56 protein-coding genes (2 of these 56 running past the window's edge) are annotated in these 56632 nt (G+C 71.3%); 36 read left to right on the top strand and 20 right to left on the bottom strand.

Annotated elements, in window-relative coordinates; all coding sequences use genetic code 11:
• The 3 genes in view from BLA60_RS07610 to BLA60_RS07600 are tightly spaced (each overlapping or abutting the next) and all read left to right on the top strand, a layout consistent with a single transcriptional unit that may run on beyond the window.
• Nucleotides 1-70, top strand: partial view of an SAM-dependent methyltransferase gene (locus tag BLA60_RS07610; RefSeq protein ID WP_075131998.1) — the final stretch only. Its footprint begins 815 nt before the window's first position; 70 of the gene's 885 nt are visible here — the last part of the coding sequence; its start codon lies beyond the left edge, outside the window; it ends in the stop codon at nucleotides 68-70.
• Nucleotides 33-455 (top strand): YchJ family protein, encoded by a 423-nt coding sequence (locus BLA60_RS07605; RefSeq protein WP_075131997.1) that lies wholly within the window; start codon nucleotides 33-35, stop codon nucleotides 453-455. Before BLA60_RS07610 ends, BLA60_RS07605 begins: the two co-directional genes overlap by 38 nt.
• On the top strand, nucleotides 452-2089 hold the full coding sequence (locus BLA60_RS07600) for an ABC-F family ATP-binding cassette domain-containing protein (RefSeq protein ID WP_075131996.1): 1638 nt from the start codon (nucleotides 452-454) through the stop codon (nucleotides 2087-2089). Before BLA60_RS07605 ends, BLA60_RS07600 begins: the two co-directional genes overlap by 4 nt.
• Before the next feature lie 112 nt (nucleotides 2090-2201).
• Here the strand turns inward: BLA60_RS07600 and BLA60_RS07595 are convergent, their stop codons facing one another.
• Nucleotides 2202-2579, bottom strand: a complete 378-nt coding sequence (locus tag BLA60_RS07595; protein WP_075131995.1) for a histone-like nucleoid-structuring protein Lsr2 — start codon at nucleotides 2577-2579, stop codon at nucleotides 2202-2204.
• Between the two features lie 993 nt (nucleotides 2580-3572).
• Here BLA60_RS07595 and BLA60_RS07590 point away from each other — a divergent pair.
• Genes BLA60_RS07590 through BLA60_RS07580 form a run of 3 tightly spaced genes read left to right on the top strand, consistent with a single transcriptional unit; the run spans nucleotide 3573 to nucleotide 6561 of the window.
• Nucleotides 3573-4652, top strand: coding sequence for a DUF1214 domain-containing protein (locus BLA60_RS07590; protein WP_154814185.1), 1080 nt, complete (start codon nucleotides 3573-3575; stop codon nucleotides 4650-4652).
• Nucleotides 4649-5791 (top strand): sulfotransferase family protein, encoded by a 1143-nt coding sequence (locus BLA60_RS07585; protein WP_075131994.1) that lies wholly within the window; start codon nucleotides 4649-4651, stop codon nucleotides 5789-5791. Before BLA60_RS07590 ends, BLA60_RS07585 begins: the two co-directional genes overlap by 4 nt.
• Entirely contained in the window at nucleotides 5788-6561 is a 774-nt protein-coding gene (locus BLA60_RS07580; protein ID WP_075131993.1) for an SDR family oxidoreductase, read from the top strand. The genes BLA60_RS07585 and BLA60_RS07580 overlap by 4 nt, the downstream gene beginning before the upstream one ends.
• Here the strand turns inward: BLA60_RS07580 and cysN are convergent.
• From cysN to BLA60_RS07560, 4 genes are all read right to left on the bottom strand, one after another.
• Nucleotides 6558-8381, bottom strand: coding sequence for a sulfate adenylyltransferase subunit CysN (gene cysN, locus BLA60_RS07575; RefSeq protein WP_075131992.1), 1824 nt, complete (start codon nucleotides 8379-8381; stop codon nucleotides 6558-6560). The genes BLA60_RS07580 and cysN overlap by 4 nt on opposite strands.
• A gap of 76 nt (nucleotides 8382-8457) precedes the next feature.
• Nucleotides 8458-9354 (bottom strand): sulfate adenylyltransferase subunit CysD, encoded by an 897-nt coding sequence (gene cysD / locus BLA60_RS07570; RefSeq protein ID WP_245811866.1) that lies wholly within the window; start codon nucleotides 9352-9354, stop codon nucleotides 8458-8460.
• Nucleotides 9355-9378: 24 nt separating this feature from the next.
• A complete protein-coding gene (locus BLA60_RS07565; RefSeq protein ID WP_075131990.1) occupies nucleotides 9379-10956 on the bottom strand; it encodes a solute symporter family protein in 1578 nt (525 codons plus the stop codon).
• Nucleotides 10953-11294 carry a DUF485 domain-containing protein gene (locus BLA60_RS07560; RefSeq protein ID WP_245811865.1) on the bottom strand — a complete coding sequence of 114 codons (342 nt, stop codon included), beginning with the start codon at nucleotides 11292-11294 and terminating at the stop codon, nucleotides 10953-10955. Before BLA60_RS07560 ends, BLA60_RS07565 begins: the two co-directional genes overlap by 4 nt.
• A 277-nt stretch (nucleotides 11295-11571) precedes the next feature.
• Between BLA60_RS07560 and BLA60_RS07555 the strand changes: the two genes are divergently transcribed.
• The 11 genes from BLA60_RS07555 to BLA60_RS07505 all read left to right on the top strand — a co-directional run bounded on the left by BLA60_RS07555 (nucleotide 11572) and on the right by BLA60_RS07505 (nucleotide 22542).
• Nucleotides 11572-13857: a sensor histidine kinase gene (locus BLA60_RS07555; RefSeq protein ID WP_162292916.1), complete on the top strand. Its 2286-nt coding sequence runs from the start codon at nucleotides 11572-11574 to the stop codon at nucleotides 13855-13857.
• The gene (locus BLA60_RS07550) at nucleotides 13854-14276 is read left to right on the top strand and encodes a roadblock/LC7 domain-containing protein (RefSeq protein ID WP_075131988.1); all 423 of its coding nucleotides are present in this window, start codon (nucleotides 13854-13856) and stop codon (nucleotides 14274-14276) included. Before BLA60_RS07555 ends, BLA60_RS07550 begins: the two co-directional genes overlap by 4 nt.
• Before the next feature lie 3 nt (nucleotides 14277-14279).
• Nucleotides 14280-14768: a DUF742 domain-containing protein gene (locus BLA60_RS07545; RefSeq protein ID WP_245811864.1), complete on the top strand. Its 489-nt coding sequence runs from the start codon at nucleotides 14280-14282 to the stop codon at nucleotides 14766-14768.
• A gap of 192 nt (nucleotides 14769-14960) precedes the next feature.
• A complete protein-coding gene (locus BLA60_RS07540) occupies nucleotides 14961-15794 on the top strand; it encodes a patatin-like phospholipase family protein (RefSeq protein ID WP_075131987.1) in 834 nt (277 codons plus the stop codon).
• A gap of 186 nt (nucleotides 15795-15980) precedes the next feature.
• Nucleotides 15981-18215, top strand: a complete 2235-nt coding sequence (locus tag BLA60_RS07535) for a HAMP domain-containing sensor histidine kinase (protein WP_245811863.1) — start codon at nucleotides 15981-15983, stop codon at nucleotides 18213-18215.
• Nucleotides 18212-18628 carry a roadblock/LC7 domain-containing protein gene (locus tag BLA60_RS07530; RefSeq protein ID WP_075131986.1) on the top strand — a complete coding sequence of 139 codons (417 nt, stop codon included), beginning with the start codon at nucleotides 18212-18214 and terminating at the stop codon, nucleotides 18626-18628. Before BLA60_RS07535 ends, BLA60_RS07530 begins: the two co-directional genes overlap by 4 nt.
• Nucleotides 18625-18984 (top strand): DUF742 domain-containing protein, encoded by a 360-nt coding sequence (locus tag BLA60_RS07525; protein WP_075131985.1) that lies wholly within the window; start codon nucleotides 18625-18627, stop codon nucleotides 18982-18984. Before BLA60_RS07530 ends, BLA60_RS07525 begins: the two co-directional genes overlap by 4 nt.
• Complete coding sequence (locus tag BLA60_RS07520; protein ID WP_075131984.1) at nucleotides 18965-19570, top strand: GTP-binding protein; 606 nt, start codon at nucleotides 18965-18967, stop codon at nucleotides 19568-19570. Before BLA60_RS07525 ends, BLA60_RS07520 begins: the two co-directional genes overlap by 20 nt.
• Complete coding sequence (locus BLA60_RS07515; protein ID WP_075131983.1) at nucleotides 19567-20322, top strand: MHYT domain-containing protein; 756 nt, start codon at nucleotides 19567-19569, stop codon at nucleotides 20320-20322. Before BLA60_RS07520 ends, BLA60_RS07515 begins: the two co-directional genes overlap by 4 nt.
• A 66-nt stretch (nucleotides 20323-20388) precedes the next feature.
• Nucleotides 20389-21534 (top strand): NAD(P)/FAD-dependent oxidoreductase, encoded by a 1146-nt coding sequence (locus BLA60_RS07510; protein ID WP_075131982.1) that lies wholly within the window; start codon nucleotides 20389-20391, stop codon nucleotides 21532-21534.
• A 63-nt stretch (nucleotides 21535-21597) separates the two neighbouring features.
• The gene (locus BLA60_RS07505) at nucleotides 21598-22542 is read left to right on the top strand and encodes an alpha/beta hydrolase (RefSeq protein ID WP_075131981.1); all 945 of its coding nucleotides are present in this window, start codon (nucleotides 21598-21600) and stop codon (nucleotides 22540-22542) included.
• Here BLA60_RS07505 and BLA60_RS07500 read toward each other — a convergent pair.
• From BLA60_RS07500 to BLA60_RS07465, 8 genes are all read right to left on the bottom strand, one after another.
• A complete protein-coding gene (locus BLA60_RS07500) occupies nucleotides 22539-23183 on the bottom strand; it encodes a DsbA family oxidoreductase (protein ID WP_075131980.1) in 645 nt (214 codons plus the stop codon). The two genes, BLA60_RS07505 and BLA60_RS07500, sit on opposite strands and share 4 nt — an antisense overlap.
• The gene (locus BLA60_RS07495) at nucleotides 23180-24202 is read right to left on the bottom strand and encodes a LacI family DNA-binding transcriptional regulator (RefSeq protein WP_075132127.1); all 1023 of its coding nucleotides are present in this window, start codon (nucleotides 24200-24202) and stop codon (nucleotides 23180-23182) included. Before BLA60_RS07495 ends, BLA60_RS07500 begins: the two co-directional genes overlap by 4 nt.
• Nucleotides 24199-25128: an ABC transporter ATP-binding protein gene (locus tag BLA60_RS07490; protein WP_075131979.1), complete on the bottom strand. Its 930-nt coding sequence runs from the start codon at nucleotides 25126-25128 to the stop codon at nucleotides 24199-24201. The genes BLA60_RS07495 and BLA60_RS07490 overlap by 4 nt, the downstream gene beginning before the upstream one ends.
• Complete coding sequence (locus BLA60_RS07485; RefSeq protein ID WP_211288623.1) at nucleotides 25128-26075, bottom strand: ABC transporter ATP-binding protein; 948 nt, start codon at nucleotides 26073-26075, stop codon at nucleotides 25128-25130. The genes BLA60_RS07490 and BLA60_RS07485 overlap by 1 nt, the downstream gene beginning before the upstream one ends.
• The gene (locus BLA60_RS07480) at nucleotides 26075-26989 is read right to left on the bottom strand and encodes an ABC transporter permease (RefSeq protein WP_075131977.1); all 915 of its coding nucleotides are present in this window, start codon (nucleotides 26987-26989) and stop codon (nucleotides 26075-26077) included. The genes BLA60_RS07485 and BLA60_RS07480 overlap by 1 nt, the downstream gene beginning before the upstream one ends.
• Nucleotides 26986-27978 carry an ABC transporter permease gene (locus BLA60_RS07475; protein ID WP_075131976.1) on the bottom strand — a complete coding sequence of 331 codons (993 nt, stop codon included), beginning with the start codon at nucleotides 27976-27978 and terminating at the stop codon, nucleotides 26986-26988. The genes BLA60_RS07480 and BLA60_RS07475 overlap by 4 nt, the downstream gene beginning before the upstream one ends.
• A gap of 64 nt (nucleotides 27979-28042) precedes the next feature.
• Complete coding sequence (locus BLA60_RS07470) at nucleotides 28043-29770, bottom strand: ABC transporter substrate-binding protein (protein ID WP_075131975.1); 1728 nt, start codon at nucleotides 29768-29770, stop codon at nucleotides 28043-28045.
• Nucleotides 29771-29796: 26 nt separating this feature from the next.
• A complete protein-coding gene (locus BLA60_RS07465) occupies nucleotides 29797-31710 on the bottom strand; it encodes a glycoside hydrolase 5 family protein (RefSeq protein ID WP_075131974.1) in 1914 nt (637 codons plus the stop codon).
• 940 nt (nucleotides 31711-32650) lie between these two features.
• Between BLA60_RS07465 and BLA60_RS07460 the strand changes: the two genes are divergently transcribed.
• From BLA60_RS07460 to BLA60_RS07450, 3 genes are read left to right on the top strand one after another with little or no spacing between them, the layout of a single operon-like run.
• Nucleotides 32651-33544: a TIGR04222 domain-containing membrane protein gene (locus BLA60_RS07460; protein WP_075131973.1), complete on the top strand. Its 894-nt coding sequence runs from the start codon at nucleotides 32651-32653 to the stop codon at nucleotides 33542-33544.
• The gene (locus tag BLA60_RS07455; protein ID WP_075132126.1) at nucleotides 33541-34344 is read left to right on the top strand and encodes an MbnB/TglH/ChrH family RiPP precursor modification enzyme; all 804 of its coding nucleotides are present in this window, start codon (nucleotides 33541-33543) and stop codon (nucleotides 34342-34344) included. The genes BLA60_RS07460 and BLA60_RS07455 overlap by 4 nt, the downstream gene beginning before the upstream one ends.
• Complete coding sequence (locus BLA60_RS07450) at nucleotides 34337-34666, top strand: SCO6045 C-terminal-like domain-containing protein (RefSeq protein ID WP_075131972.1); 330 nt, start codon at nucleotides 34337-34339, stop codon at nucleotides 34664-34666. The genes BLA60_RS07455 and BLA60_RS07450 overlap by 8 nt, the downstream gene beginning before the upstream one ends.
• On the opposite strand, the gene BLA60_RS45350 is transcribed toward BLA60_RS07450, so the two are convergent.
• Nucleotides 34663-35070, bottom strand: coding sequence for a hypothetical protein (locus tag BLA60_RS45350; protein WP_075131971.1), 408 nt, complete (start codon nucleotides 35068-35070; stop codon nucleotides 34663-34665). The two genes, BLA60_RS07450 and BLA60_RS45350, sit on opposite strands and share 4 nt — an antisense overlap.
• Before the next feature lie 57 nt (nucleotides 35071-35127).
• Here BLA60_RS45350 and BLA60_RS07440 point away from each other — a divergent pair, with 57 nt between their 5' ends.
• Nucleotides 35128-36093, top strand: a complete 966-nt coding sequence (locus BLA60_RS07440) for an NAD-dependent epimerase/dehydratase family protein (protein WP_245811861.1) — start codon at nucleotides 35128-35130, stop codon at nucleotides 36091-36093.
• Nucleotides 36094-36100: 7 nt separating this feature from the next.
• On the opposite strand, the gene BLA60_RS07435 is transcribed toward BLA60_RS07440, so the two are convergent.
• Nucleotides 36101-37180 (bottom strand): winged helix DNA-binding domain-containing protein, encoded by a 1080-nt coding sequence (locus BLA60_RS07435; RefSeq protein ID WP_075131969.1) that lies wholly within the window; start codon nucleotides 37178-37180, stop codon nucleotides 36101-36103.
• Between the two features lie 38 nt (nucleotides 37181-37218).
• Nucleotides 37219-38661, bottom strand: coding sequence for an amidohydrolase family protein (locus BLA60_RS07430; protein WP_075131968.1), 1443 nt, complete (start codon nucleotides 38659-38661; stop codon nucleotides 37219-37221).
• 89 nt (nucleotides 38662-38750) lie between these two features.
• Between BLA60_RS07430 and BLA60_RS07425 the strand changes: the two genes are divergently transcribed.
• From BLA60_RS07425 to BLA60_RS07400, 6 genes are read left to right on the top strand one after another with little or no spacing between them, the layout of a single operon-like run.
• Complete coding sequence (locus BLA60_RS07425) at nucleotides 38751-39551, top strand: IclR family transcriptional regulator domain-containing protein (RefSeq protein WP_075131967.1); 801 nt, start codon at nucleotides 38751-38753, stop codon at nucleotides 39549-39551.
• Between the two features lie 15 nt (nucleotides 39552-39566).
• Entirely contained in the window at nucleotides 39567-40766 is a 1200-nt protein-coding gene (locus BLA60_RS07420; RefSeq protein WP_245811860.1) for a CaiB/BaiF CoA transferase family protein, read from the top strand.
• Nucleotides 40763-41566 carry a citryl-CoA lyase gene (locus BLA60_RS07415; protein ID WP_211288622.1) on the top strand — a complete coding sequence of 268 codons (804 nt, stop codon included), beginning with the start codon at nucleotides 40763-40765 and terminating at the stop codon, nucleotides 41564-41566. The genes BLA60_RS07420 and BLA60_RS07415 overlap by 4 nt, the downstream gene beginning before the upstream one ends.
• Nucleotides 41559-42419, top strand: a complete 861-nt coding sequence (locus BLA60_RS07410) for a DODA-type extradiol aromatic ring-opening family dioxygenase (protein ID WP_075131966.1) — start codon at nucleotides 41559-41561, stop codon at nucleotides 42417-42419. The genes BLA60_RS07415 and BLA60_RS07410 overlap by 8 nt, the downstream gene beginning before the upstream one ends.
• Entirely contained in the window at nucleotides 42416-42775 is a 360-nt protein-coding gene (locus BLA60_RS07405; RefSeq protein WP_075131965.1) for a hypothetical protein, read from the top strand. Before BLA60_RS07410 ends, BLA60_RS07405 begins: the two co-directional genes overlap by 4 nt.
• The gene (locus BLA60_RS07400) at nucleotides 42775-43728 is read left to right on the top strand and encodes a quinone oxidoreductase family protein (RefSeq protein WP_154814183.1); all 954 of its coding nucleotides are present in this window, start codon (nucleotides 42775-42777) and stop codon (nucleotides 43726-43728) included. The genes BLA60_RS07405 and BLA60_RS07400 overlap by 1 nt, the downstream gene beginning before the upstream one ends.
• Nucleotides 43729-43794: 66 nt before the next feature.
• Here BLA60_RS07400 and gndA read toward each other — a convergent pair whose 3' ends face one another.
• From gndA to BLA60_RS07385, 3 genes are all read right to left on the bottom strand, one after another.
• Entirely contained in the window at nucleotides 43795-45240 is a 1446-nt protein-coding gene (gene gndA / locus BLA60_RS07395) for an NADP-dependent phosphogluconate dehydrogenase (protein WP_075131964.1), read from the bottom strand.
• Between the two features lie 199 nt (nucleotides 45241-45439).
• Nucleotides 45440-46015: a DUF305 domain-containing protein gene (locus tag BLA60_RS07390; RefSeq protein ID WP_084734714.1), complete on the bottom strand. Its 576-nt coding sequence runs from the start codon at nucleotides 46013-46015 to the stop codon at nucleotides 45440-45442.
• A 71-nt stretch (nucleotides 46016-46086) separates the two neighbouring features.
• Nucleotides 46087-46800: a lytic polysaccharide monooxygenase gene (locus BLA60_RS07385; protein ID WP_075131963.1), complete on the bottom strand. Its 714-nt coding sequence runs from the start codon at nucleotides 46798-46800 to the stop codon at nucleotides 46087-46089.
• A gap of 169 nt (nucleotides 46801-46969) precedes the next feature.
• Between BLA60_RS07385 and BLA60_RS07380 the strand changes: the two genes are divergently transcribed.
• The 7 genes from BLA60_RS07380 to secD all read left to right on the top strand — a co-directional run bounded on the left by BLA60_RS07380 (nucleotide 46970) and on the right by secD (nucleotide 54827).
• A complete protein-coding gene (locus tag BLA60_RS07380) occupies nucleotides 46970-47236 on the top strand; it encodes a GlsB/YeaQ/YmgE family stress response membrane protein (RefSeq protein ID WP_075131962.1) in 267 nt (88 codons plus the stop codon).
• A 135-nt stretch (nucleotides 47237-47371) separates the two neighbouring features.
• Nucleotides 47372-48073, top strand: coding sequence for a carbon-nitrogen hydrolase family protein (locus BLA60_RS07375; RefSeq protein WP_075131961.1), 702 nt, complete (start codon nucleotides 47372-47374; stop codon nucleotides 48071-48073).
• Between the two features lie 46 nt (nucleotides 48074-48119).
• Nucleotides 48120-48698: a PadR family transcriptional regulator gene (locus tag BLA60_RS07370; RefSeq protein ID WP_075131960.1), complete on the top strand. Its 579-nt coding sequence runs from the start codon at nucleotides 48120-48122 to the stop codon at nucleotides 48696-48698.
• A complete protein-coding gene (locus BLA60_RS07365) occupies nucleotides 48695-49417 on the top strand; it encodes an ABC transporter ATP-binding protein (protein ID WP_075131959.1) in 723 nt (240 codons plus the stop codon). The genes BLA60_RS07370 and BLA60_RS07365 overlap by 4 nt, the downstream gene beginning before the upstream one ends.
• Nucleotides 49414-52071, top strand: a complete 2658-nt coding sequence (locus BLA60_RS07360) for an ABC transporter permease (protein WP_075131958.1) — start codon at nucleotides 49414-49416, stop codon at nucleotides 52069-52071. The genes BLA60_RS07365 and BLA60_RS07360 overlap by 4 nt, the downstream gene beginning before the upstream one ends.
• An 8-nt stretch (nucleotides 52072-52079) precedes the next feature.
• On the top strand, nucleotides 52080-52514 hold the full coding sequence (locus tag BLA60_RS07355) for a hypothetical protein (protein WP_075131957.1): 435 nt from the start codon (nucleotides 52080-52082) through the stop codon (nucleotides 52512-52514).
• 48 nt (nucleotides 52515-52562) lie between these two features.
• The gene (gene secD, locus BLA60_RS07350) at nucleotides 52563-54827 is read left to right on the top strand and encodes a protein translocase subunit SecD (protein WP_075131956.1); all 2265 of its coding nucleotides are present in this window, start codon (nucleotides 52563-52565) and stop codon (nucleotides 54825-54827) included.
• Between the two features lie 198 nt (nucleotides 54828-55025).
• Here the strand turns inward: secD and BLA60_RS07345 are convergent, their stop codons facing one another.
• Entirely contained in the window at nucleotides 55026-55649 is a 624-nt protein-coding gene (locus tag BLA60_RS07345; RefSeq protein ID WP_075131955.1) for a TNT domain-containing protein, read from the bottom strand.
• Between the two features lie 375 nt (nucleotides 55650-56024).
• Here BLA60_RS07345 and BLA60_RS07340 point away from each other — a divergent pair, with 375 nt between their 5' ends.
• Together BLA60_RS07340 and BLA60_RS07335 are read left to right on the top strand one after the other, a co-directional pair.
• Nucleotides 56025-56546, top strand: coding sequence for a hypothetical protein (locus BLA60_RS07340; protein ID WP_075131954.1), 522 nt, complete (start codon nucleotides 56025-56027; stop codon nucleotides 56544-56546).
• Nucleotides 56547-56622: 76 nt separating this feature from the next.
• Nucleotides 56623-56632: the beginning of a response regulator transcription factor gene (locus tag BLA60_RS07335; RefSeq protein WP_075132121.1), read on the top strand. The gene runs 647 nt beyond the window's last position; 10 of the gene's 657 nt are visible here — the first part of the coding sequence; the start codon lies at nucleotides 56623-56625; the stop codon falls past the right edge of the window.

Raw genomic sequence — 56632 nt, 5'->3', positions numbered from 1 at the left:
GGTCCGTACCATCACGTTCCCGTCACCCAGTCATGCCGGCCTCTGGGCGGGCGTCGGACGGAAACCGTGACAATGGGAGCGTGAACTGCCCCTGTGGAACGGTCCAGCCGTTCGAGGAATGCTGTGGCCGCCTGCATTCCGGCGCCATCACGGCACCGACGGCGGTGGCGTTGATGCGTTCGCGTTACAGCGCGTTCGCCGTCGGTGATGTCACGTACCTGTTGCTGACCTGGGACCCGAGCACCCGACCGGCGACCGTGACGCTCGACCCTGACCAGCGCTGGCAGCGGCTGGAGATCGTCGACACGGTCGGCGGGGGCCTGCTGCACGCCGAGGGGACGGTCGAGTTCCGCGCGCACTACCGTCAGGGCGGCCGCGCGGGTGTCCTGCACGAACGGTCCCGCTTCCGCCGTGACGACGGCCGCTGGGTCTATGTGGACGGAGTGCACTCGTGACCACGACGCTGGTGGCCAAGGGACTGGCGGCCGGGTTCGGTGACCGGGTGCTGTTCTCCGGACTGGACCTGGTGGTGGCGCCGGGCGACGTCGTCGGGCTGGTCGGCGCGAACGGCGCCGGGAAGTCGACGCTGCTGCGGGTGCTCGGCGGGGTCACCGCCCCGGAGGAGGGCGTGGTCTCGCTGAGCCCGCCGTCGGCGAACGTCGGCTACCTGCCCCAGGAGCCGGACCGCCGGCCCGGCGAGACGGTGCGCGCGTTCCTCGGCCGGCGCACCGGGGTCACCGCCGCGCAGGCCGCGCTGGACGAGACGACCGAGGCGCTGGCCGCCGGGCTCGACGGCGCCGACGAGACCTACGCGGCCGCCCTGGAGCGCTGGCTGGCGCTGGGTGGCGCCGACCTGGACGAGCGGATGGCCGGCGCGGCCGCCGAACTCGGCCTGACCGTCGACCTGGACGCGCCGATGACCTCGCTGTCCGGCGGGCAGGCCGCCCGCGCCGGGATGGCCTCGCTGCTGCTGTCGCGCTACGACGTGTTCCTGCTCGACGAGCCGACCAACGACCTCGACCTCGACGGCCTTGACCGGTTGGAGGCGTTCGTCACCGGGCTGCGGGCGGCGACCGTGCTGGTCAGTCACGACCGCGAGTTCCTGGCCCGCACGGTCACCTCGGTGGTGGAGCTGGACCTGGCGCAGCGGCAGGTGAACACCTACGGCGGCGGCTACGAGTCGTACCTGGCCGAGCGGGCGGTCGCCCGGCGGCACGCGCGTGAGCGCTACGAGGAGTTCGCCGACACCAAGGCGTCGCTGGAGCTGCGGGCGCGGACCCAGCGGGCGTGGATGGACAAGGGCGTGCGCAACGCCCGGCGCAAGGCGACCGACAACGACAAGATCGGCCGGAACAAGCGGGTCGAGTCGACCGAGAAGCAGGCGGCGAAGGCGCGCCAGACCGACCGGCTGATCGAGCGGCTGGAGGTCGTCGAGGAGCCGCGCAAGGAGTGGGAGCTGCGGATGGAGATCGCCGCCGCGCCGAGGGCGGGGGCGGTGGTGGCCGCGTTGCGTGGCGCGGTGGTCGAGCGCGGCGGGTTCACCCTCGGGCCGGTGGACCTGCAGATCGACTGGGCGGACAAGGTGGCGATCACCGGGGCGAACGGGGCGGGGAAGTCGACGCTGCTCGCGGCGCTGCTCGGCCGGGTCGAGCTGACGCGGGGACACGCCTCGCTCGGGCCGGGGGTGCGGGTCGGCGAGGTCGACCAGGCGCGGGGGCTGTTCACCGGCGACCGGACGCTGCTGGCCGGGTTCGAGGCGGAGCTGCCCGAGTGGGCGCCCAGCGAGATCCGCACGCTGCTGGCGAAGTTCGGGCTGACCGCCGCGCACGTGCTGCGCGCGGCCGGTGGCCTGTCTCCCGGGGAGCGGACCCGGGCGGCGCTGGCGCTGTTGCAGGCGCGGGGGGTGAACCTGCTGGTGCTCGACGAGCCGACGAACCATCTCGACCTGCCGGCGATCGAGCAGTTGGAGTCGGCGCTGGCGAACTATCCGGGGACGCTGCTGCTGGTGACCCACGACCGGCGCATGCTGGCGGCGGTGCACACGAACCGCCGGATCGAGGTGGCGGCGGGCGCGGTGACGCAGCGGTGACGCAGCGGTGACGCAGCGGTGAATCCCCCTCCCTGAGGGACGCGGCGGTGTTCCGTGTCCCTCAGGGAGGCGTCATTCTCCGGCCCGGCTCGTGCGCGGCGCTAATCTCGGGTCAGCTCTTCTTGCGGGTGCGTCGTTTGGGGGCCTTCTCGGCGCTCTGCGCCTCTTTGTAGGCCTCTAGGACGTGGCCGGGAATGCGGCCGCGGGCGGACAGCTCGAAGCCGTTCTCCTGGGCCCACTCGCGGACCTGGCCGGCTTCCCCATTGGCGGCGCTGCCGTTGGCCGGGCGGCTGCCACGCTTGATTCGCCCGCCGGTGCGCCGGGCGGCGCCGACATAGTCGGCGAGGGCGGTGCGGAGCTGCTCGGCGTTCTCCTCCGTGAGATCAATCTCATAGTTGGCACCGTCCAGTCCGAACAGGACGGTGGAGATGTCGTCGGAAGCCACACCGGTCAGATCGTCTACCAGTTGGACGAGAACTTTCTGCGCCATCGAGGGAGCCCTTCTGAGATGCTGTCGCGAATGCGACTATCAGTTGCGCAACATTAGCAAGCGCCCGGCAGTATTCCAAGCAGGGGGACGAAGATCAAGAGCCAGGATTTTATTTAGCCGTTCAACGATTTGACGTCACGGTGGCTACGGAGAGTGCAACAGTCCGAGATGGACCATCGCGGGGCAATACGATCGAGGAATCGAGCGGCTCCAGCGGGTCCGGCGGCGTTGTCGTCCGGTGACCGGACAGCACACCAGGGTTCGATGATGCCACTGGTTTTCTGCCTTGACCAGTCGTTCCTGCTCATCGGCCGATGCCGTTAGCCTGAATGGGCCCGCACGCGGGGTGGTTGGTTTCCCGATTCCCTCGTTCGGACCACGGGGGCCGCGCCCGGTTCGTCCGTGGTTTCCCGGACAGTCCCGGCGTCTGGGCGACTTGTTCCGTTTGCGCTCGGAGCGTGACGCGGAGGGCCCAAATCGAGGCTCCAGCGTGACACGGACGGTATCGCTCGTCACACCGAACCGGATTCTGGCGCCGTTTTCCCCGGGTTCGGTCCCGACCCGGCGAACCAATCCCCCGCGCGCGGCGGGTCGAGCGACGCAATGCCCGGGCTCGACCAGCCAATGACCACCGGCAACGACCGTGGCCGCCATACCAATCCGCGCCCGAATGCCGGCGCCGGCCACCCATTGACCCGGGCCCCTGGCGGGTATTCCGCGCCGGGGCCTCCCGCGCGCGGCGCGGGGTGGGAAAAGGGAAGCCCCCGGGGTGCTGCCAGGTCGGGGGTCCGCCAGCACCACGGGGGCAACAGGGACATCGCCGGGGAGCGCGGGGGTGTTACAGATCCTCTTTATGTTTCAGCGACGTGGACGGAGTGCCTGGTCAGACGGCTGCGGCCGAGGTCACGACGGTCGCCGGCGGAAACGCCGGGGCTGCTCCGGAACGCCCCAATCTGGTAGAACGTGTTCTAGATTGCGGCGCGAGGAGGTCCCGTGACCGACACCCCCGATGACGTGCTCGACGGACAGGTGTGGGCGGAGTTCTGCCGCGCCCTGGAACGCGCCGGGGAGGTCGTGCTGCGCGACACCGCGCCGGCCACCCCGCTCGACCGGGCCGAGGGTTACCGCTATCTGACCCGACTGCTCAGGGAAACCCTCTACGCGACGGTCGAGAACGCCGATCCCGACCGACCCCGGCTGCGGCAACCGGACCTGGCGAAGATCGGGGCCGATAATCCGGACAACGTCTACCTCTCGGCCACTATCCGTGGCGACCGGGCCTATCGGATCACCGGGCGCCGGGGTTCGATCGCCTACTTCAGCGTCGGTTCGAAGGCGAATCGTTATGCCAAGGACGGCACGATGGCCTCCACCGGTGAACTCTCCGACGCCGATCTCGCCGTCAATGACGACGGCACCGTCACGATCGTCGCGAGCGCCCAGCGGCGCCCCGGGAACTGGCTGCCGCTCGCGCCCGACTCGACCAACGTCGTCATCCGGCAGACCTTTCTCGACCGCACCCGCGAGGAACCGGGAAGCTGGCACATCGAGTGCCTCGACGACCCGCCGCCCGCGCCGCCGCTCGATCCGCGATTCCTGGCCACCGCGTTACGCCGCGCGGCCAGGGCCGTTCACGGAACGGCCGCCACCTTCGCCGGGTGGACCGAGTTGTTCATGTCCCGGCCCAACGAACTGCCCGACTTCGGCCAGGAGTTGTTCCAACGCGCCGGCGGCGATCCCCGAATCCACTACCTGCACGGCTACTGGCGCCTGGCGCCCGGCGAGGCCTGGGTCGTGGAGACCGAGGTCCCCGACTGCCCCTACTGGAACTTCCAGCTCGACAACTGGTGGATGGAATCCCTCGACCACGACCGCCGAATCACCGTCAACAAACACACCGCAACCCTCGACCCGAACGGACGACTCACGATCGTGGTAGCGGCGAACGACCCCGGCTGGGGAAACTGGATCGACACCTGCGGCCACACCAGCGGCACCGCCCTGCTGCGCTGGCTGGGCGCCACCGAACACCCGGTCCCCCGCTGCCGGATCGTCCGCCAGGAAACCCGGTGAACGCGCTCGCGGTCGACGGACTGCTGGCCGACGCGCGGGCCCGCACCGGCCTCGACGAGTTCGGCGACGACTGGTTCGTCGAACCGCTCTCGGTGCTGACCAACGCCCTGACCACCGAGGCCCGACTCTCCCCGCTGGGACTCGACCTGACCAGGCGGCGGCTGGTCGCGCTGCTCGCCGACCGGTTGCGCGCCGGACGAACCCGCCGCCGGCACCCGGAGATCGACGACGTCGAGGTCACCGTCGCGGCCGTGATCTGCGGACTGCCCAGGACCGGCTCCACCCTGCTGCACCGGCTGCTCGCCTCCTCCCCCCGGCTCACGGCCACCCTGTCCTGGGAGACCTCCTACCCGGTGCCCTTCCCCGGGGAGGGCAGCGACGCGGCCGAACGGAAACGGCGGGCGCGGGAACGCGCCGCCCTGTTCCTCCAGATGTCACCCGAGTTCGCCGACATTCACACGATCGAATGGAACGGTCCGGAGGAGGACGTCCTCCTTCTGGACCGCACCTTCACCTCGATGAGCTTCGACTCCTTCTACCACGTCCCCAGCTACGGCGACTGGCTGCGGCGCGCCGACCAGACCCCCGCCTACCGCGAACTGCGGGAGTGGCTGGCGCTGCTGCGGTGGCAGGACCCGGCCCGCGCCGGCCGCCGGTGGATCCTCAAGTCACCGCACCACCTGATGGCCACCGGCACCGTGCTGGACACCTTCGCCGGCAGCCGGATCGTCATGACCCACCGCTCCCCGGTGCGGGCCGTCCCCTCCTACGCCTCCATGGTCGTGTCGATGAGCGGCCAGTACAGCGACCACGTCGACCCGCACACCGTCGGGCCCTACTGGTCGGACCGGTTCGCCGCCACCCTGACCCGCTACGCGGCCACCCGCGACACCCGACCCGACCGCTACGTCGACCTGCGGTACCGGGACCTGGTCGCCGACCCCGCCGCCAGCGCCGCCGGCCTGCTCGACGACCTCGGCCTGCCGGCCGACGACGCCGACCGCGCCGCCTTCGCCGCCTACCTCGACCGCGACCGTGCCACCCGGCACGCCGCCCACACCTACACCGCCGAGGACTTCGGTCTCAGCGCCCACCAACTCGCCAGGGACTTCGCCGGCTACCGGGAGGGGACGTCGTGATTCTCGACGGGCAGGTCGTGATCATCTCCGGGGTCGGCGCCGGACTCGGCGCACGGCTGGCCACCCGCGCGGCCGCCGAAGGCGCGACGGTCGTGCTGGCCGCGCGCTCCACCGACGTGACCGGCGAGGTCGCCGGCCGGATCACCGCCGGGGGCGGCACCGCCATCGGCCTGCCCTGCGACGTGCGGCGGGCCCAGGACGTGGCGCGGGTCGTGGACACCTGCGTCGACCGGTTCGGCAAGGTCACCGGGCTGGTGAACTCTGCCTACTCCCACCCCGGCTTCCACGACCTGCTCGACACCCCCGACCGCCAGGTGCGGCGCTCGCTGGACATCGTGCTGCACGGCGCCCTCGGGATGACCCGCGCCGCCGTGCCGCACATGCCGGCCGGGTCGGCGATCGTCAACGTCGGCACCATGTCCACCCGCCGGCCGCTGCGCGGCGAGGCCGGCTACGCCGTGGCCAAGGCCGCCATGGCGTGCGCCAGCCAGTACCTCGCCCTGGAGCTCGGCGAACGCGGGATCCGGGTCAACCAGGCCGTTCTCGGCTGGCTCGACGGGCCGGGCGTGCGGTACTACGTCGAGCTGACCGCCGCCGAGCGGGGCGTGAGCGCCCAGCGGGTGCGCGACGAGATCGCCGCGCGCAACCCGCTGGGCCGCATCCCCACCGACGAGGCCTGCGCCGGTGCCATCCTGTTCCTGCTCTCCGACCTGGCCCGCGAGGTCACCGGCGCGGTGCTCGACGTCAACGGCGGCGAGTACCTGCCCTAGCAGACCCCCAGCTCGGCCAGCTTGGCCAGCACCGCGTCGGCGGCCTCCTCGGCGCTGCACGCACCGGTGTCCACGCGCACCTCCGGGTCCTGCGGCCGCTCGTAGGGCGAGTCGATGCCGGTGAAGTTCGGCAGCTCACCCCGGCGGGCCTTGGCATACAGACCCTTGGTGTCGCGGGACTCGGCCACGGTCAGCGACGCGTCGACGTGCACCTCGCAGAACTCGTCGGCCGCGACGATGCCCCTGGCCAGGGACCGTTCGGCGCGGAACGGCGAGATGAACGAGACCAGCACGATCAGCCCGGCGTCCACCATCAGCCCGGCGACCTCGCCGACCCGGCGCACGTTCTCCACCCGGTCGGCGTCGGTGAAGCCGAGGTCCTTGTTCAGGCCGTGCCGCACGTTGTCGCCGTCGAGGATGAACGTGTGCCGGCCCTGGGCGTGCAGCCGCTGCTCGACCAGGTTCGCCACCGTCGACTTGCCGGCCCCGGACAGGCCGGTGAACCACACGACACAGCCCCGGTGCCCGTTGAGCTGGGCACGCTTGGTCTTGTCGACCGTCAGGTCCTGCCAGCGCAGGTTGGTCGCGCGACGCAGCGCGAACCGCACCAGCCCGGCGCCGACCGTGGCGTTGGTCAGCCGGTCGATGATGATGAACCCGCCCAGATCCCGGTTGTCCCGGTAGGGATCCATCGCGATCGGCTGATCGAAGTGGACGTTCGCCACGCCGATCTCGTTGAGGTGCAACGTCTTGGCCGCCAGGTGAGCGCCGGTGTCGACGTCGACGCGGTGCCGGGGGGCCTCCACCGTCAGGCCGACGGTCCGCGCGCCGATCTTGGCCAGGTAGCGCCGGCCGGGCAGCATCTCCTGCTCGCCCATCCAGATCAGGTCGGCCTGGCAGGCGTCGGCCACCGACGGGTCGTCCCCGCCGGTGAGCACCGCGCCCCGGCTGACGTCCAGGTCGTCGGCCAGCACGGCGGTCACCGACTGGCCCGCGCCCGCCTCGTCGAGGTCGCCGTCGAAGGTGACCAGGCGCTCGATCGTGGTCCGCTGCTCCCCCGGGTAGACCCGCACGGTGTCGCCGACGCGCACGGTGCCGCCCAGGATCGAGCCGGACAGGCCGCGGAAGTCCGGGCCGGGCCGGTTGACCCACTGCACGATCATCCGGAACGCCGCGTCGCGCCGCAGGTCCTCGGCGTCCACCCGCTCCAGCCAGTCGAGCAGGGTCGGGCCGTCGTACCAGGGCATGGTCGTGGCCGGGGTGACGACGTTGGACCCGTCCAGCGCCGAGACCGGCACGCAGGCCACCTCGTCGATGCCGATCCCGGTGGCGAACGTCCGGTACTCGGCGGCGATGTCCTCGAAGGTCTTCTGGTCGTAGCCGACGAGGTCGATCTTGTTCACCGCCAGCACGACCCGGCGGATGCCCAGCAGCGACACGATGTGGCTGTGCCGGCGGGTCTGGCGCAGCATGCCCTTGCGCGCGTCGAGCAGGATCACCGCCGCGTCGGCCGTGGACGCGCCGGTCACCATGTTCCTGGTGTACTGCTCGTGGCCAGGGGTGTCGGCGACGATGAACGTGCGGGCCTCGGTGGCGAAGTACCGGTAGGCGACGTCGATCGTGATGCCCTGCTCGCGCTCGGCGAGCAGGCCGTCGACCAGCAGCGACAGGTCCAGTTCCGAACCACGGTGCTTCGAGTCGGCGGCCAGGGTGGCGAGTTGGTCGGCGTGCAGTTGGCGGGTGTCGTAGAGCAGGCGGCCGATCAGCGTGGACTTGCCGTCGTCGACGCTGCCACACGTGATGAAGCGCAGGAGGCTCATGACAACCCCTCGCAGGCTCGGTGTTGCCGCTCGCGGTCGCCCTGCGCCTGATGATTCGCTACGCAAGCTCCGCTCATCAGAAGTAGCCCTCCCGCTTCTTGCGTTCCATCGACCCCGACTGGTCGCGGTCGATCACCCGGCCCTGGCGTTCGGAGGTGGTCGCGCCGACCGTCTCCTCGATGACCTCGCGCACGGTGGTCGCCGTGCTGGGGATGGCGCCGGTGAGCGGGTAGCAGCCCAGCGTGCGGAACCGCACGGTCACCACGCGCGGGGTCTCGTCGGACTCCAGCGGCAGGCGGTCGTCGTCGACCATGATCATCGTGCCGTCACGGTCGACGACCGGGCGCGGCGCGGCGAAGTACAGCGGCACGACCGGGATCGACTCCCGCTCGATGTACTGCCAGACGTCCAGCTCGGTCCAGTTGGACAGCGGGAACACCCGGATGCTCTCCCCCGGCGCCTTGCGCGCGTTGTAGAGCCGCCACAGCTCAGGACGCTGGGCGCGCGGCTCCCAGCGGTGGTCCGCGGTGCGGAAGGAGAACACCCGCTCCTTGGCCCGGGAGGCCTCCTCGTCGCGGCGCGCGCCGCCGAAGGCCAGGTCGAAGCGGTGCTTGTCCATGGCCTGGCGCAGCCCCTGGGTCTTCCACAGGTCGGTGTGGGTGGCCGAGCCGTGGGTGAACGGGTTGATGCCCTGGGCGAGGCACTCCGGGTTGTGGTGCACGATCAGGTCCAGGCCGTGCTCGGCCACGACCCGGTCCCGGAACTCGATCATCTCCCGGAACTTCCAGGTGGTGTCGACGTGCAGCAGCGGGAACGGCGGGCGCGAGGGGTAGAAGGCCTTCCTGGCGAGGTGGAGCAGCACCGAGGAGTCCTTGCCGATCGAGTACAGCAGCACCGGTCTCTCGCTCTCGGCCACCGCCTCGCGCATGATGTCGATGCTCTCGGCCTCCAGCCAGTCCAGGTGTGTCCACACCCGAGCCATGCTAGTGGCCCCCGCTCAGGGTCGCGGCCGGGCGCCGATGCCGGTCAGCGAGCGGACTTCCAGCTGGTCAGCGAGCCGGGGGTCGGGGCGGTCGCGACCAAGGACGGTGCCGAGGTAGCCGAGCAGGAACGACAGCGGGATGGACACCAGGCCGGGGTTGCTCAGCGGGAACAGGTGGAAGTCCACGTTCGTGAAGATCGAGTTGCTGGCGCCGGAGACCACCGGGGAGAACGCGATCAGCAGCAGGCACGAGCCGAGCCCGCCGTACATCGAGAACAGCGAGCCGGTGGTGCTGAACCGGCGCCAGAACAGCGTGTAGAGGATCGTCGGCAGGTTGGCCGACGCGGCGATCGCGAACGCCAGGGCCACCAGCGAGGCCACGTTCTGCCCGAGGGCCAGGATGCCGCCGAGGATCGACAGGCAGCCGATGACCACCGCCGTGATCCGCGCGACCCGCAGCTCCGCGCCCGGTTTCGGCCGGCCGCCGCGCAGCACGTTGGCGTACACGTCGTGGGCGAAGGAGGCCGAGGCGGTGAGCGTCAGGCCGGCGACCACCGCCAGGATCGTGGTGAACGCGACGGCGGCGACGATCGCCAGCAGGACCGCGCCACCGACCTCGAAGGCCAGCAGCGGCACCGCGGCGTTCTCCCCGCCGGGCGCGGAGATGATCGCCGACGAGCCGACGATCGCGCTGGCGCCGTAGCCGATGACCAGCGTGGCGAGGTAGAACAGGACCATCGCCCAGAGCGCGGAGAGCACCGAGCGGCGGGCCTGGAAGGCGTCGGGCACGGTGTAGAAGCGCATCAGCACGTGCGGCAGCGCGCCCGCGCCCAGGACCAGCGCGAGCGCCAGGGAGACGAAGTCGAGCCGGCTGGTGGGGCTGGCGCCGTACTGGGTGCCGGGGGCGTGCATGGCGGCGCCGTGGCCGTTGCCGGCGGCGGCCCGGTCCAGCAGCGTGGTCAGGCTGAAGCCGAACTTGCCGAGGATGAACACGCTGAGCATCAGCACGCACACCAGCAGCAGGCTGGCCTTGATGATCTGCACCCAGGTGGTGCCCTTCATCCCGCCGACCAGCACGTAGACGATCATGATGACGCCGACACCGGCGATCACCAGCGCCTGCCCGCCGGTGGAACGCACGTCCAGCAGCAGTGAGACCAGCACGCCGGCCCCGGCCATCTGGGCGATCAGGTAGAACGCCGAGATCACCAGCGTCGAGTACGCGGCGGCGGCGCGGACCGGGCGCTGGCGCATCCGGAAGCTGACGACGTCGCCCATGGTGAACCGGCCGACGTTGCGGAACCGTTCGGCGATCAGCAGCAGCGGGATCAGCCAGGCGACCAGGAATCCGATCGAGTACAGGAATCCGTCGTAGCCGTGGACCGCGATCGCGCCGGCGACCCCGAGGAACGACGCGGCCGACAGATAGTCCCCGGACAGCGCGACGCCGTTCTGCACGCCGGTGAAAGCGCTTCCGGCGGCGTAGTAGTCGGCGGTGGAGGTGTTGGCGCTGCTGACCCGGTACACCACGAACAGGGTGACCGCGACGATCGCCAGGAAGATCGCCACGTTGAGGATCGGGTCGCCGTTCACCGGTCGACACCGGCCCGTTCCCGCAGCGACGCGACCATCGGATCGGCCTTCCTGCGGGCGAAACGCGCGTACCGCGACATGATCAGGACCGTGCTGGCGAACTGCGACAGGCCGAGCAGCAGACCGGCGTTGACCGAGCCGAACACCGGTGTGGCCATGAGGTCCGGCGCGTAGGCGGCGAGCAGGACGTAGGTCAGGTACCAGCACAGGACCAACGCGGCGAGCGGAAACACGAACCGGAGTACCCGGCGGCGCAGCGCCAGGAATTCCGGGTGCGCGTGGATCGCGGCGAAGTCCGGTTCGCCGGACTCGTCGACGAGGTAATCCTTTTCCGGCACCTGGGCAAAGGAAGACATTCGGGTCATGCAGGTGCCTCCGCGATGATCTCCAGCGCGCCAACCTGGTGTGGCGACGAAAGCGTAGCCACGACGTCAAGGCCGGCTCAGGGTCGGAAGACCCTGATCGGGAGCCCTACTATCGGTAGGCAACGGAGTGTGTTCGACCGGTGGCGTAATCAGCTCTTGTACTCATTGTCACGCTCTCCCTAGGTTTATGAAAATCGTCGCACCGGCCACGCGTCCGGCCGGGTGGATCTCCCGCGAGGTGCAGCAGCTCGTGAACGGGGCATGGTGGGCCGCCGTCGTGCAGTGGCGCAACTGGCCGCTGCTGGTGAAGCTGGGTGTGGTCCTCGTCGTGCCCGTGGTCGGCGCGCTGGTGCTGGGGGTGCTGCGGGTCTACCAGGACGTTCGGCTGGCCGAGAGCTACCGCGACATCGAGCGGGTCGCCGCGCTGCGCGTGGACCTGGGCCACACGCTGACCGCCGTCCAGCTGGAGCGCACCGAGGCGGCGCGCGGCGGGCCGAACATGGCGCTGCTGGCCGAGACCACCGACGCGGCCATCGACCGCACGCGGGACACCCTGGGGCGCGCGCCGGAGCTGGCCGAGGAGGTGTCGCTGCGGTACCGGGCGATGACCGGGACCCTGGGGCTGCTCGACTACACCCGCGACCGGATGATCAACGGCGGTGACCGCACGGTCATCCTCAACGCCTACAACGCCGTCACCCAGGCGATCCTGGACTTCGACCGGGCGCTGGTCGGCCGGTTCCCCGACGAGCAGCTCACCGGGACCTCGATCGCGCTCAACGAGTTGCAGGGCATGCGCGAGCAGATCGGCGTGCAGCACGCCACCGGTCTGCTCGGCCTGGCCGACGGCCAACTGACCGCCGTCGAGGGCGCGCCGATCGTCGAGGCCGAACTGCGGCTGGACGACAACCTCGGTGACTTCGAGGCGGTCGCCCCGCCGGCGATGGTCGGCCGCTACGGGCGCACGGTCACCGGCAGCGCGCTGGCCGACCGGCGGGTGATGACCGACGCCGTGCGGGCCGGCACCGCGCGGTTCGACACCGACCAGTGGCACGCATCGCTGTCGACCTCCGGCGACCTGATGCGCCAGGTCAGCGAGGACGAGGCCCGCCGGCTGCGTGCCGAGTCGGGGCGGCTGGCCGAGTACATCAGCAACCGCGCCGGGGCGGAGTCGGTGCTGCTGCTGACCCTGGTCCTGCTGGCGGCCGGGATCGGCGGCGGGCTGGGCCGGTACCTGGTGCGCTCGTTCGGCACGCTGCGGCGCACGGCGCTGGAGGTGGCCGCCACCCGGCTGCCGGAGGCGGTGGCGGCCATCCGGGCCGGCGACACCGGCCAGGCGGCGATCCAGCCGGTTCCGTTGCGCACCACCGAGGAGTTCGGCCAGCTGGCGCGGGCGTTCGACGCGGTGCACTCCCAGGCGGTGCGTTCGGCGGCCGACGAGGCGAACCTGCGCCGCGACCTGAGCAACATCTTCCAGAACCTGTCCCGGCGCAGCCAGGGGCTGGTGGAGCGGCAGCTGCGGCAGCTGGAGGCGTTGGAGCAGAAGGCCGACGACCCCGACCAGCTGGCGAACCTGTTCCGGATCGACCACCTGGCGACCCGGATGCGCCGCAACAACGAGAACCTGATGGTGCTCTCCGGCGCGACACTGTCCCGCCGGTTCACCGAACCCGTTCCGCTCTCGGACGTCCTGCGGGCCGCGGTGTCCGAAGTGGAGCAGTACCAGCGCGCGCTGATCCGGTCCGCACCCGGCCTGCGGATCGTCGGCTACGCGGCCGGTGACCTGATCCGGTCGGCGGCCGAGCTGATCGAGAACGCCACCACGTTCTCCCCGCCGCAGAGCCAGGTGGTGATCGAATCCACCGAGCGGGCCGACGGGTCGCTGCGCGTCGAGATCCTCGACCAGGGTGTCGGGATGGGCGACGCGGAGCTGCGTACGGCCAACGAGCGGGTGGCCGCTGGCGGTGGGGCCGGGGTGCCGATCTCCCGGCAGATGGGCCTGTTCGTCGTCGGCCGGCTGACCGCGCGGCACGGGATCACGGTCGCGCTCGGGCGCCGTGAGGGTGCCGGGCTGTGTGCGGCGGTGACCGTGCCGGCGACGCTGGTGACCCACGACGAACAACCGGTGCCGGCCCTGACGGCGCACGCCGGGCCGGTGGCCGACCGGCTGGAGCTGGCCGGGATCCACGTGCGGCTGCCGGAGTTCCCGTCGGCCCGCACCCCGGCGTCGATCCTGTTCACCGCGCACACCCCGGTCGACTCGCCGGCGCCGGCGGCCGGTGGGTTCACCTGGCTGCGCGGCCCGGCCGGCGCGCCCGGGGTCGCCCCGGTCGCACCGGCCGCCGCGCCGGTGGCGTTGGGGCCCAACGGGTTGCCCAAGCGGGTACCGAAGGGTCAGTTGCTCGCCCCGCCGGCACCGCCGGTCGCGCCGCCGTCCGGTGGTGCCCCGGCGCGGGACCCCGCGCGGGCACGCGGGTTCCTCAGTGCCTTCCAGGCGGGCGTTCGTGATGGCCAGAACCAGAAGGGGGAGGCATGACCGGAACTTCCGAGCAGGCGCACCACATGGGGCAGTTCGGCTGGCTGGTGAACAACTTCGCCGACAGCGTGCCCGGGGTGGCGCACGCGGTGGTGGTGTCGGTGGACGGGCTGCTGCTGACGTCCTCGGCCGGTCTGCCGGCCGAGCGGGCCCAGCAGATGTCGGCGATCGCGGCGGGCATCGTGAGCCTCAACCTCGGGGCGGCGCAGTGCCTTGGCGCGGAGAAGGTGATCCGCTCGGTGATCGAGATGGACCACGGCGCGCTGTTGCTGATGTCGGTCAAGGACGGTTCGTGCCTGGCTGTGCTGGCCGACCGGGACACCGACATCACGCAGGTCGCCTATGAGATGACGGTCCTGGTGGACCAGGTCGGGCAGATCCTGACGCCGCAGCTGCGGGCGGCGTTGGCCGCCGGGTAGCCCGTGCGCGCCGAGGACCCCGAGGAGGTCACCTTCGCCGACGTGCTCAACGGGCTGACCCGGTCCCGGCGGTCGCGGCCGGCCGCCGACCGGGTGGACCCGCTGCCGCCCACGGCCGAGCCGGGTCCGGTGGACGAGCCGGTGGCGGACAACGCCGCGATGGTCCGGGCCTACGCCTGGACCGGCGGCCGGACCAGGGCGCGGGTCCGGCTGGAGATCGAGACGCTGGTGTCCACGACGCCGCGGGCGGAGGCGGCGGACGGGCTGCGCAGTGAGCACCAGGCGGTCGCCCAGCTGTGCCGGCGGTCGCGGTCGGTGGCCGAGGTCGCGGCGTTGCTGTCGGTGCCGCTGGGGGTGGTCCGGGTGCTGCTGGCGGACATGGCGGCGCTGGGTCTGGTGGCGGTGCACGAGACGGCCGCCGGTGCGCAGGACGGCCCGGACGTGGAGTTGCTGCACCGGGTGCTGCGCGGCCTGACGAACCTGCGCGGTTGAGATCGGACGACTACGAAGCGCATTTCGAAACCATTCGCCGAGGGCCTCGTTTGCGGCACGAAAACGTTACGGATCGGCCACGTGTTTTTGATTTCCTGGGACAACCGGTGCATTAGCGAACGATGACCGGCGCCGGCTTCCCGCCCGAAAATCACCCTGTCGGGTGAGGCCGATCGACGGCATCATGAACCCATGACTCGGCGCGCACTGGTCCTGGGCGGGGGCGGAATCACCGGGATCGCCTGGGAATGGGGGATGCTGGCGGGCCTGGCGCGGGCCGGGGTCGACCTGACCGGGGCCGACCTCGTCGTCGGCACCTCCGCCGGCTCGGTGGTCGGCGCGCAGGTCGCCAGCGGGCTGGACGTCGAGCGGTGCTACGCCACCCAGCTCGAACCGTCCAACGGCGAGGTCGCCGCGGCCCTGGGTCCGGCCACGATCCTGCGCTACGCGCTGGCCCAGTTCGGGCCGGGCGGCCCGCAGGGCACCCGCGCCCGGTTGGGCCGGCTGGCCCTGCGCACGGCCACCATGCCCGAGGCCGAGCGGGTCGCGGTCATCGAGTCCCGGTTGCCGGTGCAGACCTGGCCGGACCGTCCGCTGCTGGTCACCGCCGTGGACGCGGGATCCGGCGCGTTCGCGACCTTCGACCGGGACGCCGGGGTGCCGCTGGCCCGCGCGGTCGCCGCCAGCTGCGCGGTGCCCGGGGTCTGGCCACCGGTCACCATCGACGGCCGCCGCTACGTCGACGGCGGCATGCGGTCGGGCGCCAACGCCGACCTGGCCGCCGGCTACGACCGGGTCGTCGTGCTGGCGCCGCTGCCACGCGGACTCGGCCGGATGACGCCGGCCGCCACCCAGGTCGAGGCGCTGCGCGCGCGGTCGCGGGTGGAGCTGGTGAGCCCGGACCGGGGCGCGCTGCGGGCGATCGGGCGCAACGTCCTCGACCCGGCCCGGCGCGGCGCGGCGGCCCGCTCGGGCGTCGTCCAGTCCGAATCCGTACTCGACCGAATTCGCTCCGTGTGGAAATGAGCGAATAGTTCGAACGACCATTCCGCCATTTTCCGCAAACCGTTGTGTCACCGGTCGCGCCTGCCTTGACTTTTGCGTTTCCATCGACTTTCATCCCCGGTGAATCCGTTCCGCTGATAACCGCGCACCCTCTTGTGCCGGACGCGACGGGTTCCCTTTTCGGGTGCGGGGCGGGTGGGGAGAGCTGTGTCGGAGCCGGGTCGGCGGGACGTATCGCGTTGGCAGGTCTCCGGCTGGCCGCTGCGGACCAAGGTCGCCGTCGTGCTGGTGGTGCCGGCCGTGGTCGCCCTGGTCCTCGGCGGGCTGCGGGTCCAGTCCCAACTCGACGAGGCGGCCGGCCTGAGCACCGTCCGCGACCGGCTGACCGTGCTCACCGAGTCGCTCACGCTGGCCGACCTGATCGGCGTGGAGATGGTCGACGCCGCGGTCGGCGGCGCCGGCGACAGCCTGGACACCAGCGTCGCGCGGGTCGACCAGCAGATCGCCGTGCTGCGCTCGGCCACCGACTTCGCCGGCCTGCCCGACACCGTCGCCGAGGACCTGCGCGTGGCCCTGGAGCGGCTCGCCACCCTGCGGGCACTGCCGGCCGACGACCCGGTCGCGGTCAGCGCCGGCTACCGCGAGGTCCTGGCCACCCTGGCCGACCTGGTGCCGGCCGTGGTCTCGTTGGCCCGCAACGAGGAACTCGACGACCGGGCCAGCGCGGTGGCGTCGCTGTCGATGCTGCGGGCCGCGCTCGCCAGCGAGACCGCGCTCATCAGGTCCGGGGTGGACGGTGCGCGCCGGTCGGCGATGATCGCCGCCGCGCAGCAGGCGGTCACCGAGGAGGTCGTGCGCGGCCAGCAGCTGCGCGCGGAGCTGACCGGCGCCTGGGTCACCCGGCTCGACGACGCGACCCTCTCGGTCGCCCAGCGCCAGTCGGTGCTGCGGGCGGCGGTCGCCGGCGAACGGATCGCCCCGCTGCCGACCCTGCTGCTGGGCCTGGACACCACCTCCGAGGGCATGGCGGCCCTGCTCGACGACGTGGTCGCCGACCTGTCGACCACCGTGTCGGCCAGGACCGACGAGGCCCGCGCCGATGCGCTGCGCGACACCGCGGTCGTGCTCGGCGCGCTGCTCGCGGCGCTGGCGATCGCGCTGGCGGTGGCCCGGTCACTGCTCTCGCCGCTGCACCGGCTGCGCTCGGCGGCCCTGCACGCCGCCAACGAGCGGCTGCCCGAGACCGTGGAGCGGGTGCGGGCCGGCGAGCAGGTCGACTACCGGTCGGTGGAGCCGGTGCCGGTGCACACCGAGGAGGAGGTCGGCCAGCTGGCCCGCGCGTTCGACGACATGCACCGCCAGGCCGTTCGCCTGGCCGGTGAGCAGGCCGAGCTGCGGCTACAGGTCAGCGAGATGTTCATGACGCTGTCGCGGCGCAGCCAGTCGCTGGTGGAGTCACAGCTGACGGTCATCGAGGAGCTGGAGTCCGACGAGCAGGACCCGCGCCGGCTGGCCGGCCTGTTCCGCCTCGACCACCTGGCGACCCGCCTGCGCCGCAACGGCGAGAACCTCCAGGTGCTGGCCGGCGGCACCCCGCCCCGGCGCGGGTCCCGCCCGGTCGACGTGGTCGAGGTGCTGCGCGCGGCCACCTCGGAGATCACCGACTACCAGCGGGTCTCCCTGGGCAACGCGCCCGGCGCGGCGATCCGCGCGAGCGCGGCGGCCGACGTCGTGCACATCCTGGCCGAGCTGCTGGAGAACGCGACCCGGTTCTCCCCGCCCGAGCAGCGGGTGGTGCTCACCGCCGACCGGGGCAGCGACGGCGGCCTGCTGTTCGAGGTCGTCGACAGTGGACTGGGCATGGCCGCCGACGACCTGGCCGCCGCCAACGACCGGCTGTCCACACCGGACGTCGTGGACCCGGAGACCACCCGGCGGATGGGCCTGTTCGTGGTCAGCCAGCTCGCCGCACGGCACGGCATCACCGTGACCCTGCGGCCGACCCACGACTCGGCCACGCAGGCCGGTGTGACCGCCGGCCTCCACGTGCCGGGCACGCTGGTGATCGCCGACGGCACTCCGCCGCCCGCGCTGGCCCCGGCGCCGGTCCCGGAGTTGGTCGCCGCCGGCGCCGCGCCGGCCGAGCCCGTCGACTGGTTCACCCCGGTCGTCGAGGCCGACCCACCACCGCTGTGGCCGACCGAGGCACCCGACCCCGAGCCGGTCACCGCCGCCGGCCTGCCGATGCGCCGCCCCGCCGGCCGGGCCGCGCCACCACCACCGCGACCGGTACCGGCCCCGCCGCCGGCACCGGAGCCCGAACCCGCGCCACGCGCCGACTTCCGGGACCCGGAGGCCATTCGCAGCAACCTGTCCCGGCACTACAGCGGCATGCAGGCCGCCCGGCGCTCCAGGCAGGACCAGAGGGAGGGGAATCGATGACGAGCGAGACCACCGCGACCGAGCCGTCGCTCGGCTGGCTGGTGTCCGCGTTCACCCAGGAGGTCCCGGGGGTCACGCACGCCGTGCTGGTGTCGGCCGACGGCCTGCTGGTCGCCGCGAGCGACGGTCTGCCGCGCGACCGGGCCGACCAGATGTCGGCGCTGACCGCCGGGCTGTCGAGCCTCACCGTCGGGGCGGCGCAGCTGTTCACCGCGGGCCGGGTGGTGCAGTCGGTGATCGAGATGGAGGGCGGCTTCATGCTGCTGATGAGCGTCGGCGACGGCTCGCACCTGGCGGTACTGGCCTCCCCGCGCTGCGACATCGGCCTGGTCGGCTACGAGATGACGCTGCTCGTCGACCGGGTCGGACGGATGGTCGAGACCCCGGCACGCGGTTCCCGCCCGGTGCCGTGACCGACGACGAGGGTGGGCCGGCGCTCGCCCGGCCGTACTCCTGGACCGAGGGCCGCACCGAGCCCACCGTCGACCTGCCGGTGGAGGCCAGGGTGCTGACCACCGACCGGGGTGCCGCGCTGCCCGAACGCCGGGCCAGCGCCACGTGGACGGTGACCCAGCTGTGTTTCCAGCCGAGGTCGGTCGCCGAGATCGCCGCGCACCTGGGGGTGCCGCTGGGCGTGGCCAGGGTGCTGGTCGCCGATCTGCTCAGTGACGACCTGGTGCACGTCCAGGCCACGTTGACCGACGACGCGGAGGTGGACGTGCGCCGCGAACTGATCGAGAGGGTCCTCAGTGGACTTCGTGCGCGGTGACCGGATCACGTCGGCGAAGATCGTGGTGGCCGGCGGCTTCGGCGTGGGCAAGACGACGTTCGTCGGCTCGACCTCGGAGATCGTCCCGCTGCGCACCGAGGCGCTGATGACCAGGGCCAGCGTGGGCATCGACGAACTCCGTGGCAACACCGGCAAGGTCTCGACCACGGTCGCCATGGACTTCGGCCGGCTGACCCTGGCCAGGGACCTGGTCCTCTACGTCTTCGGCACCCCGGGCCAGCACCGCTTCTGGTTCATGTGGGACGACATCGTGCGCGGCGCGATCGTCGCGGTGGTCCTGGCCGACACCCGCCGCCTGGCCGACTGCTTCCCCTCGATCGACTACTTCGAGTCCCGGGGACTGCCGTTCCTGGTGGCCCTCAACCAGTTCCACGGCGAACTGGAACACGGCGTCGAGGACGTCCGCGAAGCCCTGGCCCTGCGCGAGGACGTGGCCATCATGCCGTGCGACGCCCGCTCGACCGAGTCGGCCACACAGGTCCTGATCGCCGCGAGCGAGCACGCCCTGTCCCGTCTCGGCCCACCCGCACTCCCCCGACGTCCCATCGAAAGGGCCCGGCGATGAACCACTTCCACCTGGGTACGTGGCTGCTGGTGTTCGCGTACGCCACGTCGGTGGTCGGCTGCACGGTCGGCCTGGCCTGCACCCGGCAGGCCAGGCACGCCACCGGCCGCTCCCGCCACGGCTGGCTGGCCCTGGCCGCGGTCTCCATCGGCGGGGTCGGGATCTGGCTGATGCACTTCATCGCCATGCTCGGCTTCGACACCCCCGGCTTCCCCGTGCGCTACGACATCCCCCGCACCGTGTTCTCCGCCGTGCTGGCCGTCGGCGCCGTCTACTGCGGCCTGCTGGTCTTCGGCGCCAGGACCGACACCTTCTCCCGGTGGCGCCTGCTCGTCGGCGGCGTGATCACCGGCCTGGCCGTCAACCTCATGCACTACAGCGGGATGTGGGCGCTGCGGATCAAGGGCACGATCTCCTACGTCGGCGGCCTGGTCGCCCTGTCGGTGCTGATCGCCGTGGTCGCGGCGACGGCCGCGCTGCTGTTCACCGTGGTGACCAACCGCCTGGTGTCCCAGGCGGCGGCCGGCCTGGTGATGGGTGTGGCGGTCACCGGCATGCACTACACCGGCATGGCCGCGATGCGGGTCACGCTCGACGCCGCCGCCCCCGACCCCGGCGGCGTGGAGGTGTTCAGCTTCCTGTTCCCGGTGTTCGTGCTGGGCGTGGTGGCCCTGGCCGTCCCGATCAGCGCCGTGCTGATGGCCCCGGCCCGGCCCGTTCTGGTCGGCGCGCGGCCCGTGCAGAACCACTAGAACGGCCCTGGAGAACCACCCGATCCGAACTGGCCAAGCCACCACCCGCCACGAGACCATGACCCCATGGGCATAGGACGCGTGGTCATCGCCGGTGCCGGACTCGCCGGTCTGCGTACCGCCGAACGCCTGCGCCACCTCGGGCACACCGACCCCATCACCCTGATCGGCGCCGAACCGCACCACCCCTACGACCGTCCCCCGCTGTCCAAGACGGTCCTGGCCGACCCCGAGTCCCCCCGGCCCCCGCTGCGCGAGGCCGACTACGCCGACCTCGATCTCGACCTGCGCCTGGGCACCCGCGCCGAGGCCCTCGACGGTGACCGGGTCGTGCTCACCACCGGCGCCGTCACCTTCGACCACCTGGTCATCGCCACCGGCGTGCGCCCCGCCCGGCCGGCGCTGTTCGACCGGCCTGGCGTCCACACCCTGCGCACCTGGGACGACTGCGCGGCCCTGCGCACCGAACTCGCCACGGTCCGCCAACTGGTCGTCATCGGCGCCGGGGTCCTTGGCTGCGAGATCGCCGCCACCGCCCGAGGGCTCGGCCTCGACGTCACCCTCGTCGAACGGTTCGACCAGCCGCTGGCCCCCGTCCTGGGCGACGCGCTCGGCGCGCACGTCGCCGGCCTGCACCGGGCCGCCGGGGTCCGCGTGCTCTGCGGCGCCGAGGTCACCGCCCTCAAGGGCGACGGCCGGGTCGCCGGGGTCGAGCTCGCCGACGGCACGGTCCTGCCGGCCGACCTGGTCGTGGTCGCCGTCGGGTCCCGGCCCAACACCGAGTGGCTCACCGGCGTCGCCCTCGACGACGGTGTGCTGTGCGACCGGACCGGCGCCACCGCCACGCCCCACGTGTGGGCGGCCGGCGACATCGCCCGGCTGCCGCACCCGTGGGCGCCCGGCACCGTCCGCTTCGAGCACTGGACCGGCGCCATCGACCTGGCCAACACCGTCGCCGCGAACCTGCTGGCCGACGAGCCGACGCCGCTCACCGCCGTCCCCTACTTCTGGACCGACCAGTACGGCCGGCGGTTGCAGGCCCTCGGGCTACCGACCCCGACCGACGAGTTCGTCGTGGTCGACGGGTCGCTGGAATCCGGCAAGTTCCTGGCCCACTTCCGGCGCGAGGGCGTCGTCACCGGGGTCGCGGCGATCGGGATGCCGGGGCCGCTGGCGCGGTCCCGCCCGCTGATCGGCCACCCCGCGCCCTGACGGTGGACACTCGGCGATCGGATGCGCACGATGGGTGCTGACACCGGCCACTGGAGGTCAGGCATGCGCACCCGGGGACTCCTGCTCACCCTGGTTCTGCTGTTCAGTCTCGTACTCACCCCACCCGCGTCGGCGACCCGAGGTGCCTGGGTCGTCGACGAACAGCGCCTCGGCGACCGGCTGCTGGAGCTGACCGTCAGCTCCGAGGCCGTCGGCCACGACATCGGCGTGCGGCTGCTGCTGCCCCGCGACTGGGACCGCCAGCCGCGCCGCGACTGGCCAACGCTCTACCTGCTGCACGGCTGCTGCGACGGCGACACCGGCTACCGCTCGTGGACCGACAAGACCGACGTCGAGGAACTGACCGCGCGGTCGAACGTGCTGGTCGTCATGCCCGAGGCCGGCCCAGCCGGCTTCTACTCCGACTGGCGCTCCGGCCCCGCCTGGGAGACCTTCCACCTCACCGAGCTGCGCCGGCTGCTCGAACGCCAGTACCGCTCCGACGACCGGCGCGCGGTAGCCGGCCTGTCCATGGGCGGCTTCGGCGCCCTGTCCTACGCCGCCCGCCACCCCGGTTTCTTCCGCGCCGCCGCCTCCTACAGCGGCGTCGTGCACACCACCTACCAGGGCCCGGACCTGGTCCAGGGCCTGGTCTCCGGCTGGGGCCTCGACCCGGACGACCTGTGGGGCGACCCGGTCGCCGACGCCGGGACCTGGGCCGCGCACAACCCCTACGACCTGGCCAAGCGCCTGCGCGGAACGCCGCTCTACCTGTCCACCGGCAACGGCCAGCCCGGCCCGCTCGACCCGCCCGACGCCCAGCCGGACAGCCTGGAGCGGTTCCTCGGCGAGGAGTCCGTCGCGCTGGCCGAGCGCCTGCGCGCGCTGAGGATCCCGGTCACCACCGACTTCTACGGTCCCGGCCGGCACGCCTGGCCCTACTGGGAACGCGCCCTGCACGACTCGTTCCCCCTGCTGGAACGAGCCCTGTGCGGGCACCGCTGCTAGGCGGCTTCCCGCCACACCCGGTTCAGTGCGGCGCCCAGCACCTCGACCGACTGGGCGCCGGACACCAGGTACCGGTCGACCAGCACGAACGCCGGCACCCCGGTCACCCCGAGCCGACGGGCCTGGTCCTCGTCGGCCCGGACGGTGTCGGCGTACGCGTCGCCGTCCAGCACGGCCGTGACCTCGTCGTCGGCCAGTCCGGCGGCGGAGGTCAGCGCCAGCACCGTGTCCCGGTCACCCAGGTTGGCGGCGTCGCAGTGCTGGGCGTGCATCAGCGACTCCAGCAGCGTGTCGCCGGCCTCCCGTTCGGCGGCCAGGGCCAGCAGGCGGTGCAGGTCGAACGTGTTGACACCGGTGGCCTCGGCCAGCCGGTAGGTCAGGCCCTCGGCGGCGGCCAGTTCGGTGACGTGGGCGAACATCTGCTCGACCTGCTCGGCGCTCAGGCCGTGGTCGCGTTGGAGGCGTTGGGGGACGGTCAGGTCACTGACCTTCGGGGCGTTGGGGTCGAGTTCGAAGGCCCGCCAGCGGACCCGCACCTCGTCGCGGTGGGTGAACCCGGCCAGCGCCGACTCGAACCGGCGCTTGCCGATGTAGCACCACGGGCAGACGATGTCCGACCACACGTCGACAAACACAGTCACGGGCCCACAGTAGGCCGTGCCGTGCTCCCCCGGACCACCAGGCGCGGGGGCGCGTTCTCGAAGTCGCTGACCTGCTGGCCGTCGAGCAGCGCCAGCAGGTGTTCGGCCAGGTGGGTGCCGTAGGCGGTGATGTCGCGGCGCACGGCGCTCAGCGCGGGGTGCACGATCTCACACAGCACCGAGTCGTCCCACGCCATGATCGACAGCTCCCCCGGCACGTCCACCCCCATCTCGTGGGCCACCGACACCCCGGCGACGGCCATCACGTCGTTGTCGTAGACGATCGCCGTCGGCGGGGTCGCGGCGCTGAGCAGGCGGCGGGTGGCCTGGGCGCCCTCGTCGGGCGTGTAGTCGGTGCTGACGGTCGTCGCCTCGATGCCGATGCGCTGGGTGACCTCGTTGAACGCCTGGGTGCGCAGTTCGGTGTGCAGCATGCCGGGCACTCCGGCGACCCGGGCGATCCGGCGGTGGCGCAGCGCCGCCAGGTACTCGATGACCACGACCATCGCGCCGACGTCGTCGATCCACACGCCGGGCAGGCTGCCGTGGTGACCGGGCCCGCCGACGACCATGGCCGGCAGCTTCAGCTCCTCCAGCACCGGGACCCGCCGGTCCTCGCAGCGCAGGTCGAGCAGGAACACGCCGTCGACGCGGCGCTCGGCCCACCAGCGCCGGTAGGTGGCGATCTCCCGGTCGTGGTCGGACACGACCTGTAACAACAGCGCCGTCTGGCTCTGCGCCATCGCGCTCTCCATGCCGGAGATCAGCTTCATGAAGAACGGTTCGATGCCCAGCGTCGCCGGGGACCGGGCCATCACCAGGCCGAACGCGCCCGACCGGGCGCCGGAGAGGGCCTTGGCCGCGCTGTTGGGGTGCCAGCCCATCTCCAGGGCCATCCGCAGCACCCGTTGTCTGGTCGCCTCGGACACGCCGGGCTGCCCGTTGAGCGCGTAGGACACCGCGCCCTTGGACAGCCCGGCGCGCTCGGCGATGTCGGCGATCGTCACTCGTTTGGTCACGGCTGCCCGCACTTCCGGTCCTCGCCCAGCGCGAAGCAGGCGACGAAATGGTCATCGCCGACGGCCGCGAGCGCCGGGCCGGCGGGATCGGTGCCGTCGGGGTGGAGCTGGTGGTAGCGGCACGGCCCGTGCTCGAGTTCGGTGTCGGTCCACCGCTCGCCGAGCCGGGGCACCGAGGACAGCAGGGTCCTGGTGTACGGGTGGGTGGGGTCGCCGAACACCTCGGCGGTCGCGCCGCGCTCCACGATCGACCCGCGCCGCAGGATCACCGTCTGGTCGGCCAGGTAGTTGCCCAGCGACAGGTCGTGGGTGATGAACAGCACCGCCAGCCCGCGCTCCTTGAGGTCGGCCAGCAGGTTCAGCACGTCGATGCGGGTGGACGCGTCGAGCATGCTGATCACCTCGTCGGCCACCAGCAGCTTGATGTCCAGCAGCAGCGCGCGGGCGATCAGCAGCCGTTGCAGCTGCCCGCCGGAGAGCTGGTGGGGATACTTGTCGAGCACCAGGTCCGGGTTGAGGCTCACCGCCGCCAGCGCCTCGCGCACCCGCGTACGCCAGTCGGCGTCGCCGACGTCGGGGAAGTAGGACTGGCGGATCATCGTCAGCACCCGGTCGGCCTTGAACACCGGGTTGTAGGTGGAGAACGGGTCCTGGAACACGCCCTGCGCCTCGCGGTAGTAGTCGCGCAGCGCCCCGCGCCGCAGGGTCGCGATGTCCTTGCCGCCGAAGGTGATCGTGCCGCTGGTGGTGCTGGTCAGCCGCAGGATCATCCGCCCGATCGTCGACTTCCCGCTGCCGCTCTCCCCGATCAGCGACACCACCTCGCCGGGCCGCAGCTCGAAACTCACGTCCCGCACCGCCGCCAGGTCCTGCCGCGCGAACGCCCCGACCTTGTAGGTCTTCGAAACACCCTCAAGTTTCAACATCAGGATGCCTTCCAGCAGGCCACCGAGTGCCCCGGTTCGACCTCGACGAACGGGGGCTGCTCGGCGCACTTGTCGAACGCCAGCGGGCAGCGGTCACGGAACCGGCAGCCCGTCGGCGCCGGACGCAGCGACGGCGGGCTGCCCGGGATACCCACCAGCCGTTTGCCGTCGTAGCGGACTCCGACCTCCGGCAGCGCCGAGATCAGCAGCTGGGTGTACGGGTGCTTGGGCCGGCTGACGATCACGTCGGTGGCCGCCTTCTCCGCCAGCTTCCCCGCGTACATCACCATGATCGTGTCGGCGATCTGGTAGACCAGCGACACGTCGTGGGTGATCACGATCATGCTGCGCACCAGGTCGTGGTCGCGGAACCCGGCCAGCGCGGTGGCCACCGCCTTCTGGGTCGACACGTCCAGCGCGGAGGTCACCTCGTCGGCGATCAGCAACGACGGGTTGAGCAGCGTCGAGATCACCATGACCATCCGCTGCTTCATCCCGCCGGACAGCTCGATCGGGAACCGCTCCAGCACGTCCTGGTCCAGGCCGACCAGCGCGAGCCGCCGGTCGAGCTCCGCGCGCACCGTCGGGAACCGGATCCCGCGTGACTCCACCAGCTCCCGGACCATCCGGCCGATCCGGCGGGTCGGGTTCAGCGCGCTCATCGCGTACTGCGGGATGACCGAGACCTTCCTGAACCGGAACTCGTTCATCCGCGCGTCGTCGGCGATCGGCAGTGTCTCGCCGTCCAGCTCGGCACTGCCACCGACGTGGCGCATCCGCCCGTCGAGCCGGATCAGGCTCTTGCCCAAGGTGCTCTTGCCGCACCCCGACTCGCCGACCAGGCCCATGATCTCCTTGTCCGCCAGGGAGAAACTCACCCCGTCCAGCGCCTGCACGTCGCCGCGCAGCGACCGGTAGTAGACCCGCAGGTCCTCCACCTTCAGCATCACATCTCCCGCAGCTTCGGGTTGAACACCTCGTCCAGGCCGACGTTCATGATGTACAGCGAGCCCACGATCACCGTGATCCCCAGGCCGGGCGGGATGAACCACCACCACAGGCCGAGGTTCATCGCGCTCCACTGCTTGGCGTGGTTGAGCATCAGGCCGAGCGAGATGCCGTCGGTCGGGCCGAGGCCGATGAAGTCCAGCGTCGCGGCGAACAGCACCGAGCCGCCGAACAACAGGATGAACACCATGAACAGGTAGGAGGCCATGTTCGGCGCGATCTCCCGGAAGATGATCCGCCGCACCGGCAGCCCGGACAGCCGCGCCAGGTCGACGAACTCCCGCGACCGCAGCGACAGCGTCTGGGCCCGCACCGCGCGGGCCACCCACGGCCAGGAGAACAACCCGATGATCACCGCCTGTACCTCGATGCTGCGCACCTCCAGGTACGCCGCGATGATCATCAGCACCGCGAGCACCGGCAGCACCAGCACCACGTTGGTGATCATGTTGAGCACCTCGTCGACCAGCCCGCCCCGGTAGCCGGCGGTGAACCCGACGACCATGCCGATCACCCCGGCGATCAGCGCCGCCACCGACCCGACGAAGAACGTCGCCCGCAGCCCGTACAGGAACTGCGCCCACACGTCCTGGCCGAACGTCGTCGTGCCCAGCCAGTAGGACCCCGACGGCCCGGCCGCCGGCGGCCCGACGTAGGTCAGCGGGTCCTCGGTCACGAACCACGGGCCGACGATCGCCGCCAGCAGGAACGCCACCACCACCGCGAGCCCGCCGACCAGCTTGCGGTTGCGCAGCGCGAAGTACAGGGCCTCGCGGCGCACGCCGGTGCCGTGCACGGTCGCCACCCCCGGCACCGCCGCCGGCTCCGGCGCCGACCCGTCGACCTCGCTCATGCCCCGCCTCCCATCCCCGCCCTGGTCCGGGGATCGACCAGGACGTAGACGATGTCGATGATGAAGTTGGCCACCAGCACACCGATCACGATGAACAGGAAGATGCCCTGCAACAGGAAGAAGTCGCTGGCCTTGATCGCCTCCAGCACCAGGTACCCGAGGCCCCGGTAGTCGAAGACGATCTCGGTGACCACCGCGCCGCCGACGATCACCCCCAACTGCAACGCCAGCCCGGTCACCTGCGGCAGCAGCGCGTTGCGGAAGGCGTAGCGGCGGACCAGCCTGCTCGGCGCGCCGAGCGAGCCGAGGTAGTGCGAGTAGTCGGCCTCCAGCTCGTAGATGATCAGGTTGCGCATGCCGATCGCCCAGCCGCCGAAGGCCACCAGGAACAGCGACAGGAACGGCAGGAACCAGTGGCTGATCAGGTCGCTGATGAACAGCCACGACCAATCGGGGCGCAGCGAGGCGCTGAAGCTGCGGCCGACCGGGAACAGCCCCGCGACCTTGCCCAGGGCCCAGGCCAGCAGGATCGCCAGCCACATGTACGGGGTCGCGGTCAGCACGTACCAGATCGGCAGGACGGTGTTGTCCAGCACCTTCTTGCGCGCCGCGTACGCGCCGAACTTGTTGCCGGCCCACCAGCTCAGCAGGATCGCCGGGATCAGCAGGCCCAGCGTGTAGGGCACGGCCGCCATGATGATCGAGGTCACCGGCTGCGGGAACGCCCACAGGCTCACCCCGAGGTCACCGGACAACAGCCCGCCCCAGAAGTTCAGGTACTGCTGCCAGACCGGCACGTCGAAGCCGAACAGGCCCGTGTAGTACTCCCGCATGGCGGCGACGCCCTCGGGGGACTGCAACCCGGCGCGGGCGACCATCGCACTCACCGGGTCGCCCGGCATGAACCTCGGGATCAGCCAGTTGATCGTCACCGCGACCACGAACGTGAGCGCGTAGATCAGCAGTTTGCGTGAGAAGTATCGGCCCATCCGGCCCTCCTGGGGGGCCGCTCCCGCCCGGCGCGTAGGGGGCGCGCGGGCGGGAGCGGCGTGGTCACTGCTGCTCGGCGGGCCGGAGCTCGGTCAGCATCTTGATGGCACCGCGCTGGAGATAGCCGTGCCACATCGACGGCACGTAGGCGGGTGCGCCGCCTTCGGCCGACGGCCAGTTCGTCCAGACGTTGTTACTGGCCTGGGACCACAATCCGTTGTACCACAGGGGGATCACCGGCACATCGGTCAGCTGGGCCTGCTGCAGCCGGGAGATGATCTTGTTCATCCCCTCCAGGTCGTCGACCTTGGTCGCGTCGAGCTGGTTGACCAGGTCCCAGGCCTGCTGGTTCTCGTAGCGGCCGAAGTTCATCGTCGTCTGCTGGTCCTGGATCGGCAGGTTGAAGATGTACTCGTAGTAGCGCCACGGCGTGTTGTCCATCTGCCGCTCGTTGTTCAGGATCAGGTCGAACTCGCCGGACTCGCGCATGTCCTGCACGACGGTGTCGGCCGGGGTCTCGGAGGTGACGCTGATCCCGGCGGCCTTCGCGCCCTCGGCGATCACCCTGGCCGCCTCGTTCCAGTCCGTCCAGCCAGACGGGGTGGCCAGCTTGAGCTCCAGCGGCGAGCCATCCTTGTTCTCCACCAGGCCGTCGCCGTCGGTGTCGCGGTAGCCGGCCTGGGCCAGCAGCCGCTTGGCCTCACCGGTGTCGAACGTCCAGCCGAGCCGGTCGACCGTGGCCTGGTCGACGTACTTGTCCCAGATCGGCAGCAGCCCGGTCGGGTTCGCGGCGGACACGATCTGCCCGTACACCGAGTTCACGATCTTGCCGGTGTCGACCGAGGAGGCCAGCGCGCGGCGGAACGCGGCGTCGTTGAGCGGCGCCTTGGTGGTGTTGGGGATCATCCAGGTGGTGTTGGCGGCCAGCATGAACGGCGCCTCGGGGAAGTAGGTCTGCAGCTTGTAGCCGCCCTTGACCAGCGAGGCGATGCCCGGCAGGAAGTTGTTGCTCAGGTCGATGTCACCGGCGAGCAGCTGACCGAGCGCGGCCTCGTTGGAGGAGTTGACGAGGTCGACGATGTAGCGCGGTTTGACGTCGAGGTCGAGCGTGTCCTTGCCCCACCAGTCGTCGTTCTTCACCCAGACCTGGCGGTCCTGGTCGTGCGTCTCGTACTTGTAGGGCCCGGAGCCGACCGGCTTCTCGTTGGCGCCGGCGGTGACGTCCTTCTCCGACTTGCCCTCCCACAGGTGCTTGGGCACGATCGGGTTGAAGTACACCCAGTTGGCCCACTGCTGGTAGCGGGGCTCACCGAAGGTGAACCGCGCGGTGTGCTCGTCGACGGCCTCGGCGCTGTCCAGGTAGTCCCACAGGTTGTGGTAGGGCACCGACTCCATCTTGCCGAGCTCGACGGTGAACACCACGTCCTCGGCGGTGATCGGCTTGCCGTCGCTCCAGGTGAGGCCCTCGCGCAGGGTCACCTCGTAGGTGGTGTCGTTGGTCCAGTCACCGTTCTCGGCCAGCCACGGCTCGTACTCGTCGGTGAGTGGGTCGTAGAGGAACAGCGTCTCGTAGAGCAGTCCGACCGTTCCGGTGGCGTAGGTCCAGTTCATGATCGGGTTCCAGTTGGACGGTGGACCCCACTGGGTTCCGCTGGTGAACAGGGTTTCCGCCCGGGGGTAGCTGCCGCCGGCCGCATCACCCCCAGCGTTCGCACCGTCCGCGCCCGTGCAGGCGGCAGCCGTCAGGCCGGCCGACAGGAGCAGGATCAGAAACCTCAACCGGTTTCGCATGGATCTCTCCTTCTTCGACACACGACTCACGAGTCAGGCGTCAGTTGCAGCACACGAACCCCGAAGGGCGGCAGGGCCACCCGACCGACCGGTTCACCCCCGCCCAGACCGGTCAGCTTCCCCACGACCTCCGGCACGACCTCGATCTCCTCCGGCGACTGGCTGACCAGCCACACGAACCGCCGCCCGTCCGCGTGCACCATGCTCGCGGCGTGCACCAGCGGATCGGCGACGGTCACCGGCCGCTCGACGCCGGCCAGCGCCGCGAGCGCGTCGTAGACGGCGTGCGTCGGCTCCGGGTTGGCCATCGGCCGGGCGGCGGCCAGCGACTCCAGCGGATAGGTGCACAGCACGATCCGCCCACTGCCGGTACGCCGCTCCAACAACACCGGCCGCCCGTGCTGATCTGTCGCGACGACCTCCGCGCCCGCCGCCCGCACCGGCAGATAGGCCCGGGAGTGCTCGTTGCCGCCGACCGGGAAGACCAGTTCGGTGCCGCGCGCGAGCGTGCCGAAGTCCCTGGTCACGGTGACCGTGACGGTGTCGTCGGCGATCGGGTCGACCAGCCCGTACCGCAGCTGGTGCTCGACCCCGAACATCCCGTTCAGGTCGGCGTACCAGGGGCCGCGCTGCACCCCGTTGCCGCCGGGACTGTAGGAGACGTACACGACGGCGCCGTTCTCGGCGGCGCGCGACAGGACGTGCCAGGCCGGCGCCGTGAGCTGCTTGGCCGAGGGGACGAGGTAGAGCGCCATGCCCGGGGTGATCCCGTCCCGCTCACGCACCAACGTCACCGGCAGGTCGGCCGCGCGGGCGGCGACGTAGCCCTGCCGCAGCACGTCGTAGACGTGGGTCCGGTCCGACGGCTCGGTGAACGGGTACTCGTGCTCCAAATAGGACGGGACAACCAGGGCCGTCCGGGCGGCCGGCCGGGAACACCGGGGAAAGTCGACGTCGTCGAGTACCTGGGCGAAGTCCCGGAACTCCTCCAACTGCGGCTTGGGCCGCCCGTGGGCGTCGGTGACCCCGAAGTGCATCTCGAACGCGTGGTGGCGGTAGGGGTCCTGGTCGTAGAGGTCGTCGTAGTCGGTGTTGTTCCAGGCGATCCAGCCGGTGGACCCGGCGAGCAGCGTGTTGTGCAGGATCTGCCGGTAGTAGTGCCGGGCGTGCTCGGCGGAGACGAAGTTGTCGGTGACCCCGAACTCCTCCAACACCACGGGTTTCCCGGATCCCGCGGCCGTTCCCGCCAACTCACAGACGAACGCGGCGGCCAGGTGCTGGCGCGTGACGTCGTTCTCCATGCGGTAGACATGCGGCCCGACGAAGTCGGTCAACCGGGCCAGGTCCCGCACGGAGAACCCGTTGTCGACCCCGCTGACCTCGATCCCCCAGGCCCCGTCCCCGATCGACACCGGCTGGGTACCGCCGCCCGCGCGCACCGCCTGCACCATGATCTCGGCCCACGCCGTCACCTGCTCCCGAGCGGCCGGCTCCCCGTAGATCGGCATCTCGTTGGAAACCAGCCACCCGGCGACGGCCGGATGCTGATGGAACCGCGCCGTCATCTCCCGCGCGAACCACGCCTGACGGGCCACCAGCCACACATCGGTGTACAGATCGCGCCCACCGCGCCAGGAAGGATCCCAGTTCTCCCCCGACATGTGCCCCACCAGGAAGGTGGGGATCGTGGCCATACCCGCCTCGACATGCCGATCGAGGAAGTCCGCGTAACGGGCGACCATGTCCTCGTCGATCCGGTCAGGCGCGGGCATGAAGTCCGGCCAGTAGAAGAAGGAACGCGTGAGGTTCATGCCATGCTCACGCAGAACCCGTAACTCCTGCCGAATGAGCTCGGCATCGTAGCGACGCCACATGAGCGGACCGCCGGCGCGCGACCAGAAGTTCGCGCCAAGCCAGGGTGCCCCGCCGGTCAGAAGCATCTTCGCCTCCTGTGTGTCCGCACGCGTTCACTGAACCGGATCAGTGTGGAAGATCTCCGACGGGCGAATGGCCACACCATACGCGGAGACTTGTTCAGAACACCAGACTTTCGTTACCAGTTGCGAGTGCTTAACGTTCAGTGAAGCGGTTCAGTGATCGTTTTCTCGCGGGGCCATGTTTCTTGATCATTTTTGGTCGTCGCTGGTTGCGGGTTCTCCGGTAGCTGAGTTTGCGAACCCTCGGCGAGTTGGGTTCTGAGCTTCGGCGGGTTGGCGCCGTGGGCTTCGGCGAGGCTGGGATTGCGGGCTTCGGCGGGGATGGGTTGCGGGGAACTGCGGTTGGGATTGGTGGCGAACCTCGATGCGGCAGGGCCACAGCGGCCAAGCCCCTGCCCACCACCCCGACCCCCGGTCACGACCGCAACCCACCACCCCCGGAGCCTCCCCGTCACGACCCAGCCTCCAACGGACAGACACAGGCCAAACCAGAACCCCCCACCACAGAGCCCTCGCCCACCCGGGTCTGGCGGTGGACACCGCCAGGGGCAGGGCGCAGCCCTGCCCCTCAAGGCCCTGCCTCAGGGCGGCGGAGGCTCACGGGTCAAGAGGCCCACAGGTGAACACGAACCCAGACAAAGCCCAGCTCAGGGCCTCTTGAGGCGTGAGTGGCCGCCCGTAAAATCCACCGCCAGACCCGGGCAAGACAGACAAAACCCCCCACAACCCACACCCCAGGACCCCACAACCCACACCACCAGCGAACCCACAACCCACACCCCAAGAACCCACAACCCCAAGACACACACCAAGACACACGACCAACCCCCAAGACACACCAACCACACCACCCACCAACCAGCGACAAACCAGAATCGGAGCATTCCGCTCCCCCCAACCCCCCACATCAGCCAAAATGCTGTCACCAGGGAGGGAGCGAGCAATGGAACACCCATGGGGGATCTCCGGCCCGGAGTTCCTGTGGCTCTACGCCGCAGGCCTGGCCGTAGCACTGGCCTGGCTCATCGTCACCAGGACGCGAGCCCGTCGCCCACGTCAGATCGAGCCGACCCCGCCGTTGGACCTGGAGTCGGTCGCCTTTCTCTCCGGCGGCTCCCGGCGGGTGATCGAACTGGCGATCGGCCGGCTGCTCGAAGCGGGCGCGCTCAGGGCGAACCGCTCAGGCACGATCTCCGCTGTCAAGGGCAGCCAGGGCAACGATCCGGTGGAGGCCGCGGTGCTCGGCGCTGTGGCAGCACGTTCGCGCCAGGTCCGCACCGTGATCTCCTCGATCCGTTCGTCCGAGCGGATCGAGCGGATCGCTGACGAGCTGGCGGCCCACCAGCTCGTGGTGACGCCGCGCGTGGCGGCGAGTGCGCGACGGAAGGCCGTTCTGGGGCTGGTTCTGGTGTTGGTGATCGGCGCGGTGCGTTTCGTGAACGGTGCGGTGAAGTCGCTACCGGTGTCCTATCTGGCGTTCGAGCTGATCGCCACGCTCGCGTTGATCGTGATCCTGCTCAAGCGGCCGATCCGGGCCAGGACCGTGCACGGTGACCGCGCCCTGGAATCGGCGCGGACCACGATCGCCGACGGCCTCGGGCTGGTCGCGTTGTTCGGACTGGCGATGTTCCCCAACGAGGCCGTGCGCAGCGCGCTGTCGGCCGGCGGGAAGGCCAGGGTGTCGTCGGGTTCGAGCAGCTCGTGGAGCTACGCCCCGGGCGTGTACATCGCGTCCTGTGGGGGGAGTACGTCCTCCGGCGGGTCGAGTTGCGGCAGTTCGGGCGGCTCCAGCTGCGGCGGCGGGGGTGGCGGCTGCGGCGGGGGTGGCGGCGGGTGAACCGGCTCGGGGTCGGTGTCGGCTGGCGGGCGGAGATCGACCTGACCGTCGAGGGTCTGGCGGTCGACTTCGTGGAGGTGCTGGCGGAGAACGTGCCGACGGATCCGCTGCCCGAGTCGCTGCGGGTGCTGCGTGGGCGCGGGCTGCCGGTGGTGGCGCACGCGGTGTCGCTGTCGTTGGGCGGCACCGACCCCGTCGACCCGAAGCGGGTCGCGCATCTGGCGGCGGTGGCCGACGCCGTCTCGGCACCGCTGGTCAGTGAGCATGTGGCGTTCACCGGCGCCGGCGGGCTGGACTCCGGTCATCTGCTGCCGGTGCCGCGCACCCGGGAGGCGCTCGACGTGCTGGTGGCCAACGTCCGCGCGGTGCGCCAGGACCTGCCGGCGCCGCTGGCGCTGGAGAACATCGCCGCCCTGCTCGACTGGCCGGACAGCGACCTGACCGAGGGCCAGTTCCTGGCCGAGCTGGTCGACCGCACCGACTGTGACCTGCTGATCGACGTGGCGAACCTCTACGCCAACTCCGTCAACCTGGCCACCGACGCCGCCCGTTTCCTCGACGAGATCCCGCTGGAGCGCATCGCCTACGTCCACGTGGCCGGCGGCGTCCACCACGACGGCGTCTACCACGACACCCACGCTCACGCCGTCACCCCCGAGGTCCTCGACGTCCTCGACCAACTCTGTGCCCGCGTCACCCCGCCGGGAGTCCTGCTGGAACGCGACGACGACTATCCCGCCGACACCGAACTGGCCGGCGAACTGTCGGCGATCCGTGAGATCGTCGAGCGCCATGTCTGACCTGGCCGGCCGCCAGGCCGCACTGGTCCGCGCCCTGCTGGCCGGCGGCCCGGTCCCCCCGGGCTTCGACCCCGCCCGGGTCCACCTGGAAGCGGCGGCCCTGCACGCCAAACGCCGCTCGGTCGCCCAACACCTGCGCCCCGATCTCACCGACGCCCTCGGCGACCGCTTCCGCCCGCTGTTCGACGAATGGGCCGGCGCCCATCCCCGCCGCAGCGGCGTCTCCTTCCGCGCCGACCTGGAGACCTTCGCCACCTGGCTCACCGCCAACGGCCATCTTCGCCGCCGCCGCTGGTCGCGCACCCGGCTACCCCGGAACTAGCTCCGGTCGTCCTCGCCGATCACCGGGCCGACGGTCGGCTCGCCGTCGGGGACCTGGTCGTCCCGGCGGTGGTCGGGGGCGCCGATCACCGACTCGCTGGTCGGCTCGTCGGTCAGGCCGGTCAGCCACGGGTGTTCGTTGCCTGGCACGGTGGGCTGTCGCTCGACCGGCTCCTCGTAGCCGGTGTCGGTCGGCGCCATTCTCGCGCGTCCGTTGCGGAAACCCCGGTACGGCCGCACATGCTCGCTGGCCGGGCTCCTCGGCGGCGCGTAGAACGGGAACCGGGAGAACCGCCGCGCCACCCACTGGAGCCGGGCGACGCGATCGGCGTGTTCGGCGTCGGCCTGTTCGGCCCGCTGACGCTGCCACTGCCTGCTGAACCGGCCCGGTCGCTTCGCCCGCATGGAAAAACGGTAGCGCCTGGCCCGTACATTGGCGGGGTGGTCAAGGAGAAAACACTGGTGACCGGAAGCTCCGGGCATCTCGGTGAGGCACTGGTCCGCGTGCTCTCCGAGCAGGGCCGGGACGTGGTCGGCCTGGATCTGCTCGCCTCGCCGTACACGACGGTCGTCGGTGACGTCGCCGACCGGGACGTGGTGCGCGCGGCGCTGCGCGGGGTCACCATGGTGCTGCACACCGCGACCCTGCACAAGCCGCACGTCGGTTCCCACCCGCGACAGTCCTTTGTGGACACAAATGTGACGGGAACGCTGACCCTGCTGGAGGAGTCCGCGGCGGCCGGCGTCGGCCGGTTCGTGTTCACCAGCACCACGAGCGCCTTCGGCCGCGCGCTCTCCCCGCGCCCCGGCGAGCCGGGGGCCTGGATCACCGAGGACGTCGCCCCGCTCCCGCGCAACATCTACGGCGTCACCAAGACCGCCGCCGAGAACCTGTGCGAGCTGGCCCACCGCGACCTCGGCCTGCCGGTCGTCGTCCTGCGCACGTCCCGGTTCTTCCCGGAGGCCGACGACCGCGACGAGATCCGCGACGCCTACGAGGACGCCAACATCAAGGCCACCGAGTACCTCTACCGCCGCGCCGACCTGCACGACCTCGTCGACGCGCACCTGCTGGCCGCCGAGCACGCCCCCGACCTCGGGTTCGACCGGTTCGTCGTCAGCGCCACCACCCCGTTCACCCAGGCCGACCTGCCCGAACTGCACCGGGACGCGCCGGCCGTGGTGGCCCGCCTGTTCCCCGACCAGCCGGCCGAGTACGCGCGCCGGGGCTGGCGGATGTTCGGCGAGATCGACCGGGTGTACGTGAACGCCCGCGCCCGCGAGGTCCTCGGCTGGCGTCCGCGCTACGACTTCGCCCACGTGCTGGGTCTGCTGCGCGCCGGCGAGGACTTCCGCAGCCCACTGGCCAGGGCGGTCGGCGCGAAGGGCTACCACGCCGAGTCGACCGGGCCGTACACCGTGCGCTGACGCCGCCTCACTCCGCCCACGCCAGGGGGTCGTGCCGCGCCCGCGGCTCGACGAAGTCCAGCAGCCGAGCGCCTTCCGCCTCGACCGCCTCGACGTCCGAGGAGGACAGCCGGCGCAACGGTGTCACGATCAGCGCCACCGCGCCGGAGTCGTAGGACAGCGACCACATCGCCGCGACGGTCCCGTCGACGAGCACGGTCGCGGCGACACCGGAGCCGACACAGACCCGCGCCCGGACCTCGTCGGTCATCATCCGGGTGCGGTCGGCGTAGGCGAGCAGCGGCGCGTCGAACTCGGGCAGGAACCGCACCGGCGCCGGCACATCCGGCGACGGCAGGGTCGCCGTCGGCAGGTCGAACAGTTCGCGGCCGGCCTCGTCCCGGTCGACCCGCAGCGTGGGCCGCAACGCGTCGAACACCTCCCGCAGGCCGGAGACCCCCGACCAGGCCCGCGCGTCGGCGACGGTCGCCGGCCCGAACGCCGCGAGGTACCGGCGAACCAACTCCGCCAGGTCGGCCCGCTCGCCGGCCCCGGTCCAGTCCGCGCTGGCGAACGGCGTCGGCCCGTAGACGTTCCAGGTGCCGCTGGGCGCCGGGTGCACCACCGGTTCCAGGTACTGCACGCTCCACCCCAGCGCCCCGCTCTCGGCCACCGGAAACCGTTCGGCGAGCCGGCGTCCCAGCTCCGGTCGGGTCAGGACGGCGCCGTCGGCGAGCAGTTCCCTGGCCGCCGCGACCATCGCGTCGAGGTCGACGCCGTCGGTCCGCCGCCCGAACACGTTGCGCCGGGCGCGTGCCAGCAACGCGGCGACGGCCGGCCGCGTCAACCGGAAGTCCGGCACGCTGACCAGGTGTTGGGTGCCCCGCATCAACACCGACCGGACCAGCCTCCGGTCGACGATGGCCTCGGTCAACTCGTCGATCCCGAAGCCGGTGAGTCTGGCCCACAGCGCGAGGTAGGGCAGGTTCGGGCTCTGCGCGTTGAGCCCCATCAGCCGTTCGACGGCGTCGACGACCGGCAGTTCCACCCGCTCCAGCAACGACTGCCGGGCCAGGACGGACCGGTTGAGCACCCGGGTACTGATCACGACCCGACCCTACGGCCGAGCCCCGACAGTCCCGGGCGTCAGCGAGAGCTGGTGCGGGTGGCCGAGCTGCGGTAATCCGTGTACGTGTACGGGTTGTCGAGGATCTTGCTCTCCGGGACGGCCGGGTGCATGCCCTGCTCCCAGGCCTGTTCCCCCAGTTCCGCCCGCAGGTAGGACACGGTCTCCTCGACCTCCCGGCGCGCGGCGGCCAGGTCCACCCCGACCAACTCGTGCGCGTACTTCACCACCCGCCCGTTCACCACCACGGTGTGCACGTCACCGCGCTGGGCCTGGAACGCGACGTGTCCGTACGGGTTGAGCAGCGGGAACGACACCGGCGACCGGTCGTTCTTGATCAACACCAGGTCCGCCTTCCCGCCCGGCTCCAGGGAACCGAGGTCCGTGCGGCCCAGCGCCGCCGCCCCGCCCCTGGTCGCCCACTCGACGACCTGGTCGGCGCGCAGCCGGCACTCGGTGACGGTCTCGCCGTTGGCGTGCGCCTCCAGGTGACACCGGGAACGGTCGGCGCCCAGCGTGGTGCGCATGGCGCTGAACAGGTCGCCGCTCCACCACACGCTGGTGTCCATGGACAGCGACACCGGGATGTCGTGCGCGCGGATCGCCCACGTTGGCGGGTAGCCCTGCCCGGCGCTCTGCTCGCTCTCGGTCGACACCGAGATCGAGCCGCCGGTGGCCGCGATCCGGTGGTACGAGTCGGTCGACAGCGACGCGGCGTGCACGTACACGGTTCGCTCGTCCATGAAGCCGTGGTCGTACATGAGGCGGATACCGTCGTCGGACGTCGCGCCCCAGACACCGGCGTGCGTGCTGACCGGGACACCGAGGTCGCGGGCGACCTCGAAGGCGGGGCGTTCGGGGAAGGACGGGTCGCCGGTGACGTCGAAGGCCAGCTGGAAGCCGAGCAGGTCGTCCCCACCGACGTGGCGGTCGGCGAACGCGCGGAACTCCGGCGTGCCGGTCCACTCCGCCGGCGGCGCCTGGATGTTGCCGTAGGCCAGGACGTACCGGCCGGGCACCGACCGCAGCGCGTCGACCGCCGCCTCGGCGTGCTCGACGGTCCGCAGGCCGTGCGACCAGTCGACGACGGTGGTCACGCCGGCGTCGATGGCCTCCAACGCGGCCAGGGTGTTGCCGGCGTGGATGTCCTGGGGACGGAAACGGTTGCCGTGTTCGAGGTAGAACCAGACGAAGTACTGGGTCAGGGTCCAGTCGGCGCCGTAGCCGCGCAGCGCGGTCTGCCACATGTGCCGGTGGGTGTCGATCATGCCGGGCAGGACGATCCCGTCGGTCGCGTCGATCTCGACCGTGCCGTCCGGCACGGCCAGGCCGGGGCCGACCTCGGCGATCCGGTCGTCCACCACCAGGACGTCGGCGCCGGCGAGTACCTGGCGCGAGCGGTCCATCGGCAGCACCGTGCCACCGCGGAACACCAGCGGACGCCCTTCCGCGATCTCGGTCATCGGCGAACTCCTTCGGACGATTGTCCGCATGGCGGCGGTTGACAGCAGCTACTCTCATCCGCAGGACGAGGGAAGTCAAGGAGTCGCCCATGCCGCGCGAAGGCACCGGTCCGGATTTCATCGAGGCGCTCGCCCGGGGCCTCGACGTGATCGCGGCGTTCCGGCCCCACCAGCCGGTGATGTCGCTGTCGGACGTGGCGACGGCGGCGGGCCTGGCCAGACCGACCGCCCGGCGCATCCTGCTGACCCTGCGGGACCTCGGCTACGTCCGCGCGGAGGGCTCGGGCTTCGCGCTCACCCCGCGCGTGCTCGACCTCGGCGTCGCCTACGTCCGGTCGATGGGCCTGTGGGACGTCGCCCGCCCGCACCTGACCAGGCTCTCCGAGCGGACCGGCGAGTCCTGCTCGGTCGCCCAGCTCGACGGCTCGGACATCGTCTACGTCGCCCGGGTCGCGGTGCCCAGGATCGTCGCGCTGAGCGTGCAGATCGGCACCCGGTTCCCCGCGCTGCCAACGTCGTTGGGCAAGGTGCTGCTGGCCGCGCTGTGCCCCGAGGACCTCGACGCGGTGCTCGCCGAGCCGAGCCGCTCCGGCCTGACCCCGCGCTGGCAGCCCGACCGCGACGAGCGCGACGCGGCGCTGCGCGAGGTCCGCGCCAGGGGCTGGGCGCTGACCGACGAGCAGCTGGCGCTGGGCATCCGCTCGGTCGCCGCCCCGCTGCGTGACGGCGGCGGCCGGGTCGTGGCCGCGCTGAACGTGAACACCCACGCGGCGGAGACCTCGCTGGAGCGCCTGGTCGACCACCACCTGCCGCTGCTGCTGCACGCCGCCGGCGAGATCAGCGCCGACTTCGCCCTGCTCGCCGAGGTCCCGCACGTGACGCGCGAGTGAGGACTTGACCGCCGTGTGAGAATCGGATTCACGGACAGCTGTCCGCCACACGGACGGAGGCTCATCATCGGACCGCTCGACGGCGTACTTGTCGCCGACTTCTCCCGGATCCTCGCCGGGCCCTACGCCACCATGCTGATGGCCGACCTCGGTGCCGAGGTGGTGAAGGTCGAGGGCCCACGGGGCGACGACACCCGCTCCTGGACACCCCCGGTCCGCGACGGCGTCTCGACGTACTACCTGGGCATCAACCGGGGCAAACGCTCCATCGCCCTGGACCTGCGCGACCCGGCCGACGCCGAGCTGGCCAGGGAACTGGCCGCGCGGGCCGACGTCCTGATCGAGAACTTCAAACCGGGCGGCCTGAACCGCTACGGCCTGGACTTCGACACCGTGCGCGCCGGCAACCCCCGCGTGGTCTACGCCTCGATCAGCGGTTTCGGCTCCGGCGCCGGCGCGCACGTCCCCGGCTACGACCTGATGGTCCAGGCGATCTCCGGCCTGATGAGCCTCACCGGCGACCCGGACGGCCCGCCCTACCGCGCCGGCATCTCGGTTTTCGACGTGATGGCGGGAAACCACGCGGTCATCGGCATCCTGGCGGCGCTGCGCCACCGCGACGCCACCGGCGAGGGCCAACGCGTCGAGGTGAACCTGCTGTCCTCGGCCCTGACCGGGCTGGTCAACCACAGCTCCGCCTACGCCGCCGGCGACGTCGTGCCCTACCGGATGGGCAACGCCCACCCCAGCGTCGTCCCCTACGAGCCCCTTCCCACCGCCGACAACGACCTGATAGTCGCGGCGGCCAACGACTCCCAGTTCCGCAAGCTCTGTGAGGTCCTCGGCGTCCCCGAGCTGGCCGACGACCCGCGCTTCGTCCGCAACGCCGACCGCACCGAGAACCGCGAGCAGCTGCGCCCGCTGCTCGTGGAACGCCTCGCCGCCCGGGGCGCCGTCGAATGGTTCGACCTCCTGGTCGAGGCCGGCGTGCCGTGCGGTCCGATCAACACCATCGACGGCGGTTTCGCCATGGCCGAGCGCTTCGGCCTGGACCCGATCGTCGAGGTCGGCACCGGCGACCGCGCGATCCCCACCACCCGCCACCCGATCCGCCTGTCCGCCACCCCCGCCAGCTACCGCCTCCCACCCCCCGCCCTCGACGAGCACGGCGACGAGCTGCGTGCCTGGCTGAGCACCGACAAGGACACCCCGTGACCGACTACCCGACCGCGCTCGGCGCGTCCTCCCGCGACCGGATCACGTTGCTGGGCAAGGATCTCGCCCAGGACGTGATGGGCGAGGTCGGGTTCGGCGAGCTGGCGTTCTGGCTGGCCACCCAGCGCCGGCCGACCCCTGGCCAGACGCGGGTGTTCGAGGCGGTGCTCGCCGCGCTCGCCGACCACGGGTTCACGCCGACCGCGATCGTCACCCGGCTGACCTACCTGTCCGCGCCGGACTCCGTGCAGGGGGCGCTCGCCGCCGGCCTGCTCGGCGGCGGGTCCCGGTTCCTCGGCGTCACCGAGGACTGCGGCCGGTTCCTGCACGACGTGCTCGCCGGCCGCCAACTGCCCACCGACGACGACGGCTGGGACGCCATCGCGTTCGAGGTGCTCACCGCCCGGCGGGCGGCGGGCGAGTTCGTCCCCGGCCTCGGCCACCACGTGCACAAGGACGGCGACCCGCGCACCCCGAGGCTGTTCGCGATCGCCGCCGAGGAAGGCCTGGTCGGACCGCACCTGTCGCTGTTCGCGGCGATCGGGCGGGTGCATCCGGGGGTGCTCGGCCGGACGCTGCCGCTCAACGGGGCCGGCGTGTGCGGGGCAGCGCTCGCCGACCTCGGCCTGCCGCTGGAACTGTTGCGCGGGTTCGCGTTGCTGGCCCGCACCGCCGGTCTGATCGGGCAGCTCGCCGAGGAACTGCGCGACCCCGTCGGTAACGAGATCTTCCTGTCGGTCGACCTGAACAACCGGTCCGTCCCGCCTCGGCCGTACGAACAAGGAGGTCCGCATGGCTGAGCTGGTCGCGGTGATCGCGTCCACCCACCACCCGTTCTACTACAAGGCGAGCACGGCCACCGGCGAGGACCGCCCGCCCTTCGCCGACGAATGGGTCCGCAAGGTCACCGCGTTCCGGGAGACGCTGACCCGTGCCCGCCCCGACGTGCTGGTGATGGTCGGCTCGGACCACTTCCACCAGCTGTGGCTGGACAACATGCCGCAGTTCCTCGTCGGCAAGGCGCCGTTCTACGACGCCAACTGGTACAACGAGGAGCGCGAGTTCGGCCTGCCGAGGATGGTCATGCGCGGCCAGGAGGACCTGTCGGCCTACGTGCTGCGGGAGGGCCTGGACGCCGGCTTCGACCTCGCGTTCTCCAACGAGCTGCGGATCGACCACTCGATCACCTGTCCGATCATCACGCTTCGGCCACAGAACGATCTGCCGATCGTCCCCGTCTACACGAACATCTTCGCCCCGCCGCTGCCCCGCCCGAAACGGTTCGTCCAACTGGGACAGACGCTGCGCGAGCTGGTGGAGTCGTGGCCGTCGGACCAGCGGGTGGCGATCATCGGCACCGGCCACCTGTCGCTGGAGCTGGGTGGCCCGCGGCAGTTCGGCCCGCACGGCCCCGACCCGGAGTTCGACCGGCGTGCCGTGGAGTGGATCTCCACCGGCGACCTGGAGGGCTGCCTGTCGGAGGTCACGCTGGACAGCCTGCACGCGCCGGGCAACGCCACCCACGGTTTCATGGACTTCATGCTGATGATGGGTGTCGCCGGCGAGGGTCGCCCGGCCGACTACGTCGACACCTACGACCTGTTCCACACGATGGAGGCCTACTTCACCTGGTATCCGGGAGGGTTGTCGTGAGCCGTTACCTGCTGAACAAGTTCCTGTTCACCGTGGACCGTGACCCGGAGCTGGTGGAACGCTACCGCGCCGACCCGGCGGACACCGTGCGCTGGTGGGAGGACGAGCAGGCCAACCGGATCCTCAACTGCCACGGCGCCGAGTCCTCCACCTGGCTGCGGTTCGACGACACCGAACGCACCGCACTGTCCACCCACGACTATCCGGCGCTGTTCGAGCTGGGCGCGCATCCGTTCCTGACGCTCACCCTGTTCATCGCGATGTTCGAACGCGACCACGACGGCCTCGGTTTCCAGCTGGAGTACGCGCGGCGGCTGGCGCACTTCTCGCTGCCCTACCCGGACATCACGACCTGATGCGCGCCGCCGAGATCCGCACCCCTGGCCAGGCGCCGGTGGTCGTCGACCGCGCCACCCCGTCACCGGCCGGCGACCGGGCGCTCGTGCGGGTCCTCGCCGCCCCGATCACCCCGCTGGACCTGCTGTGCGCGAGCGGCACGTCCTACTTCGGCCGTCCCGCCACCCCGTACGTCCCCGGCGTCCAGGGCGTCGGCCTCCTGACCGACCGTCCGGTATGGTTCCCCACGTCGGCCGGCATGGCTCCCGGCGACGGCGCGATGGCCGAGTACGCGGCGGTCGCGGCCGACTCGCTGGTCGACCTCCCCGCCGGCACCGACCCGGTCGCCTTCGCCGCCCTCGGCCTGTCCGCCGTCGCCGCGCTGATGGCCCTCACCGACCGAGGCGAACTGTCTCCTGGCGAACGCGTGCTGGTGCTCGGCGCGGGCGGCGTCGTCGGCCAGGCCGCCGTGCGGTTGGCCAGGCTCTACGGCGCGTCCCACGTCATCGCCGCCGCCCGCTCACCTCGGGCACGCGAACGCGCCACCCGCGCCGGCGCCGACACCGTGGTCCCGCTGACCACCGGAGACCTGCCGGAACTGACCGCCGCACTGACCGAGGCCGCCGACGGCCCGGTTGACCTGGTCATCGACCCCCTTTTCGGCGTCCCGGCAGCAGCCGCCGCCGCGACCCTGCGCCCCGGCGGACGCCTGGTGAACCTCGGTTCGTCGGCCGCCGAGACGACCCCGCTCACGTCGTCCACGATCCGCGCGTACTCGCTGCGCCTGCTGGGCTACACCAACAACGAACTGACCCCCGCCCAACGCGCGAAGGCGATCCGCGTGATCGCCACCCACTCGGCGGCGAACGAACTGGCGGTCGACCACGAGACCCTGCCCCTGACCGAGGCGGCCACCGGCTGGACCCGCCAGGCCACCGGCACCTCCGCCGGCCGCGTCGTCCTCACCACCTGACGGCCCCTCGGACTCCGACACCCCACGGTGACCGGATACCCGGGGGCATCCGGTCACCGTGAGTGGTCAGGCTTCGACCTCGGAGCGGTCGGGGGTGGCCCACAGGGTGTGGAAGCTGCCGTCGCGGTCGGTGCGGCGGTAGGTGTGGGCGCCGAAGTAGTCACGCAGGCCCTGGATCAGGGCGGCGGGAAGACGGTCGGCGCGCAGGGCGTCGTAGTAGGCCAGTGCCGAGGAGAAGCCGGGGGTGGGGATACCGGCGCGGGCCGCGTGGGCCACGACCCGGCGCCACGCCTGCTGACCGTCGGCCACCGCGTCCCGGAAGTACGGGGCGACCAGCAGCGAGGCGGGGCGTTCGGTGGCGTAGGCGTCCTTGATCCGGTCCAGGAAGCGGGCGCGGATGATGCAGCCACCGCGCCAGATGGTGGCCATCGCGCCGAGGTCGATGTCCCAGCCGTACTCGGTGCTCGCGGCGGCCATCTGGTCGTAGCCCTGCGCGTAGGCGACGACCTTGGACGCGTACAGCGCCTTGCGCACGTCGTCGACGAAGGCGTCGCGTTCCTCGGCGGGCACCTTCTGGGCGGCCTCCGACGGGCCCGGCAGCGCGGCGCGCGCGGCGGCACGCTGGTCGGGGTGGGCCGAGAGCGCGCGGGCGAAGGTGGCCTCGGCGATCCCGGTGACCGGCACGCCGAGGTCCAGCGCGGTCTGCACGGTCCAGCGGCCGGTGCCCTTCTGCTCGGCCTCGTCGACCACGACGTCCACGAACGGGGAGCCGGTGGCGGCGTCGGTGTGCCCGAGGACCTCGGCGGTGATCTCGATCAGGAACGAGGACAGGTCACCGCTGTTCCACTCGGCGAAGATCTCGGCGAGTTCGGCGGGGGTGGCGCCCAGCCCGTCGCGCAGCAGGTCGTAGGCCTCGGCGATGAGCTGCATGTCGGCGTACTCGATGCCGTTGTGCACCATCTTGACGAAGTGGCCGGCACCATCGGGCCCGACGTGCACGCAGCAGGGCGTGCCGTCGACCTGGGCGGCGATCTTCTCGAACATCGGGCCGAGCGTGGCGTAGGACTCCTTGGAGCCGCCCGGCATGATGCTCGGGCCGAGCAGCGCGCCCTCCTCGCCGCCGGACACGCCGGCGCCGACGAAGTGCAGGCCCCGCTCCCGCAGGTCGGCCTCGCGCCGACGGGTGTCGGCGTAGTGGGCATTGCCACAGTCGATGACGATGTCACCCTCGTCCAGCAACGGGACCAGTTCGTCGATCACCGCGTCGGTCGGCGCGCCGGCCTTCACCATGATCACCACACGCCGAGGACGCTCCAGCGCCGCGACGAACTCCTCCAACGTCTCCGTCGGCACGAAGGTGCCCTCGTCGCCATGCTCGGCCACCAGGGATTTCGTCTTGGCCGACGTGCGGTTGTGCAACGCGACCGAGAAGCCGTTGCGAGCGAGGTTACGCGCGAGGTTGCGGCCCATGACCGCGAGCCCGCTGACACCGATCTGTGCCAGATCCGACATCTGGGTTCCTTCCCGTGAGGTGCTCGTGGCCACTGTGCCCCACCTTCGGCGCCCTGTCAGCCCGCGAGCACGCCACACCCCCGCCCGGGGCGCCGTCCGCCACCGGTCACCCGATCCGAACTCCAGCCACCGGCGCCCCGCCCACGAGAAACGGATCGGGGCAGGGCGCGTCCGCCCTGCCCCGGTGCTCCACCCGGACTCAACCGACCAGGGAAGCCATCTGTCGCACCTGCGCGGTACGGGACTTCACGATCCGGTCGGCCAGGTCGCGGGCCTCCGGATGGCGCCCCTTCGCCAACTCCATCTGTGCCAGCTTCACGGCACCATGCTGATGCCCGGTGAACAGGTTCACGAATGTGGCATCGAACTTCGCGGGTTCGGTCTGTTCCAGAGCGGTAACGACCTCGGGATCAGGCGCGTGCAGCCCGTCCCCGTGCCCGTGGTGCGCACCCGGATCGGGATCGGCTTCGATCGGCTGGTTCCAGTCGGTCAGCCACGTCCGCACCGCGTCCAGCTCGTCGTCCTCGGTGGCCACCACGGCGGCGGCGAAGTCGCGGACAGCGGCTGTTCGACCCTTGGACCTGCCCAGCTCAGCCAGCCGCAGGCCCTGCTGGTGGTGCGGCACCAGCATCTGCAGGAACATCACGTCGGTGTCGTTGAACGAGCCGTCCAGCGGCGGCGCCGACTCGGAGACGGCCGGCTCGGAGCTGCCGGCGAACAGCGCGCTGTCGCACCCCGACAGCAGGAACACGAACACCACGATCAGGTAATGCATCGAACGCCCCCGGGCGGCCGGCCGGCCCGTGTGGAGTACGGGCCGGCCGGCAGCTTCCAGATGGGTTGCCACTAGACGGGTTGCCACAGTGCGGGTGTGCTTGCCGGCTCCCAGCCCGGCAGTGCCGTGTGGTTCTGCAGGCAGCGGTACGTGCTACCGCCGAAGGTCACCGTCGAGCCGGCGGTGTAGGCGGTGCCGGACGCCCACGACCCACCCGGGGTCTCCGGCGGGTTGGTCGGTGGGTCGGTCGGCGCCGGGGCACCGCCGCCACCGATCTGCAGGTCGACACACGCGTAGAACGCGTTGGACGTGTCACCGATGTTCCAGACCGCCAGCACCTTCTGCCGGCCGGAGAACCCGCTCAGGTTCACCGTGTGCGACAGTCCGGGCGGCGGCTGCTGGTTGTTGCCGGAGAACGACGCCACGCGCGTGTTGCCCACGTAGTACTCGAAGTTCGCGGTGACGTGCCGAACGGTGAACGTCCAGGTGAACGTCACCGACGAGCCGACCGACGTGGCCCGCCAGGGCAGGCTGTCGTCGTTCAGCTCGGCGAAGCGGCCGACGCCGCCGTGACAGCTGCGCAGGCCCTTGGGGCCTTCGACGCTCTGCGGCTCCCACTTGATCGACCCGCACGACACGGTGCCCTGCGCGCACTGGGCCTGACGGCTCGGTGGCGAGGAAATGTAACCGTGCGCGGTCGCGGTGCCGGCCGGCAACACGAACAGGCCGAGCGGAGCGAGCGTCGCCGCGGCCGTGAAGATGCCGAGTTTTCGCTTCAGATTCATGTCAACTCCCGTGAGGGCAGGGAACAACTCCGGGATGTGGTCCAGACCACACCTTATGGTCTAGACCAAAAAAGACCCGGAGTCAACCCATCACAAGGAGTGACCCCGTGGTTTGACCTGCCGAACACCGGGCATCCTTGCGGGGTACAGCCACTCTCAGGAGGTTCGAATGATCGGATTCATCATCGCCGGCTTGATCATCGGCGCGCTCGCCCGGCTGATCAAACCGGGTAAACAGAACCTCGGCATCCTCGCGACCCTGCTGCTGGGCTTGGTCGGCTCGATCATCGGCGGGACCATAGCGTGGCTGCTGGGCACCGGATCCATCTGGGAACTCAACGTCCTGGGCTTCATCCTCGCCGTCGTCGCCTCGGTCCTGCTGATCGGTGGCGCGGAGGCGATCGCGGGCAAGCAGCGCAGGACCGTACACCGCTGAGCGAGAGCACGAAGCGACACCACGGAGCGCGCAGGGACCGGCCCGAACCCGGCAACGGGGACGGGCCGGCCGCGTCCGCGGGACTCAAGGGAGCCAAGGAAACCGGGGCAACGCCGTCCGAGATGATGCGGGGTCATGAACGCACCCCTCGTCCTGGCGGCCGGACAGGCACCCTGCGTCGCGCTGGACGTCCCGGCGAACGTCGCGGCGGCGGCGACCCTCGTGCGGCGCGCGGCCGCGCAGGGCGCCGAACTGCTGGTTCTGCCCGAACTGTTCCTCACCGGCCACGATCTGACCGCCGTGGTCGTCGAACCGGCCAAGTACACGGTCAACGACACCGACAGCCGCCTGGACCCGCTGGCCGAAGCGTGCGCCGAGACCAGGACCGCCGCGGTCCTCGGTGCCCCGATCGCCGAGGACGGCCAGATCCTCAACTCCCTGCACGTCATCGGGCGCGGCGGCCAACCCGCCGGCCGCTACGACAAGCAGCACCTCAACGCCACCGAGCGGGCCGCCGGCCTGAGCCCCGGCGAGCACGGCCACACCGTCACCCTCGACAGCTGGCGGATCGGCCTGGCCATCGGCGAGGACCTCGACCACCCCGAGCACGCCCGCGCCGCCGCCCGCGACGGCTGCCTGGTCTACGCGGTCGCCGGGCGCTGGCCCGCCGGCGCCGCCGCCACCCTGACCCGGCTGGCCACCGACAACGGCCTGTTCGCGGTGCTCGCCGCGCACCGGGGTGCCGGCACCGGCGTGTGGCACCCGGAGGGCGAGCCGCTGGCCGAGGCCGGGGCGGTCGAGCCCGCACTCGCACTGGCGGAGCTGACCCGCGGCTGAGCGTTCCGCTTGCGCAATAGATACCGAGTATGCATACTCCGTATCCATGTCCATCAAGTACGGCCTGCTGGCGCTGCTCGAACGCGAGCCCATGTACGGCTACCAGCTGCGCACCGAGTTCGAACGCTCGACCGGCGCCACCTGGCCGCTGAACATCGGGCAGGTTTACACCACCCTGTCCCGCCTGCACCGCGACGGCCTGGTCGCCGAGACCGGCGAGGCCGACGACCAGGGCAAGGTGGTCTACCAGCTCACCGACGCCGGGCGCGTCGAGCTGGAACGCTGGTTCACCACGCCGGTCACCCAGGACGCCCGCCCCCGCGACGAGCTGGCCATCAAGATCGCGCTCGCGGTCACCACGCCGGGCGTCGACGCGCGCGCCGTCGTCCAGGCCCAACGCACCGCCACCGTGCGCCACCTGCAGGAACTCACCCGACTCAAGACCAGGGCCGACGACAACGCGGACACCGCCTGGCTACTGGTCCTCGACTCGATGCTCTTCCGCGCGGAGGCCGAGGTCCGCTGGCTGGACCACTCCGAGACTCGGCTGGCCCGCCTCGAACCGCCCCCGGCCGCCGCGCCCCGAGCGCCGGTCACCCCGCACCAGCAGGAGGCCCGGCGATGACCGACCTGGCACTGGAACTACGTGACGTCACCCGCGTCCACGGCAGCGGCCCGACCGCCGTGACCGCGCTGCACCGGGTGAACCTGAAGGTCGCCCCCGGGCGGCTGGTCGCCGTGATGGGGCCGTCGGGCTCCGGCAAGTCCACGCTGCTGCAACTGGCCGGCGGGCTGGACACGCCGTCGGAGGGCGACGTCGTGGTGGAGGGCCGCCGCCTGGGCGACCTGAGCCGTGCCGGGCTGGCCGAACTGCGCCGCCGCAGCGTCGGCTACGTCTTCCAGGACCTCAACCTCATCCCGGCGCTGACCGCCGTGGAGAACGTGGCGCTGCCCCGGGAACTGGACGGCGTGAAGCTGGCGCAGGCACGGGAAGACGCCATGGCAGCGCTGACCGACATCGGCGTCGCCGACCTGGCCAAACGCTTTCCCGACGAGATGTCCGGCGGGCAGCAGCAGCGGGTCGCGATCGCCCGCGCGCTGGTCGGCCCCCGGCGGCTGCTGCTGGCCGACGAGCCAACCGGCGCCCTGGACTCCAACACCGGTGAGGCCGTGCTGCGCACCATCCGCGCTCGCTGCGACGCCGGGGCCGCCGGCGTGCTGGTCACCCACGAGGCCCGGCACGCCGCGTGGGCCGACGAGATCGTGTTCCTGCGCGACGGCCGCGTCGTCGACGAGACCGGCACCCTCGGCGCGCCCGACTCGCTGCTGGAGGGGGCGCAGTGAGTGGCTGGCGGCCCGCGCTGCGGATCGCCCGGCGGTCCGTGCGGCGCAACCTGAAACGCTCGATCCTGGTCGCGTCGCTGATCGCCGTGCCGATCGCCGGCGCGACCGTGGTCGACGGGCTGCTGCGCACGGTCACCGGCGACGAGTACCAAGCCGACAGGTTCCTCGGCCAGGCGGATGGTTTCGTCTCGGTCACCGACCGGCCCTCGCTGCCCGGCTGGGAACCGGGCCGCTCGGACTACGCGGAGATGCCCGAGGCGACACCCGACGAGACCCGCGACCCGGCCACGGTCGACGTACTCGGCCTGCTGCCGCCCGGTTCGCGGATCGTCGCCTCCCCGGACTCACAGGCCCTGCGGCTGCGCGAGGGCGACCGGATCGTGCGCTCGGAACTGTCGATCTTCGCCGTCGGCGACCCGCTGACCGCGCAGTTCGCCCGGATGCTCTCCGGCCGTCCACCGAGTTCCCCGACCGAGGCCGTGGTCACCGAACCGCTGGCCGAACGCCTCGGCCTGCTCGACGACGACCAACTCCGCGCCGGCGCCACGATCACCCCCGACGACGGGCCGACGATCACCGTGACCGGCGTGTCGGTCCACCCGTACATGACCGACTCCGAAGCGGCCCAGGTGCTGCCCGGCTCCGTACTGGTCGACGACAAGCCCGACGACCTGAAACCCCTGCTCAACTACTACGTCGACCTGCCGGCCGGCACCGACGGCGACACGGTGTGGCCGCTGCTGGCCGACCATGGCGTCGAGTTCCGTCCCCGCGCGTTCTACACCGATCCCGGGCAGTACCTGCCGACGTCGTCGTTCGTCGACCTGATGGAGACCGCGGCCCCGGTCGTGCTGATCGTCGCGCTGGGGCTGCTGGAGGTCGTGCTGTTGGCCGGCGCGGCGTTCGCCGTCGGCGCCCGACGCCAGATCCGTGAGCTGGGGCTGGTCGGCGCCAACGGCGGCACGGCCCGGCACGTGCGGCGCATCGTGCTCGCCCAGGGCCTGTTCCTGGGGGTCATCGGCACCGCGTCCGGCCTGGTGTTCGGCTGGCTGGTGCTGGTCGCCGGCACGTCGACGTGGGAGTGGGCGACCAACAATCTCATCGACGGCTGGACGCTGGGCTGGATCGAGCTGTCCGTTGCGGCCGCCATCGGCGTGGCCTCGGGCGCCGCGGCGGCGCTGCTGCCGGCGATCGGCGCGGCCAGGATGCGGCCGGTGGACGCGCTGGCCCAACGTTTCCGCAACACCACGGGCACGTCCCGGCGGCCGGTCCTCGGCATGGCTCTACTGGGGGTGGGGATCGGCGGTCTGATCGTGTCCGCGCTGGTGGCGAGGGCGGCGGTGCGGGACTACAACGCCGCGCTGGAGTCGTCGACGGCCACCGAGTACCCGTCGCTGGAGGTGTTCCCGGCGATGGTCGGGGTGCTGGTCAGCTCGCTGGTGCTGGTGGCCGGGATGGCGCTGGCGGTCTCGGGCCTGGTCGGTGTCCTCGGCCGGGTGGGATCCCGGTTGCCGCTGACCAGTCGCCTGGCTCTGCGCGACGCCGGACGTCACCGGCACCGCACCGTCCCGGCGATCGTGGCGATCATGGTCGTGGTGACCGGTTCGGTGACGCTGGCGTTCAGCCTGTCCTCCGTGACCGCCAACGACTACCGCACGGTCCCCGACCACACGATCCTCGTCAGCGAGGACCCGTGGCTGGCCGACGACAACGTCGACAAGCGGCTGGCCGAAGGCACCACCGCGGCCGCGGCCGAGCTGCCAGGGGCGGTCACCCACGAGATCCAGTTCGTCGAGCAGGAGACCGACTCGTATCCGTTCCCGATCAACTTCGGCCAGACCAGCATCTCCACCATCGACTGCGCCCACCAGTCCAACCGTCTTGGCGTAGCCACCCCGGAACTGATCGAGCTGGCGACCGGCCAACGCCCCGACCCGGCCGCGCTGACCGCCATGGCCAACGGCGACGTCCTGATCACCGACGAATGCCTGATCATTGACGGAGAAGCGACCACCATCCCGCAATCGGAGGGCGGCGAGACCGTCAGCCTCCCGGCCCACCACCTCCCACAGAAACTCGGCGACCAGACGTCCTTCTACGATCTGCCCGACGCGTTCGTCTCCGCCGAAACCGCACGCGCCAACGGCTGGACGGTACGAACCATCTCGTATGCCGTGGTCCATTCACCGGACGCCACCCAGGACCAGATCGACGCGGCCATCACGTCGGCCGAGGACAGTGGTCTGACCGCCACGGTGGAAACCGACCACGCCGACGAAGCGAACCTGATTTCGTTGGCGCTGGCGGCCGGGGCCGGCTTGGTGACCTTGTTCGGCGTCGGAATCACGGTGGCGCTGTCCGGGGCGGAAAGCCGGGCCGACCTGGCGACGCTGGCGGCGATCGGTGCGCAGCCACGACGCCGGCGGTTCCTGGCCGGTGCCCAGGCGTTGGTGCTGAGCTTGTTGGGAACGGCGACGGGGTTGGTTTTCGGTGGGGCGCTCGGATTTGCCGTGGTGCCGTTGACCGGGCAGCTGGAGGTGGCGATGCCCTGGGAGAACCTCGCGGTGACCGTGGTGGTGGTGCCGTTGTTGGCGGTGGGGGTCGCGATGGTGTCCACGCGTTCTCGGCTGCCCATGGTTCGGCGGTTGGACTGATCTGACCGGTGTGCGCTCTGGGGCAGGGCCGCGCCCTGCCCCAGAGCCGGGTGGTCGAGCGCCCGGTCACCGACCAGCTCTCGCCAGCACCCCGGCCAACCGGCTACGGTGCGGACGTGCACGGATACACGGCCAGAGACCGCCGCCTGGTAGCGGCGGCGTTACTCGTCGCCGTGTTGGCCGTGTTCGGGATGGGGACCTCCGCCAACGCCCAGACCCCCGAGGATCCCAGTCACGGCGCGGTGGTTCTGGCTGTCGCCACCCCGCCCGCTTCGGGGCTCGCGCATTCTCCCGGCCCGCCTGACCTGCCGTTGGCCGACGCCGCACCACCGCCCGCGCGTGACCAGGTGCCCTCGGTGACCGCGACGGGCACGGCCGAGGACGAGCAGGCGACGTCACGTGCTCATCTGCGGACCGCCGGCGACCGCGCTCCCCCGGCCTGACGGACGCCTCACACCCCGCATCCGTCCCTTCCGCTGGAGGAAAACCCCGTGCCGCGCACACCCGCGCAGCGAGGTCTGCTCATCAGAGCCCTGCTCTCCCTCGCCGTCCTCGCCACCACCGCCTACCTGCTGCTCACCACCGCCCCCCGGCTCGGTCTCGACCTGCGTGGCGGCACCCAGATCGTTCTGGAGACCAACAACTCACCGACCGTCGAGGCCAACGCCGAGTCGACCGACCGGGCCATCGAGGTGCTGCGGCGGCGGGTCGACGCGCTCGGTGTCGCCGAGCCGACGTTGGCCAGGTCCGGGGAGCGGCGCATCGTCGTCGAACTGCCGGACGTCCGTGACCCGGCCGAGGCCGTGGAGGTCATCGGGCGCACGGCCGCGTTGACGTTCCACCCGGTGGTCGGCGTCGCCGAGCCGGGGGCGCAGCCGGCCGAGGGTGAGCGGATCGTGCCGGACGAGTCCGGCCAGCAGCTGCGGCTGGGGCCGGCGGCGCTCAGCGGCGACGGGGTCGAGGACGCCCGGGCCGGCAACAACCCGCAGGGCGCCGGCTGGATCGTGTCGGTCAACTTCCGGGACGGGCAGGCGTGGGAGAAGCTCACCGCCGACGCGGCGTGCTCCCCGCCGGGTACCCCGTCGCGCCGGGTGGCGATCGTGCTCGACGACGAGGCCATCTCCTCACCGCAGGTCGATCCGAGCATCACCTGCGGTGTCGGGATCATCGGCAGCAGTACCCAGATCACCGGGCAGTTCACCCAGGAGGAGGCCGCCGACCTCGCGCTGCTGGTCAACGCCGGTGCCCTGCCCGTCCCGGTCGAGGTGATCGAGCAGCGGACCGTCGGCCCCACGCTCGGCGAGGAAGCCATCGACACCAGCGCCCGCGCGGCGATCATCGGGCTCGCCCTGATCGCGGCGTTCCTGATCGTGGTGTACCGGCTCGCCGGGTTCGTCGCGGTCCTCGCGCTCGCCGGCTACGCCGGGGTGTCCTACGCTGCGCTGCTGGCGATCGGCGCCACCCTCACCCTGCCCGGCCTCGCCGGGTTCGTCCTGGCCATCGGGATGGCGGTGGACGCGACGGTCCTTGTGTTCGAACGGGCCCGCGAGGAATACACGGGCTCGCTACCGAAGGCCGCCGACCGGGGGTTCAGGGGCGCGTTGTCGGCCATCGTGGACTCCAACGTGACCACGTTGCTCGCCGCCGGCCTGCTGTTCTGGCTGGCGTCCGGACCGGTGCGCGGCTTCGGCGTGACGCTGACCATCGGTGTGCTCGCCTCCATGTTCACCTGCCTGGTGCTGACCAGGGCCCTGCTGGAGATGGTGCTGCGTTCGCCGCTGGGTCGCCCCGCGCTGAGCGGGCTGGCCCACCAGGGCCGGGTGCGCACGTGGGTGGAGCGGCGCGACTGGGGTTGGGTGTCGCGGCCGTTGCGGTGGCTGCTGGGGTCGGCGGTCGCGGTGGTGCTGGCGCTGGCCGGCCTGTTCGCCGTCGGGCCGAACCTCGGTGTCGAGTTCACCGGCGGCCGGCAGCTCGAGTACGACACCGGCCAGGCGGTCGACGTCGAGCAGGTGCGCGACGCGGTCGCCGAGGTCGGGTTCCCGCGCGCGGTCGTCCAGCTCGCCGGTGACGGCGGGGTGTCGGTGCGCACCGAGCCGGCCACCGACGAGGAGGCCGAGCAGATCCGCACGGCCGTCGCGGACGTCGCCGGCGGTGCGGAGGAGGTGCGGGACGAGCAGATCGGCCCGAGCCTCGGTGCCGAACTGCGGGTGCAGGCGCTGATCGCGCTCGGCCTGGCGGTCCTGGCCCAGCTCGCCTACCTGGCGATCCGCTTCGACTGGCGTCTTGGCCTGGCGACGGTCATCGCGCTCGCGCAGGACGTGGTGCTGGTGCTCGGGATCTTCACCTGGCTCGGCAAGACCATGGACGGCGTGTTCCTGGCGGCGCTGCTGACCGTGATCGGCTACTCGGTCAACGACTCGGTGGTCGTGTTCGACCGGGTGCGCGAGCTCCGCGGCAGGAAACGACGAGAACCGTTCCACCGGGTTGTCGGCGGCGCGATCCTGCAAACGCTGCCCCGCACGGTGAACACCGGTATCGGTGTGCTGTTCGTGCTCGGCGCGCTGCTGTTCCTCGGCGACGGTTCGCTCGCGGACTTCGCGCTGGCGCTGCTGCTCGGGTTGCTGGTCGGCACCCTGTCGACAGTGGTGACGGCCGGGCCGGTGGCGATCCTGCTGGACAAGCGGTGGCCCGGGGCCGGCAAGTCCCGCACCCCGTCCCGCCAGCGGGAACGCCAGGGAACCGGGGCGGTGGTCTGACCCCGATCGGCGTACGCGAAGGCTCCCGGTCTACGCCCTGGGGCGTAGACCGGGAGCCTTCGTCCATCCGACGCCAACCAGACCCCGACCTGCGAGTATTGGTCGTGACGCACCGAGCGTCCGCAAGGCGGTGATCCCCCAACCCGCCCCGTACGACGCGCCGGCCTCCCTCCCCCTTGGGCCGGCGCGTCGTTTTGTTCATTCCTCGACGAGATACCCGTTGTCCAGCAACCACTTCACCGACAACCGGTCGGGCGCGCCCGGCACGAGGTCGCCGTCGAGCTGGTACTGGATCCCGCCGCCGGTCTGGAAGAACCACGGCGCGATCGGCCCGGAGTTCACCTCGAACGGGCGCAGCACCTCGTAGGCGTGATAGTTGCAGTCAGCCGCCGGCTCACCGACGAGATTGGACGGCGGAATGGCGCGGGTGGTGTAGGAACTGCCGGCGGGGGCGAGGAAAGCGCCGAACTCGCTGCCGTAGCGATCGATCCTGGCGCCGTCGAGAAGCATCAGCTCGGAACGGACCGGCTCGCCGTCGGGGCCGGTGAGATAGCCGTCGTTCGGCGGGTAACGCCAGGAATCGGTGGCGTCGTCGTAGAAAGTGTCGAGGAACGTGTCGACAGGACGGTGCCCGGTGCGGTCGTACCCGACCAGCTGACCGCCGACCGGCCCGTCGGTGGGGAGATCGTCGGGCCCGAGCCGTCGGTCCTCACGGTAGAAGTCGGTGGAACATCCGGTGTCGACGATCGGAGCGGCGTGAGCCGGGGCGGTGAGGGAGAAGGCCAGCGCTGCGCTGGCGATGAGGGTGAGGAAACGGCGCATTCCGGGAAGTTATCGATGGTGTGGCGACGGGTTGTTCGTGACGCGCTTGGTGATCACTCGATCGTGTTTCTTTGGTGTGGCGGGTTGGGTTGTGGGGTGCTGAGGGGGTGCGGACCCCTCCCCTCGACGGCCCAGGCCTCCGACGGACCGACCCAGGCTCAACCCCCATCGCCGGGCCTTCGGCTCACGGTCAGGAGGACCCCCGGACCCACACCGCCACACACCACCCGAACGGAGGAAATGTGGCATGGCTCTCACCCGCCGACCGTTCGTCGCGGCAGGGCGGCCGACGGACGACAGGGGGTTTGCAAAACGGGGCGGATTAGAGGCAAGATCTGGCGTCAGTTGCCTGCTGCAAACGGGTGGAAGGATCCAGTGCACGACCAGACCGTGCAGGTCGACGACCTCCGGCTCGTCGCGCTGCCAAGCGCCATGAACTGCGCCGATCTCTTCGTGCGGTTCACCCTGACCGAGTGGCGGGTCGCGACGATGATCGAGGACGTCGCGAACACCACCAGGAGTCTTGTGCGCGCGGTGGTGGGCGAGGTGGACAAGTCGGCGCCCCCTGCCATGATCACTGTGCGGTTGCGCCTGTCGGGCAGCCGATTGTCCATCGAGATCCAGGATGACCGGTCCAGCCCTCGGCTGGCCGTGCCGCCGGAGCTGCCGCAGTCGACCAGCGGTGTCGAGATCCTCGGCGGCGGCCAGCAACTCATCTGGTCGGACATCCCACTCCCCAGCGGCATGGACGCGACCGTCGTCCCGCTTCCGCGTCGGGGCACCACCAAGGCCGCTGCCGTGCGTCCTCCCGAGGAGGAGAACGAGGCGGATCTCGGCGACGACGTGATGAAGCGGATCCTCAACGCCCTCAAGCGGGAGCCGGGTCAACCGAGCTGACAGCGCCGCGCCGTTTCTGTGTCGTTTCCGAGGTCGCTAACGGCAAGGAAACATGGTGTTCGGCGATGATTCCGCCATGCGGGTAC

This window comes from Actinophytocola xinjiangensis, assembly GCF_001921215.1.
Classification (GTDB): domain Bacteria; phylum Actinomycetota; class Actinomycetes; order Mycobacteriales; family Pseudonocardiaceae; genus Actinophytocola; species Actinophytocola xinjiangensis.
Note: the sequence above shows the minus strand (reverse complement) of the source record. Positions and strands in the feature narration are given on the sequence as shown.

Coding starts and splice junctions, on each gene's coding strand:
- BLA60_RS07410 (WP_075131966.1), top strand. CDS start 41,559: ATGGCTGAGCTGGTCGCGGTGATCGCGTCCACCCACCACCCGTTCTAC.
- BLA60_RS07380 (WP_075131962.1), top strand. CDS start 46,970: ATGATCGGATTCATCATCGCCGGCTTGATCATCGGCGCGCTCGCCCGG.
- BLA60_RS07510 (WP_075131982.1), top strand. CDS start 20,389: ATGGGCATAGGACGCGTGGTCATCGCCGGTGCCGGACTCGCCGGTCTG.
- BLA60_RS07400 (WP_154814183.1), top strand. CDS start 42,775: ATGCGCGCCGCCGAGATCCGCACCCCTGGCCAGGCGCCGGTGGTCGTC.
- BLA60_RS07465 (WP_075131974.1), bottom strand. CDS start 31,710: ATGCTTCTGACCGGCGGGGCACCCTGGCTTGGCGCGAACTTCTGGTCG.
- BLA60_RS07365 (WP_075131959.1), top strand. CDS start 48,695: ATGACCGACCTGGCACTGGAACTACGTGACGTCACCCGCGTCCACGGC.
- BLA60_RS07550 (WP_075131988.1), top strand. CDS start 13,854: ATGACCGGAACTTCCGAGCAGGCGCACCACATGGGGCAGTTCGGCTGG.
- BLA60_RS07475 (WP_075131976.1), bottom strand. CDS start 27,978: ATGGGCCGATACTTCTCACGCAAACTGCTGATCTACGCGCTCACGTTC.
- BLA60_RS07450 (WP_075131972.1), top strand. CDS start 34,337: ATGTCTGACCTGGCCGGCCGCCAGGCCGCACTGGTCCGCGCCCTGCTG.
- BLA60_RS07430 (WP_075131968.1), bottom strand. CDS start 38,661: ATGACCGAGATCGCGGAAGGGCGTCCGCTGGTGTTCCGCGGTGGCACG.
- gndA (WP_075131964.1), bottom strand. CDS start 45,240: ATGTCGGATCTGGCACAGATCGGTGTCAGCGGGCTCGCGGTCATGGGC.
- BLA60_RS07540 (WP_075131987.1), top strand. CDS start 14,961: ATGACTCGGCGCGCACTGGTCCTGGGCGGGGGCGGAATCACCGGGATC.
- BLA60_RS07480 (WP_075131977.1), bottom strand. CDS start 26,989: ATGAGCGAGGTCGACGGGTCGGCGCCGGAGCCGGCGGCGGTGCCGGGG.
- BLA60_RS07345 (WP_075131955.1), bottom strand. CDS start 55,649: ATGCGCCGTTTCCTCACCCTCATCGCCAGCGCAGCGCTGGCCTTCTCC.
- BLA60_RS07505 (WP_075131981.1), top strand. CDS start 21,598: ATGCGCACCCGGGGACTCCTGCTCACCCTGGTTCTGCTGTTCAGTCTC.
- BLA60_RS07605 (WP_075131997.1), top strand. CDS start 33: ATGCCGGCCTCTGGGCGGGCGTCGGACGGAAACCGTGACAATGGGAGC.
- cysN (WP_075131992.1), bottom strand. CDS start 8,381: ATGAGCCTCCTGCGCTTCATCACGTGTGGCAGCGTCGACGACGGCAAG.
- BLA60_RS07470 (WP_075131975.1), bottom strand. CDS start 29,770: ATGCGAAACCGGTTGAGGTTTCTGATCCTGCTCCTGTCGGCCGGCCTG.
- BLA60_RS07385 (WP_075131963.1), bottom strand. CDS start 46,800: ATGAATCTGAAGCGAAAACTCGGCATCTTCACGGCCGCGGCGACGCTC.
- BLA60_RS07375 (WP_075131961.1), top strand. CDS start 47,372: ATGAACGCACCCCTCGTCCTGGCGGCCGGACAGGCACCCTGCGTCGCG.
- BLA60_RS07485 (WP_211288623.1), bottom strand. CDS start 26,075: ATGCTGAAGGTGGAGGACCTGCGGGTCTACTACCGGTCGCTGCGCGGC.
- BLA60_RS07530 (WP_075131986.1), top strand. CDS start 18,212: ATGACGAGCGAGACCACCGCGACCGAGCCGTCGCTCGGCTGGCTGGTG.
- BLA60_RS07390 (WP_084734714.1), bottom strand. CDS start 46,015: ATGCATTACCTGATCGTGGTGTTCGTGTTCCTGCTGTCGGGGTGCGAC.
- BLA60_RS07515 (WP_075131983.1), top strand. CDS start 19,567: ATGAACCACTTCCACCTGGGTACGTGGCTGCTGGTGTTCGCGTACGCC.
- BLA60_RS07460 (WP_075131973.1), top strand. CDS start 32,651: ATGGAACACCCATGGGGGATCTCCGGCCCGGAGTTCCTGTGGCTCTAC.
- BLA60_RS07370 (WP_075131960.1), top strand. CDS start 48,120: ATGTCCATCAAGTACGGCCTGCTGGCGCTGCTCGAACGCGAGCCCATG.
- BLA60_RS07490 (WP_075131979.1), bottom strand. CDS start 25,128: ATGTTGAAACTTGAGGGTGTTTCGAAGACCTACAAGGTCGGGGCGTTC.
- BLA60_RS45350 (WP_075131971.1), bottom strand. CDS start 35,070: ATGCGGGCGAAGCGACCGGGCCGGTTCAGCAGGCAGTGGCAGCGTCAG.
- BLA60_RS07425 (WP_075131967.1), top strand. CDS start 38,751: ATGCCGCGCGAAGGCACCGGTCCGGATTTCATCGAGGCGCTCGCCCGG.
- BLA60_RS07595 (WP_075131995.1), bottom strand. CDS start 2,579: ATGGCGCAGAAAGTTCTCGTCCAACTGGTAGACGATCTGACCGGTGTG.